This is a genomic window from Streptomyces sp. ADI96-02, assembly GCF_003846185.1.
In the GTDB taxonomy this organism is placed as follows: Bacteria; Actinomycetota; Actinomycetes; order Streptomycetales; family Streptomycetaceae; genus Streptomyces.
In genome coordinates this window covers 2,781,003-2,828,853 of sequence record NZ_ML123034.1, presented here as the reverse complement: position 1 = coordinate 2,828,853, position 47,851 = coordinate 2,781,003, and the positions used below count along the sequence as shown (strand labels likewise).

46 protein-coding genes (1 of these 46 running past the window's edge) are annotated in these 47,851 nt (G+C 72.0%); 27 read left to right on the top strand and 19 right to left on the bottom strand.

The window, feature by feature from the left end; all coding sequences use genetic code 11:
• Window positions 1-28 precede the first annotated feature (28 nt).
• From EES43_RS12215 to EES43_RS12180, 8 genes are all read left to right on the top strand, one after another.
• Entirely contained in the window at window positions 29-673 is a 645-nt protein-coding gene (locus EES43_RS12215) for an HAD family hydrolase (protein WP_124268759.1), read from the top strand.
• A 42-nt stretch (window positions 674-715) separates the two neighbouring features.
• A complete protein-coding gene (locus EES43_RS12210; RefSeq protein ID WP_124268758.1) occupies window positions 716-1,915 on the top strand; it encodes an MFS transporter in 1,200 nt (399 codons plus the stop codon).
• Window positions 1,884-3,056, top strand: coding sequence for an acetoin utilization protein AcuC (locus EES43_RS12205; RefSeq protein WP_124268757.1), 1,173 nt, complete (start codon window positions 1,884-1,886; stop codon window positions 3,054-3,056). The genes EES43_RS12210 and EES43_RS12205 overlap by 32 nt, the downstream gene beginning before the upstream one ends.
• Before the next feature lie 98 nt (window positions 3,057-3,154).
• Complete coding sequence (locus tag EES43_RS12200; RefSeq protein ID WP_124268756.1) at window positions 3,155-3,970, top strand: phosphatase; 816 nt, start codon at window positions 3,155-3,157, stop codon at window positions 3,968-3,970.
• Window positions 3,971-4,098: 128 nt separating this feature from the next.
• On the top strand, window positions 4,099-4,311 hold the full coding sequence (locus EES43_RS12195) for a helix-turn-helix domain-containing protein (protein WP_164493162.1): 213 nt from the start codon (window positions 4,099-4,101) through the stop codon (window positions 4,309-4,311).
• Between the two features lie 110 nt (window positions 4,312-4,421).
• A complete protein-coding gene (locus EES43_RS12190; protein ID WP_003948845.1) occupies window positions 4,422-4,520 on the top strand; it encodes a 30S ribosomal protein bS22 in 99 nt (32 codons plus the stop codon).
• 217 nt (window positions 4,521-4,737) lie between these two features.
• The gene (locus tag EES43_RS12185) at window positions 4,738-5,826 is read left to right on the top strand and encodes an NAD-dependent epimerase/dehydratase family protein (protein WP_124268754.1); all 1,089 of its coding nucleotides are present in this window, start codon (window positions 4,738-4,740) and stop codon (window positions 5,824-5,826) included.
• Window positions 5,827-5,841: 15 nt separating this feature from the next.
• Entirely contained in the window at window positions 5,842-6,930 is a 1,089-nt protein-coding gene (locus tag EES43_RS12180; RefSeq protein WP_124268753.1) for a lysophospholipid acyltransferase family protein, read from the top strand.
• 88 nt (window positions 6,931-7,018) lie between these two features.
• Here EES43_RS12180 and EES43_RS12175 read toward each other — a convergent pair whose 3' ends face one another.
• The 3 genes from EES43_RS12175 to EES43_RS12165 all read right to left on the bottom strand — a co-directional run bounded on the left by EES43_RS12175 (window position 7,019) and on the right by EES43_RS12165 (window position 10,588).
• Entirely contained in the window at window positions 7,019-8,218 is a 1,200-nt protein-coding gene (locus EES43_RS12175; RefSeq protein WP_124268752.1) for a DUF5667 domain-containing protein, read from the bottom strand.
• 249 nt (window positions 8,219-8,467) lie between these two features.
• Entirely contained in the window at window positions 8,468-9,244 is a 777-nt protein-coding gene (locus tag EES43_RS12170) for an ECF subfamily RNA polymerase sigma factor, BldN family (protein ID WP_124268751.1), read from the bottom strand.
• Between the two features lie 387 nt (window positions 9,245-9,631).
• The gene (locus tag EES43_RS12165; protein WP_124268750.1) at window positions 9,632-10,588 is read right to left on the bottom strand and encodes an HAD family hydrolase; all 957 of its coding nucleotides are present in this window, start codon (window positions 10,586-10,588) and stop codon (window positions 9,632-9,634) included.
• 135 nt (window positions 10,589-10,723) lie between these two features.
• On the opposite strand from EES43_RS12165, the gene EES43_RS12160 reads away from it, so the two are divergent.
• The 6 genes from EES43_RS12160 to hemB all read left to right on the top strand — a co-directional run bounded on the left by EES43_RS12160 (window position 10,724) and on the right by hemB (window position 17,309).
• Window positions 10,724-10,999: a glutaredoxin family protein gene (locus EES43_RS12160; protein ID WP_124268749.1), complete on the top strand. Its 276-nt coding sequence runs from the start codon at window positions 10,724-10,726 to the stop codon at window positions 10,997-10,999.
• A gap of 272 nt (window positions 11,000-11,271) precedes the next feature.
• Entirely contained in the window at window positions 11,272-12,033 is a 762-nt protein-coding gene (locus EES43_RS12155) for a redox-sensing transcriptional repressor Rex (RefSeq protein ID WP_124268748.1), read from the top strand.
• Entirely contained in the window at window positions 12,030-13,529 is a 1,500-nt protein-coding gene (locus EES43_RS12150; RefSeq protein ID WP_124268747.1) for a glutamyl-tRNA reductase, read from the top strand. The genes EES43_RS12155 and EES43_RS12150 overlap by 4 nt, the downstream gene beginning before the upstream one ends.
• Entirely contained in the window at window positions 13,526-14,512 is a 987-nt protein-coding gene (gene hemC / locus EES43_RS12145; RefSeq protein ID WP_124268746.1) for a hydroxymethylbilane synthase, read from the top strand. The genes EES43_RS12150 and hemC overlap by 4 nt, the downstream gene beginning before the upstream one ends.
• Window positions 14,509-16,179: a bifunctional uroporphyrinogen-III C-methyltransferase/uroporphyrinogen-III synthase gene (locus EES43_RS12140; RefSeq protein ID WP_124268745.1), complete on the top strand. Its 1,671-nt coding sequence runs from the start codon at window positions 14,509-14,511 to the stop codon at window positions 16,177-16,179. Before hemC ends, EES43_RS12140 begins: the two co-directional genes overlap by 4 nt.
• Before the next feature lie 122 nt (window positions 16,180-16,301).
• A complete protein-coding gene (gene hemB / locus EES43_RS12135) occupies window positions 16,302-17,309 on the top strand; it encodes a porphobilinogen synthase (protein WP_124268744.1) in 1,008 nt (335 codons plus the stop codon).
• Window positions 17,310-17,342: 33 nt separating this feature from the next.
• On the opposite strand, the gene EES43_RS12130 is transcribed toward hemB, so the two are convergent.
• Together EES43_RS12130 and EES43_RS12125 are read right to left on the bottom strand one after the other, a co-directional pair.
• Window positions 17,343-17,822 (bottom strand): hypothetical protein, encoded by a 480-nt coding sequence (locus EES43_RS12130; RefSeq protein WP_124268743.1) that lies wholly within the window; start codon window positions 17,820-17,822, stop codon window positions 17,343-17,345.
• A 144-nt stretch (window positions 17,823-17,966) separates the two neighbouring features.
• Window positions 17,967-18,818 carry a DUF4253 domain-containing protein gene (locus EES43_RS12125; protein WP_124268742.1) on the bottom strand — a complete coding sequence of 284 codons (852 nt, stop codon included), beginning with the start codon at window positions 18,816-18,818 and terminating at the stop codon, window positions 17,967-17,969.
• Between the two features lie 288 nt (window positions 18,819-19,106).
• Between EES43_RS12125 and EES43_RS12120 the strand changes: the two genes are divergently transcribed.
• Window positions 19,107-20,324: a phospholipase D-like domain-containing protein gene (locus EES43_RS12120; RefSeq protein ID WP_124268741.1), complete on the top strand. Its 1,218-nt coding sequence runs from the start codon at window positions 19,107-19,109 to the stop codon at window positions 20,322-20,324.
• A 99-nt stretch (window positions 20,325-20,423) separates the two neighbouring features.
• The gene (locus EES43_RS12115; RefSeq protein WP_124268740.1) at window positions 20,424-20,855 is read left to right on the top strand and encodes a hypothetical protein; all 432 of its coding nucleotides are present in this window, start codon (window positions 20,424-20,426) and stop codon (window positions 20,853-20,855) included.
• Window positions 20,856-20,991: 136 nt separating this feature from the next.
• On the opposite strand, the gene argS is transcribed toward EES43_RS12115, so the two are convergent.
• A complete protein-coding gene (gene argS, locus EES43_RS12110; RefSeq protein ID WP_124268739.1) occupies window positions 20,992-22,764 on the bottom strand; it encodes an arginine--tRNA ligase in 1,773 nt (590 codons plus the stop codon).
• Window positions 22,765-22,902: 138 nt separating this feature from the next.
• Between argS and lysS the strand changes: the two genes are divergently transcribed.
• Window positions 22,903-24,678 carry a lysine--tRNA ligase gene (gene lysS / locus EES43_RS12105; protein WP_124268738.1) on the top strand — a complete coding sequence of 592 codons (1,776 nt, stop codon included), beginning with the start codon at window positions 22,903-22,905 and terminating at the stop codon, window positions 24,676-24,678.
• A 100-nt stretch (window positions 24,679-24,778) separates the two neighbouring features.
• Here the strand turns inward: lysS and EES43_RS12100 are convergent, their stop codons facing one another.
• The 3 genes from EES43_RS12100 to EES43_RS12090 all read right to left on the bottom strand — a co-directional run bounded on the left by EES43_RS12100 (window position 24,779) and on the right by EES43_RS12090 (window position 28,499).
• Window positions 24,779-26,407: a DUF2637 domain-containing protein gene (locus EES43_RS12100; RefSeq protein ID WP_124268737.1), complete on the bottom strand. Its 1,629-nt coding sequence runs from the start codon at window positions 26,405-26,407 to the stop codon at window positions 24,779-24,781.
• Between the two features lie 232 nt (window positions 26,408-26,639).
• On the bottom strand, window positions 26,640-27,509 hold the full coding sequence (locus EES43_RS12095; RefSeq protein ID WP_124268736.1) for a DUF3558 domain-containing protein: 870 nt from the start codon (window positions 27,507-27,509) through the stop codon (window positions 26,640-26,642).
• Between the two features lie 174 nt (window positions 27,510-27,683).
• Window positions 27,684-28,499, bottom strand: a complete 816-nt coding sequence (locus tag EES43_RS12090) for a DUF3558 domain-containing protein (protein ID WP_124268735.1) — start codon at window positions 28,497-28,499, stop codon at window positions 27,684-27,686.
• 171 nt (window positions 28,500-28,670) lie between these two features.
• Here EES43_RS12090 and EES43_RS12085 point away from each other — a divergent pair, with 171 nt between their 5' ends.
• Window positions 28,671-29,864 (top strand): RtcB family protein, encoded by a 1,194-nt coding sequence (locus EES43_RS12085; protein ID WP_124268734.1) that lies wholly within the window; start codon window positions 28,671-28,673, stop codon window positions 29,862-29,864.
• A 129-nt stretch (window positions 29,865-29,993) separates the two neighbouring features.
• Here EES43_RS12085 and EES43_RS12080 read toward each other — a convergent pair whose 3' ends face one another.
• From EES43_RS12080 to EES43_RS12055, 6 genes are all read right to left on the bottom strand, one after another.
• Entirely contained in the window at window positions 29,994-30,260 is a 267-nt protein-coding gene (locus EES43_RS12080; protein WP_124268733.1) for a DUF4235 domain-containing protein, read from the bottom strand.
• Window positions 30,257-30,796, bottom strand: a complete 540-nt coding sequence (locus EES43_RS12075) for a DUF3618 domain-containing protein (protein WP_124268732.1) — start codon at window positions 30,794-30,796, stop codon at window positions 30,257-30,259. The genes EES43_RS12080 and EES43_RS12075 overlap by 4 nt, the downstream gene beginning before the upstream one ends.
• Complete coding sequence (locus EES43_RS12070) at window positions 30,793-31,206, bottom strand: phage holin family protein (protein WP_124268731.1); 414 nt, start codon at window positions 31,204-31,206, stop codon at window positions 30,793-30,795. Before EES43_RS12070 ends, EES43_RS12075 begins: the two co-directional genes overlap by 4 nt.
• A 164-nt stretch (window positions 31,207-31,370) precedes the next feature.
• On the bottom strand, window positions 31,371-32,129 hold the full coding sequence (locus EES43_RS12065) for an SDR family NAD(P)-dependent oxidoreductase (protein ID WP_124268730.1): 759 nt from the start codon (window positions 32,127-32,129) through the stop codon (window positions 31,371-31,373).
• A gap of 162 nt (window positions 32,130-32,291) precedes the next feature.
• Entirely contained in the window at window positions 32,292-33,026 is a 735-nt protein-coding gene (locus tag EES43_RS12060; RefSeq protein WP_124268729.1) for a Mut7-C RNAse domain-containing protein, read from the bottom strand.
• A gap of 450 nt (window positions 33,027-33,476) precedes the next feature.
• Entirely contained in the window at window positions 33,477-33,692 is a 216-nt protein-coding gene (locus tag EES43_RS12055) for a hypothetical protein (RefSeq protein WP_124268728.1), read from the bottom strand.
• 173 nt (window positions 33,693-33,865) lie between these two features.
• On the opposite strand from EES43_RS12055, the gene EES43_RS12050 reads away from it, so the two are divergent.
• The gene (locus tag EES43_RS12050) at window positions 33,866-34,414 is read left to right on the top strand and encodes a cupin domain-containing protein (RefSeq protein WP_124268727.1); all 549 of its coding nucleotides are present in this window, start codon (window positions 33,866-33,868) and stop codon (window positions 34,412-34,414) included.
• A 220-nt stretch (window positions 34,415-34,634) separates the two neighbouring features.
• Here EES43_RS12050 and EES43_RS30620 read toward each other — a convergent pair whose 3' ends face one another.
• From EES43_RS30620 to EES43_RS12040, 3 genes are all read right to left on the bottom strand, one after another.
• On the bottom strand, window positions 34,635-35,135 hold the full coding sequence (locus EES43_RS30620; protein ID WP_164493161.1) for a hypothetical protein: 501 nt from the start codon (window positions 35,133-35,135) through the stop codon (window positions 34,635-34,637).
• Between the two features lie 128 nt (window positions 35,136-35,263).
• On the bottom strand, window positions 35,264-37,516 hold the full coding sequence (locus EES43_RS12045; protein WP_124271934.1) for a hypothetical protein: 2,253 nt from the start codon (window positions 37,514-37,516) through the stop codon (window positions 35,264-35,266).
• Window positions 37,516-38,025: a hypothetical protein gene (locus EES43_RS12040; protein WP_124271933.1), complete on the bottom strand. Its 510-nt coding sequence runs from the start codon at window positions 38,023-38,025 to the stop codon at window positions 37,516-37,518. The genes EES43_RS12045 and EES43_RS12040 overlap by 1 nt, the downstream gene beginning before the upstream one ends.
• 418 nt (window positions 38,026-38,443) lie before the next feature.
• Here EES43_RS12040 and EES43_RS30615 point away from each other — a divergent pair, with 418 nt between their 5' ends.
• The gene (locus EES43_RS30615) at window positions 38,444-38,752 is read left to right on the top strand and encodes a hypothetical protein (RefSeq protein WP_164493160.1); all 309 of its coding nucleotides are present in this window, start codon (window positions 38,444-38,446) and stop codon (window positions 38,750-38,752) included.
• A gap of 492 nt (window positions 38,753-39,244) precedes the next feature.
• On the opposite strand, the gene EES43_RS12030 is transcribed toward EES43_RS30615, so the two are convergent.
• Window positions 39,245-39,829: a hypothetical protein gene (locus EES43_RS12030; RefSeq protein WP_124268726.1), complete on the bottom strand. Its 585-nt coding sequence runs from the start codon at window positions 39,827-39,829 to the stop codon at window positions 39,245-39,247.
• Window positions 39,830-40,276: 447 nt separating this feature from the next.
• Between EES43_RS12030 and hemL the strand changes: the two genes are divergently transcribed.
• From hemL to ccsB, 7 genes are all read left to right on the top strand, one after another.
• Window positions 40,277-41,584 (top strand): glutamate-1-semialdehyde 2,1-aminomutase, encoded by a 1,308-nt coding sequence (hemL, locus tag EES43_RS12025; RefSeq protein ID WP_206430039.1) that lies wholly within the window; start codon window positions 40,277-40,279, stop codon window positions 41,582-41,584.
• Window positions 41,581-42,282 carry a histidine phosphatase family protein gene (locus EES43_RS12020; protein WP_124268725.1) on the top strand — a complete coding sequence of 234 codons (702 nt, stop codon included), beginning with the start codon at window positions 41,581-41,583 and terminating at the stop codon, window positions 42,280-42,282. Before hemL ends, EES43_RS12020 begins: the two co-directional genes overlap by 4 nt.
• A gap of 320 nt (window positions 42,283-42,602) precedes the next feature.
• Window positions 42,603-43,865 (top strand): polysaccharide deacetylase family protein, encoded by a 1,263-nt coding sequence (locus tag EES43_RS12015; protein ID WP_124268724.1) that lies wholly within the window; start codon window positions 42,603-42,605, stop codon window positions 43,863-43,865.
• Window positions 43,866-43,932: 67 nt separating this feature from the next.
• Window positions 43,933-44,535, top strand: a complete 603-nt coding sequence (locus tag EES43_RS12010; protein ID WP_124268723.1) for a TlpA family protein disulfide reductase — start codon at window positions 43,933-43,935, stop codon at window positions 44,533-44,535.
• A gap of 37 nt (window positions 44,536-44,572) precedes the next feature.
• Complete coding sequence (locus EES43_RS12005; RefSeq protein ID WP_124271931.1) at window positions 44,573-45,295, top strand: cytochrome c biogenesis CcdA family protein; 723 nt, start codon at window positions 44,573-44,575, stop codon at window positions 45,293-45,295.
• Between the two features lie 4 nt (window positions 45,296-45,299).
• The gene (locus tag EES43_RS12000; RefSeq protein ID WP_124268722.1) at window positions 45,300-47,156 is read left to right on the top strand and encodes a cytochrome c biogenesis protein ResB; all 1,857 of its coding nucleotides are present in this window, start codon (window positions 45,300-45,302) and stop codon (window positions 47,154-47,156) included.
• Window positions 47,153-47,851, top strand: partial view of a c-type cytochrome biogenesis protein CcsB gene (ccsB, locus tag EES43_RS11995; protein ID WP_124268721.1) — the 5' portion only. 384 nt of this gene lie beyond the right edge of the window; 699 of the gene's 1,083 nt are visible here — the first part of the coding sequence; it begins with the start codon at window positions 47,153-47,155; its stop codon lies beyond the right edge, outside the window. Before EES43_RS12000 ends, ccsB begins: the two co-directional genes overlap by 4 nt.

Here is a 47,851-nt window from a genome sequence, read left to right as displayed (position 1 = left end):
CTGCGTTCTGAACGTCTAGGGTCGAACCATGCGCTACGAACTGGTCATCTTCGACAACGATGGTGTGCTCGTCGACAGTGAGCCGATCGCCAACACCATCCTCGCCGGCTACCTCACCGAGCTCGGCCACCCCACGTCGTACGACGAGTCGCTCCGCGACTACATGGGGTCGGCCGTGCACCGGGTGCACGATCTCGTCGAGGAAAGGACCGGGGAGAAGCTGCCCGCCGACTTCGACGCCACCCTCGACGCCCGCACCTTCGCCGGCTTCCAGCGCGAGCTGGTGGCGGTGGACGGGGCGGAGGAGCTGCTCGGGAAGCTCGTCGCCGACGGAGTGGACTACTGCGTCGCCTCGTCCGGCAGCCACGAGCGGATCCGGGTCGGGCACCGCAAGACCGGGATGGACCAGTGGTTCGAGGAGGAGTGGATCTTCAGCTCGGAGGACGTGGGGCGGGGAAAGCCCGCGCCGGACCTGTTCCTCTACGCCGCCGAGCGGATGGGAGTCGCGCCGGAGCGGTGCGTCGTCATCGAGGACAGTCCGCTGGGCGTCGAGGCCGCGCGGGCCGCCGGCATGGACGTCTACGGGTTCACCTCGATGATGCCCGCGGACCGGCTGACCGGCGTGACCGGGCACTTCTCGGACATGGCCCAACTCCCGGAACTGCTCGCCTGATCCATCTACCCCTGGGTAGCTCCTGGCCCTACGCTCGCGGCCATGACAGATGCGGGCTTGCGGCACGGCAGGGCCTCGCTGGCCCTGAGCTTCTGCGTCCAAGGGGTGACCTTCGCCCTTCTGGTGACACGTATCCCCGCCATCCAGGACCGGTACGGGATATCCGACGGCCTGCTGCCCGTCTTCCTGGCCGCCGTCCCGATCCTGGCGGGGGTCGGCAGTGTCGTCACCGAGAAGGCGGTCACGCGGGTGCGGCCCGGCACCGTCCTGCGGTGGGCCCAGCCGCTCGTCCTGCTCGCCCTGCTCGCGGTGGGCGCGGGCCGGGAGCTGTGGCACGTGGCCGTCGCGCTCGGCCTGTTCGGGCTGTCCGTCGGGGCGCTGGACGCCTCGATGAACATGATGGGCGTCAGTCTCCAGCGGGCGTACGGCCGGAGCATCATGCTCGGCTTCCACGCCGCGTACAGCCTCGGCGGCATCGCCGGGGCCTCCCTGGCGTGGGCGGGGGCGCACGGGGACCTGTCGCTCCTCGCGTCCTACCTGCCCGCCGTGGTGCTCCTGCTGCCCGCCGCGCTGGCCGGCAGCCGCTGGTACACGGAGGGCCGGAGCACCGGTGCGGCCGGTGAAGCGCCGGCGGGCGGGGGCTCCGTCCCGTTCAGGGTGCTGCTGCCGCTGTGCCTGGTGATGAGCTTCGCGTACATCGGCGACTCGACCGTCTCCAACTGGAGCGCCAAGTACCTCCAGGACGTGCTCGGCAGTTCCGAGCAGATGTCGACGCTTCCCTACAACGTCTACATGGTGACGACGCTCCTCGGCCGGGCCGTGGGGGACTTCGGCGTACGGCGGTTCGGGGCGGTCGGGGTGGTGCGCGGCGGGAGCCTGCTGGCGGCCGGCGGATTCCTCGTCGTGGCCGCGGCTCCGGGGGCCTGGGTGGGCATGCTCGGGTTCACCCTGCTCGGATTCGGGCTCTGTGTGATCGTGCCGCAGACGTTCGCGGCGGCCGGTCGGATGTTCCCCGGCGGCAGCGACGCCGCCGTGGCGCGGCTGAACATCTTCAACTACGTCGGGTTCCTGGTCGGTTCACCGCTGGTGGGAGCGCTCGGGGACGCCTGGAGCTACCGCGGCGCGATGCTCGTGCCGATGGTGCTGGTGCTCGCGACCCTGGTGTACGCCCGCTCGTTCGGGACGGAGTCGGCCCGATACGGTGGCGGGCATGAGCGGGCGCGCACAGCTGATGTGGGATGACGCGGTAACGGGATACGACTTCGGGGAGAGCCACCCCATGGACCCGGTCCGGCTGACCCTGACCAGGGGGCTGGTACGGGCGTTCGGGCTCGACGCGGCGGTGGACGTCCGGTCGGCGAAGTCCGCCGGGGACTCCACCCTGCGGCTCGTGCACCGGGAGGACTACGTGGCGGCGGTGCGGGCGGCCTCGGCCGATCCGCGCGCCGCCGACCAGGACTACGGGCTCGGGACCGTGGACGATCCGGCCTTCGCCGGGATGCACGAGGCGTCGGCGCTGATCGCCGGGCTGTCGGTCGGGGCCGCCGAGGCGGTGTGGCGGGGCGGCAGCGGGCACGCGGTGAACTTCACCGGCGGGCTGCACCACGCGATGCCGGGCTCGGCCGCCGGGTTCTGCGTCTACAACGACCCCGCCCTGGCCATCGCCCGGCTGCTGGAGCTGGGCGCCGAGCGCGTCGCGTACGTCGATGTGGACGTCCACCACGGGGACGGGGTGCAGGCCGCGTTCTGGGAGGACCCCCGGGTGCTGACGGTCTCGCTGCACGAGCATCCGAGGACCCTCTTCCCGCAGACCGGTTGGCCGGAGGAGACCGGGGCCGGGGCCGGGGAGGGCTCCGCGGTGAACGTGGCGCTGCCCGCCGGGACCGGGGACGCGGGATGGCTGCGGGCCTTCCACGCGGTGGTGCCCGAACTGCTGGCCGATTTCCGCCCCCAGGTACTCGTCACCCAGCACGGGGCGGACACGCACTTCGAGGATCCGCTCGCGCATCTCGCCGTCTCGCTGGACGCGCAGCGGGCGGTCATGGAGTCCTGCCACGACCTCGCCCACCGGTATGCCGAGGGCGGGCGCTGGGTGGCGCTCGGCGGCGGCGGATACGCGGTGGTGGACGTGGTGCCCCGGTCCTGGACGCATCTGGTCGGCATCGCCGCACACGCGCCCGTCGACCCGGAGTCGCCGGTCCCGGAGTCCTGGCGGGACCTCGTCTACGCCCGTACGCGGCAGTTGGGCCCGCTCAGGATGACGGACGGGCACAAGCCGCAGTGGCTGCCCTGGGAGGACGGGTACGACCCGGCGGACCGGCTGGACCAGGCGGTGCTGGCGTCCCGGCGGGCGGCGTTCCCGCTGCGCGGCCTGCTGGCCTGAGGCGAGTATCGGCCAACCTGTGGCGCGGTTACGCCAACGGTGGCGCGTAACCGGGATTCCGGCCCGCCGGGGTGGGCCGGTGCGGGAGCATCGCCAGAGTGTTGAGCACCGGGGCGCTGCGCGCCCATCTGCTGGCGGCCCGGCTGGCCGGGCCCGTGGCCACGACGAGAGAGAACAGCCTGCGCAGCTACCGGCTGTTCGCGGCGCGGGATCCACGGGTGACGCTCGGCCTGTCGCCCCGCGGGGCCTGGGACGAGCCGGAGCTGCTGCGGCTGATGGCGGACCGGTGCGGGGTCTCGGCGGATCCCGCGCACGTGTCCGGACCGGACGCGATCGACCCGGAGCGGACGGTGGCGGCGCTGGACGCCTTCGCCGAACGGCTGGCGCGGGTCGCGGCCCGGCGGGCTCCGGTCCTGCTGGGGACCGGGCACCCGGACCGGCTGCTCGGGTTCTACGCCGGTCTGGCAGACGCCTTGTCGGCGGCGGGCTGCCGTGTTCTCACCCCCGCGCAGGGGCGATGTGTCGACATAACGACCCGGTTCGGCGTACGTACCTACCGCCTGGACTACGTACGGGGCGTCGCCCTGGTGCGCGAGCCCGGAGGGCGGCCCACGGGGGGTGAGACCGGCGCGCACACGCATTCCCCGCTGCCGGTCCGCCTCGCGCTGACGGACGCGGCGGAGCGGCTGGGGGTACTCCCCGAGCTGGTGATCGGGGACCACGGATGGGTCTGCGGTGCAGGTCAGCTCGGTATCGAGGCGATCGGGCCGGCCGACACGAACGACCCCGCGCTGTTCGTCGGGCAGGCCGAGGGGCATGTGTCCGTCGTCGTGCCGCTCGACGACGGGGTGCGGTCGCACTACTACCGGCCGCTGACCCGCTATGTGCTCCATCGCGCGGATCTGCCGCTGTAGGCGTGCGGTGGCCCCTCCTCTTCCCCACTCGCACCACCCGCCCCTAATCTGGTGAGTGAGCGCACAGCGACGAAGAGTCACCGGAGGGGAAGCCGGTGCGCGTCCGGTGCGGAAGGTACAGGTGGATCATGGCTGCTGGCAGCGAGAGGCCTCTCAACGAGGTCAAGTTTCTGACCGTGGCGGAAGTCGCCTCGGTCATGCGAGTGTCGAAGATGACCGTGTACCGCTTGGTGCACAGCGGTCATCTGCCGGCGATCCGGGTGGGCAGGTCCTTCCGGGTGCCGGAGCAAGCGGTTCACGCGTATCTCAGCGAGTCCTTTGTGGGGGTGGAATCGGCCTGACGCCGGCCTCGGATTACGCCCCTCGTTCAGTGGCGGGTAGGCTAGGCCGACGTAGGTCGTGTGGGCCCAGACGCCCCGCACCAGTGAAGAAGAAGTGAGCGAGGGTAGTCGTGGGCTCTGTTATCAAGAAGCGGCGTAAGCGGATGGCCAAGAAGAAGCACCGCAAGCTGCTCAAGCGCACGCGCGTTCAGCGTCGCAACAAGAAGTAAGCGAACGCTGTTCGTGAAATCCGCAGCCCTCCCGCCTCTCCGGCGGGAGGGCTGCGGTGCGTTGTGGGGGTGCTCGGCGCGGCGCTGTTCGGGCCAAGCCTCCGTCAAGGCGCGCCCCGGGGTCGTCACACGACGGCGCCCACCCGCTACGGTGACGGCCAGGGAAGTCACCGCGGGAAGCAGGTACCGCTTCACGGACCGACGGAAGGCGCTGGTCTTGGGGAAGGTCGTGCTCGTCACAGGAGTGGCCCGGCAGCTGGGGGGCCGCTTCGTCCGGCGCGTCCAGCGCGAACCCGGCGTCGACCGGGTGGTCGCCGTCGACGCGGTCGAGCCGGCGCACCCGTTGGGCGACGCGGAGTTCGTCCGCGCGGACATCCGGCAGTCGGCCATCGCGCGGGTCCTGGCCGAGTACTCCGTCGACACGGTCGTGCACCTGGACGTCTCCGGCAAGGCGCTCGGCGCCGGCGGCCGGACGGCGATCAAGGAGACCAACGTCATCGGCACCATGCAGCTCCTCGGGGCCTGCCAGAAGTCGCCGACCGTGCAGCGGCTCGTGGTGAAGTCCAGCACCAGCGTGTACGGGTCGGCGTCCCGTGATCCCGCGGTGTTCACCGAGAACACTCCGCCCAAGTCGCTGCCGAGCGGCGGCTTCGCCAAGGACGCGGTGGAGGTCGAGGGGTACGTACGGGGCTTCGCCCGCCGTCGGCCGGACGTCGCGGTGTGCGTTCTGCGGTTCGCGAACATCCTGGGGCCGCAGCCGGACTCGCCGCTCGCGGACTACCTCTCGCTTCCGGTGCTGCCGACCGTCTTCGGGTACGACCCCCGTCTGCAGTTCGTCCACGAGGACGATGTCGTCGACGTGCTGGGCGTCGCCGCGCGCGAACCCCGGCGCGGCACGTTGAACAGCGGCACCTTCAACATCGCGGGCGACGGTGTGCTGTTGCTCTCGCAGTGCTCGCGGCGACTGGGCCGGCCGACCGTGCCGGTGCCGCTGCCCGCGGTCACCTGGGTGGGCTCGGCGCTCCGTACGGTCGGCATGACCGACTTCTCGCCGGAGCAGATCCGGCTGCTCACCCACGGCAGGGTCGTGTCCACCGTGCAGATGCGCGAGACGCTGGGTTTCCGGCCGGAGTTCACGACGGCGCAGACCTTCGCGGAGTTCGTGCGGAGCCGGGGGGCGGGGCTGCTGCCGCCCGAGGCGGTGGGGCGTGCGGTCGACCGGCTGGGGGCGCTGCCGGTCCTGGGGGGCGCCGGTCCGCGGGAGAGCGGGGCCGGCACGGTTCAGAACACTCACGGGGCCAGGTAGAGGAGCGCACCGACGATGGCGGACGCCAAGGTCATTCCGTTCGACGACGACCGTTCGCGGTCCGGTGGCGGGTCGCGTCCGGTCCGGCGGCGGACCGGGACGGGCGGCGGGGCCCGGGGCGAGGGTTCCACCGCGCCGGTGAGCGCCCTGCCGGGCGTGCAGACGCCCTCTCCCGCCTCTCCGGCCCCTCTCGGCGCTCCTGCCTCCCCGGAGGGCGGCGCGGGGGCTCAGCGGCCCGGGGAGGCCGGGGCTCCGACGGAGCGCGGCGGCTGGGAGCGGCGGATCGCGGGCGGGCTGGCCTTCCTGCGACGCAGGGTCACCGGCGACTACGACGTCGACGAGTTCGGCTACGACCGGGAGCTCACCGACCAGGTCCTGATGTCGGCGCTCCGGCCGCTGGCGGAGTCGTACTTCCGGGTCGAGGTCAAGGGCATCGAGAACATCCCGTCGGACGGCGGGGCGCTGGTCGTCGCCAACCACTCCGGGACGCTGCCGCTGGACGGGCTGATGCTCCAGGTCGCGGTGCACGACAACCACCCCGCCGGCCGGCATCTGCGGCTGCTCGCCGCCGATCTGGTCTTCCAGCTGCCGGTCGTCAACGAGCTGGCGCGGAAGGCGGGTCACACGCTGGCCTGTGCGGAGGACGCGCAGCGGCTGCTGGAGCTGGGTGAGATCGTCGGGGTGATGCCGGAGGGGTTCAAGGGCATCGGGAAGCCGTTCGGCGAGCGGTACAAGCTCCAGCGGTTCGGCCGGGGCGGCTTCGTGTCGACGGCGCTGCGGGCGGGGGTGCCGATCGTGCCGTGCTCGATCGTGGGTGCGGAGGAGATCTATCCGATGATCGGCAACGCGAAGACGCTGGCCCGGCTGCTGGGCTTTCCCTATTTCCCGATCACGCCGACCTTTCCCTGGCTGGGGCCGCTGGGTGCGGTGCCGCTGCCGACGAAGTGGACCATTCAGTTCGGTGAGCCGATCCCGACGGACGGGTATCCGCCGGAGGCGGCGGAGGACCCGATGCTGATGTTCAACCTGACCGACCAGGTGCGCGAGCAGATCCAGCACACGCTGTACAAGCTGCTCGTGCAGCGCCGCTCGGTCTTCTTCTGACGCCGCCCGGCCTGTTTCCGCCGTATGCGGAGGGGGCCGGTACGCGATGTCGCGTACCGGCCCCCTCGTGTGCGGCGTCGGGACCGCCTCAGGGAGTGAGGTCTTCGCCGTCGATGCCCAGGCCGGGGAGGAGGCCGGGGAGGAGCGGGGGGAGGGTGACGTCGGGTGCGGGAGGGTCGCTCGGGCGGTGTTCCGGCGCCGAGGGCGTGGCGCCGTCGGTGGGGAGGCCGCCGAGGAGACCGTCCGTGCCGCCGTCGAGGAGGCCGCCGCCGGGTGTGGCGTCGGAGGAGTCGGAGGGCTCGGGCGGGGTGGAGCCGTCGTGGCGGCCCTCGGAGTGCTTCGGGGAGGCGGGGGCGGGGTCGTCGGCGCGGGGCGATCCGGGGTCCGGCGCGGTGGAGCGGGAGCGCTCGCCGTCCTCGCTCCGGCCCGGCGGACGGGGGAGGAGCGACTGGAGCGGGGCGACGTCCTCCTCCATGGCGTCGAAGACGGAGCTGACCTCGTTGCCGACGTCGGCCAGTTGGACGGGCAGCCGGTCGCGCAGGCTGCTCCAGGCTTCGCGGTGCGAGCGGGAGAAGGTGTCGAGGGTCTGGATCGGGCCGATCGCCCCGTCGCGCCGGTAGGCGGAGCGGAGCAGCCGGTGGCCCTCGGAGGCGTCGTGGGACATGCCGTTGAGGGCGCGTCTGACCGCGCCGAGGGATTCGTGGTCCATGTCGCCGGCGCGGGCCCGCTCCATGAGTCTGCGGGCCTCGTTGAGCCGGGTCGACGCCTGGTCGAGGTAGACCTCGCCCCGGTCCGCGTCGCCCTTGGCCATGCCGAGGCTGATGTCCTCCATCCCGCGCTTCAGCCCGTAGAGCGAATCACCGGGCAGGGCGTCGGAGCTGGCGGCGGCCACGCCGCCGAACGCGCCGGCTGCCACGCCGACGGTGAGCCCGCCGGCGGTGAGGCCCTTCGCCCAGCGGGAGCGAGGGCGCAGTTTCCGCAGTGGCGAGGCCCGGTGGGCCCCCTTGCCCCGTTGCTCGGGCACCGAAGGGCCCGTGGACGCGCCGCCCTCGGCGAACAGGGCCTCCATGGCGGCGACGAGCTGGGCTCGCTGCACCACTTTGACCTCGGGGTCCAACTGCGGCTTCGGTAGCTCACCGAGGCCGTTCGCCAAGGCCAACAGCGGTCCGGGGTCGGCCTGGTCGGGCGCTTCCTCGGGCTGTACGGCCGCCGCACCCTGGGGGTTCTGCTCCTCCAGGGCCTGGGCGAAGGCGTTCGCCCGCCGGTGTGCCGAAACGTTTGCGATCACTGGCGGCACCTCCTCTCGTCATGACGGTCGACTCCCCTGGCGGTCCGGAAGGTTGCACGCCTTGAGCGCTTCCACCCGATGGAGTGAGTGGCTACGGACATGACGTGACGACAGGGGGCCTGCAACCGGCACAACGAGTGGCGCGGCACTTGGGTTACGCACGAAGATGATCGGACCAGTGCGTGCGGGAGCGGTCACGCGGTGGTCCGATCATCGGCCGTGTCCGGGGGGTGTACCGGTGCGGAGCGGTCAGCGGGCGTCGTCCGGCAGGAGCCGGGCGAGCGTGCGGACCGCGCGGTACTGGAGGGTCTTGATCGCGCCCTCGTTCTTGCCCATCACCCGGGCGGTCTCCGCGACCGAGAGGCCCTGGAGGAACCGCAGGGTGACGCACTCCTGCTGCTGCGGGTTGAGTCGTCGCACGGCCTGCAGCAGCGCGGCGTTCGACAGGGACTCCAGGACGGAGTCCTCGGGACTGCGCGCGACCTCGTTGGCGTCGAGCATTTCGCCCGTGGTCACTTCGAGTCGGAATCGACTGGATTTGAAGTGGTCGGCGACCAGGTTGCGGGCGATCGTGACCAGCCAGGCGCCGAAGTCGCGGCCCTGCCAGGTGAACGTGGAGATGCGGCGCAGTGCGCGGAGGAAGGTCTCACTGGTGAGATCCTCCGCCGTCGCCTTGGCGCCCACGCGGTAGTAGATGTACCGGTACACGGTGTCGCTGTACTGGTCGTACAGGCGGCCGAAGGCGTCCGCCTCACCGGCCTGTGCGCGCTCGACGAGATCCATCATGCGCGCGCTGTCGCTGTCGGCGGTGGGGCGGCGAACGGTTGACGTGGCCGTGGCGCCGCGGTTGCTGCGTCTTCCGACCGCCGCACTGCGTTCGGCCAGGGCGTAGCAGGGGCCGACAGGTGCAGGGGCGGCGAAGGCGGGGACGGCGTACGCGGTGGGGACGAAGCCGCGCAGGCGGTCAATGACCGATGCACGCAGCGTAGCCAGGCCCGAGGCGTCAACCCCGACGTGTGGGTACACGGGACTCCCAGAGGCAGAGCTTCCATCACGAGCAGTTCGAAAACCGTTACCCGTCGTAGCGAGCGGCGGCCTCCGTGATGCGTCTGAGGAGAATAACGCTTCGTGCAGGCTGCGCTACACCCAGTTGCCTAAATCATCGCTTCCGTCGCTTCTCTTATCGCTAAGTGACGTTTCGAGCAGCACATTGTGACCGGTTGTTGATCGGATTACTTCGTGATCTGTCGACGGGTGCGACGGGTTGTGGTCGGCCGCCGGTGATCCGACTGGCCGGAGGCCCGGCGGGGCGCGGCGGCGAACCGGTCGAGACCGGGCGGGGGGCCGCGGGCGTGGCTGCGCCCCGTGACCGCGGGCGGCGGTGCGCGGGGCGCGGCGGTGCGGTCGCGGCGGTCAGCGGCGGCGGCGGTGCAGGGCGACCGCGGCGGCGGTGCCGCCCGCGAGCGCCCCGACGCCGGCGGCGGCCGGGATGCCGACCTTGGCCGCCTTGCGGCCGGTGCGGTAGTCGCGCAGCCGCCAGTCCAGGGCGCGGGCGTGCTTGCGGAGCTTGGTGTCCGGGTTGATCGCGTAGGGGTGGCCGACCAGCGAGAGCATCGGGATGTCGTTGTGCGAGTCGCTGTAGGCGGCGCAGCGTTCGAGGTCGAGGTCCTCGGCGGCGGCCAGCGCGCGGACCGCCTCGGCCTTGGCGGGTCCGTGCAGGGGTTCGCCGACCAGGCGTCCGGTGTAGACGCCGTCGACCGATTCGGCGACGGTGCCCAGCGCCCCGGTCAGGCCGAGGCGGCGGGCGATGATGGTGGCGGTCTCCACCGGGGCGGCCGTGACCAGCCAGACCCGCTGTCCGGCGTCCAGGTGGGCCTGGGCCAGGGCCCGGGTGCCGGGCCAGATGCGGTCGGCCATGTACTCGTCGTAGATCTCCTCGCCGATGGTCATCAGTTCGGAGACGCGGTGGCCCTTGACGATCGACAGGGCGCTGTCGCGGGCGTCCTGCATGTGCTCGGGGTCCTCGACGCCCGCCAGCCGGAACCACGCCTGCTGCCAGGCGAAGCGGGTGAGCTCGCGGCGTTCGAAGAACTTCCGCTTGTAGAGGCCGCGGCCGAAGTGGAAGATCGCCGCGCCCTGCATGACGGTGTTGTCGAGGTCGAAGAAGGCGGCGGCGCGGTCGTCGCCGGCGACGGGGAACGCGGGCTCCTCGGGCGACGCGGCATCGGGCCCCGCGGAGGGCGCCAGAGCGGCGGACGCGTCCTCGGCCGCCGTCGCCCTGCGTGCCGCCTCGGCGGCGGCCTCGCCTGCCAGCACGCTCCGGGCGGTCGCGGAGCGCCTACGGGGTGTGAGCCATCCAAGTGCGGCCATGCCGTGAGCATAGCCAGTCCCTCCGTACGCGCCCGACCTGCCGGGATGCCGTGACGTGAACGTTCCGGAACGGGATCGCGGGCCGGGCGGTCCCGGGCGGCCCGCAGGGGCCGTGCGGAGGCGCAGAATGAGTGCATGAGTGCCTTGCTGCGTCGTACGAGGAAGAGGCCCGCCGACCGGGTGGTCACCCTGGTGGGCAAGGAGGGATGCCATCTGTGCGAGGACGCGCGGGCGGTGGTGAGCGCCGTCTGCGAGGAGACCGGCGCCTCGTGGGTGGAGGAGGACATCGCCCGGGACGCGGGGCTGTACGCGAAGTACTGGGAGCAGATTCCGGTGGTGCTGATCGACGGCGAACAGCACACGTTCTGGCGGGTGGATCCGGCGAGACTGCGCGAGGCGCTGGGTGCGTGAGTGAAACCCGGTTAACATCATGGGCGTTTTGAGTGGTCTCGGGGGCGTAGACGTAAGGAGTGTGTACCGTTTTGCCCTCTTCGAGGCTGCAACGTGCTGATGCGGTCCTTGGTTCCGGGATCCGGCGGGCCGCGTGCGTGACCCCGGTCACTTTGACCGGACAAAACGGACACCATCTTTGTGCACGCGTTCACAAAGGCATAGCCTGCATTCGACGGGGCGGTCTTGGGACATACGGCCGCCTGCAGCCCCGCTCATCCCGCAGGAGCACCGTGGCAACTGGCCGAACTCACCGACCGGCGACCCGTAGCCGAGGAATTCCCGAGGCCACCGTCGCCCGCCTTCCGCTGTATCTGCGCGCACTGACCGCGCTCTCCGAGCGATCGGTTCCCACGGTGTCCTCCGAGGAACTGGCCACCGCGGCCGGGGTCAACTCCGCGAAGCTGCGGAAGGACTTCAGCTACCTGGGGTCCTACGGCACCCGCGGTGTCGGCTACGACGTGGAGTACCTGGTCTACCAGATCTCGCGCGAACTCGGCCTGACCCAGGACTGGCCGGTCGCCATCGTCGGCATCGGCAACCTCGGCGCGGCCCTCGCCAACTACGGCGGCTTCGCCTCCCGCGGCTTCCGGGTCGCGGCGCTGATCGACGCCGACCCCGCGATGGCCGGAACGCCGGTCGCCGGGATAGCCGTCCAGCACACCGACGACCTGGACCGGATCATCAGCGACAACGGTGTGTCCATCGGCGTGATCACCACCCCGCCCGGCGCCGCCCAGCAGGTCTGCGACCGCCTCGTCGCCGCGGGCGTGACCTCCATCCTGAACTTCGCGCCGACCGTGCTCTCCGTTCCGGACGGCGTCGACGTGCGCAAGGTGGACCTCTCCATCGAGCTCCAGATCCTCGCGTTCCACGAGCAGCGCAAGGCCGGGGAGGACTCCGCCGCCGGCGACGAGGGCGCGCCGCCCATGCGCGCCACGCCCGCAGGCCGGAAGGGACCCGACGGGGACATGCCCGCCGTGATGCCGGCATGAGTCTCCTCGTCGTCGGGCTGAGCCACCGCAGCGCCCCCGTCTCCGTACTGGAACGGGCGTCGCTCACCGCCGATGCCCAGGCCAAGCTGCTCCAGGACACCCTCGCCGCGGAACCCGCGACCGAGGCCGCCGTGCTGGCCACCTGCAACCGCATCGAGCTGTACGCGGACGTGGACAAGTTCCACGCCGGCGTCGCCGAGCTGTCCACTCTGCTCGCCCAGCACAGCGGGGTCGGGCTGGACGAACTCACTCCGTATCTCTATGTGCACTACGAGGACCGCGCCGTCCACCACCTCTTCTCGGTGGCCTGCGGACTGGACTCGATGGTCGTGGGCGAGGGCCAGATCCTCGGCCAGATCAAGGACGCGCTCGCGCGCGGCCAGGAGCTGCACACCGCCGGACGGCTGCTGAACGACCTCTTCCAGCAGGCCCTGCGGGTCGGCAAGCGCGCGCACAGCGAGACCGGGATCGACCGGGCCGGGCAGTCGCTCGTCACCTTCGGCCTGGAGCAGCTCGCCGCGGGCGTCGACCCCGGGCTCTGGGCCCGCGGCAAGCGCGCCCTGGTGATCGGCGCGGGCTCGATGTCCTCGCTGGCCGCCGCCACCCTCGCCCGGACCGGCGTCGCCGAGATCGTCGTCGCCAACCGGACCCGGGCCCGCGCGGACCGGCTGGTGGAGATCCTCCAGCAGGGCGACGACACGACCGTGCGCGCCCACGCCGTCGAGATGTCCGCGGTGGGCGACGAACTGACACGTGCCGACGTGGTCGTCTCCTGCACCGGATCCACCGGCCTGGTGCTCACCGCCGACGCCCTCGCCGACGCGCTCGGCCTCTCCCCGGCTCCCGCCGTCGAGACGCCCGCGCGGACCGTCGTGCCGGCCCCGGCCGACGTCGACCAGCACGCGGCCTGGGTGGAGAACGGCTCCGCCGCCTCCGCCGCTCCCGCCGGGGCCGCGCGCCCCGCCGACGTGCCCGTCCGGTCCACCGGACCGGTGCGGCTCGCCCTGCTCGACCTCGCCATGCCGCGCGACATCGACGGGGCCGCCCACCGCATCGACGGCGTCCGCCTGGTCGACATCGAGTCGCTCGCCGAGGCGTCCGCCGACGCCCCGATGGCCGCCGACGTCGACCAGGTCCGCACGCTCGTCTCCGACGAGGTCGCCGCCTTCGGCGCGGCCCAGCGCGCCGCGCACGTCGCGCCGACCGTGGTCGCGCTGCGCACCATGGCCGCCGACGTGGTCGCCGGAGAGATCGCCCGGCTGGACGGCCGCCTCCCCGACCTCGACCAGAAGCAGCGCGCCGAGATCGCCCAGACCGTGCGCCGCGTCGTCGACAAACTCCTGCACGCGCCCACCGTGCGGGTCAAACAGCTGGCCAGCGAGCCCGGCGGCGCCGGGTACGCGGACGCGCTGCGCGAACTCTTCGACCTCGACCCGCAGACGGTGGCCGCCGTCTCCCGGGCAGACCTGAACGACCCGAATAGAGGGCGGTCATGACCGACAACTCACCCCCGGACGCGCGGGACTCCGCGCCGCTCCGGCTGGGCACCCGGCGCAGCAAGCTCGCCATGGCCCAGTCCGGGCTCGTCGCCGAGGCGGTCCGCGAGGTGACCGGGCGCGCCGTCGAGCTCGTCGAGATCACCACGTACGGGGACACCTCCCGCGAGCACCTGGCGCAGATCGGCGGCACCGGGGTGTTCGTCGCCGCGCTGCGCGAGGCGCTGCTGCGGGGCGAGGTGGACTTCGCCGTCCACTCGCTCAAGGACCTGCCGACCGGCCAGCCGGACGAGCTGGCGCTGGCCGCCGTGCCGCCGCGCGAGGACCCGCGCGACGCGCTGGTGGCGCGTGACGGGCTGACCTTCCGGGAGCTGCCCGACGGAGCCCGCGTCGGCACCGGTTCGCCGCGCCGGATGGCGCAGCTCAACGCGTACGCCCGCTCCCACGGGCTGCGGATCGAGACCGTCCCGATCCGGGGCAACGTCGACACCCGGATCGGTTTCGTACGCGCCGGCGAGCTGGACGCGGTGGTTCTGGCCGCCGCCGGGCTCAGCCGCCTCGGCCGCACCGGTGAGGTGACCGACTTCCTGTCGGTCGACACCGTCCTGCCCGCTCCCGGCCAGGGAGCACTGGCGATCGAGTGCGCGGCGTCCAGCGCCGGCCTCGCCGCCGCGCTCGCACGGCTCGACGACCCGCACACGCGGGCCGCCGTGACCGCCGAGCGCGCCCTGCTCGCCGCCCTGGAGGCCGGCTGCTCCGCACCCGTGGGTGCGCTGGCCGACCTCCTGGTCGACGGGCAGGTTGTCAACGAACTGCGCCTGCGCGGAGTCGTCGGTACCACCGACGGTTCCTCGCTGGTACAGCTGTCCACCACCGGTCCCGTCCCCACGTCGCACGACGACGCGGCGGCCCTCGGTCGCGAACTCGCGGCCGAGATGCTCGCCAAGGGTGCGGCCGGTCTTATGGGGGAGCGAGCACTTTGAGCCCCACCGGCCCCGCCGCATCCGAATTTCCGGTCCTGTCGCCACAAGGCCAGGTCACCTTCCTCGGCGCCGGTCCCGGCGACCCGGGACTGCTGACGCTGCGCGCCGTCGAGGCACTCGCGAGCGCGGACGTCCTCGTCGCCGAGCCGGACGTGCTCGACGTTGTTCGCGGTCATGCGCGGGCAGGCGTAAGCACGCCTGAGCTGACGGTTGTTGACGTGGCGTCAACAGCCGCCGGAGTGCCCGTTCTCAGGGACGCGGCCAATCTTGTCATGGAGGCCGCCAAGGGCGGCAGGCGGGTGGTCCGTGCCGTCGCGGGCGACCCCGGCCTGGACGGGGACGCGGGCGCGGAGATGCTCGCCTGCGCCGCCGCCGGGGTGCCGTTCGAGGTCGTCCCGGGCATCGCGAACGCCGTCGGCGTGCCCGCGTACGCCGGTGTGCCGCTGCGTGACGCCCAGGGCGCCGACGTGCGCTTCGTCGACGCGCGCACCGCGTCGGACCGGTGCTGGGCCGAGGTCGGCGCGAGCGACGCGACCGCGGTCGTCTCCACCACGCTGGACTCGGTCGCCGCCGCCGCGGGCGAGCTGGTGTCCGCGGGCCGCAAGCCCGACACCCCGCTCACGGTGACGGTCGCGGGCACCACCACCCGCCAGCGCACCTGGACGGCGACCCTCGGGACGATCGCCCAGGTCCTCAAGCAGGCCAAGGTGCTCCCGTCGCCGGACGGGCACCAGCCCGTCATAGCCGTGGTCGGAGAGCGCAGCGCCGCGGCCCAGCGCGACCAGCTCGCGTGGTTCGAGTCCAAGCCGCTGTTCGGCTGGAGGGTTCTCGTCCCGCGCACCAAGGAGCAGGCCGCGTCGCTCTCCGACCAGTTGCGTTCCTACGGCGCGGTGCCGCACGAGGTCCCGACGATCGCCGTCGAGCCGCCGCGTACGCCCCAGCAGATGGAGCGGGCGGTCAAGGGCCTGGTCACCGGCCGCTACGAGTGGATCGCCTTCACCAGCGTGAACGCCGTCAAGGCGGTCCGGGAGAAGTTCGAGGAGTACGGGCTCGACGCCCGCGCCTTCGCCGGGATCAAGGTCGCGGCCGTCGGCGAGCAGACCGCCGCCGCGCTGATCGACTTCGGCGTGAAGCCGGACCTGGTGCCCTCCGGCGAGCAGTCGGCGGCCGGGCTGCTGGAGGACTGGCCGCCCTACGACCCGGTCTTCGACCCGATCGACCGGGTGTTCCTGCCGCGCGCCGACATCGCCACCGAGACCCTGGTGGCCGGCCTCATCGAGCTGGGCTGGGAGGTCGACGACGTCACCGCGTACCGCACGGTCCGCGCCTCGCCGCCGCCGGCCGACACCCGCGAGGCGATCAAGGGCGGCGGCTTCGACGCGGTCCTGTTCACCTCGTCCTCGACGGTGCGCAACCTGGTCGGCATCGCGGGCAAGCCGCACAACGTGACCGTCATCGCGTGCATCGGCCCCGCCACCGCGAAGACCGCCGAGGAGCACGGCCTGCGGGTCGACGTGCTGTCCCCGGAGCCGTCCGTGCACAAGCTCGCCGAGGCGCTGGCCGCCTTCGGCACGCAGCGCCGGGACGCGGCGAAGGGGGCCGGCGATCCGGTCACCCGGCCCAGCGAGCGGCGTCCGGGGGCGCGCAGGCGCCGCACGACGACCTGAGCACACGTGGACGGTCCGGTGGGCCCGGCTGCTTCGGCGGCCGGGCCCACCGGCGTTCCCGGGCCCTTTTCCCGGTGCGGGTGTCGGTAAGCGGGCCCTGCGGGCGGGTCTATCGTCGAAGGATGACTGCGTACGGAAACTTCCCCGGCTCCCGCCCCCGGCGGCTGCGGACGACCCCGGCGATGCGGCGGATGGTCGCCGAGACGCGGCTCGACCCCGCGAACCTGATCCTGCCCGCCTTCGTGCGCGAGGGCATCGACGCGCCGGTCGCCGTCTCGGCCATGCCCGGCGTGCACCAGCACACCCTGGACACCCTGCGGAAGGCGGCCGTCGAGGCGGTCTCGGCCGGGGTCTCGGGCATCATGCTCTTCGGCGTCCCGGAGGACGCGAAGAAGGACGCCCGGGGCACGGCGGGCACCGACCCCGACGGCATCCTCCAGCTCGGGCTGCGGGCCGTGCGCGAGGAGGTCGGGGACGACCTCGTCGTCATGTCGGACCTCTGCCTGGACGAGTACACCGACCACGGCCACTGCGGGGTCCTGGCGGCCGACGGCCGCGTGGACAACGACGCGACGCTGGAGCGCTACGCGGAGATGGCCCAGGTCCAGGCCGACGCGGGCGCCCACGTCGTCGGCCCGAGCGGCATGATGGACGGCCAGGTCGGCGTGGTCCGGGACGCGCTGGACCAGACCGGGCACGAGGACGTGTCGATCCTCGCCTACACCGTGAAGTACTCCTCCGCCTTCTACGGCCCCTTCCGCGAGGCCGTCGGCTCCTCGCTGACCGGCGACCGCAAGACCTACCAGCAGGACCCGGCCAACGCGCGGGAGTCGCTGCGGGAGCTGGCGCTCGACCTGGCGGAGGGCGCGGACATGGTCATGGTCAAGCCCGCCGGACCGTACCTGGACGTCCTGGCCAAGGTCGCGGAGTCGGTGGACGTGCCGGTCGCCGCGTACCAGATCAGCGGTGAGTACGCGATGATCGAGGCCGCCGCCGAGAAGGGCTGGATCGACCGGGACCGGGCGATCCTGGAGAGCCTGACCGGCATCCGGCGGGCCGGGGCGCAGATGATCCTCACCTACTGGGCGAGCGAGGTCGCGCGGTGGCTGGGGCGCGAGGGCCGGGGCTGAGCCCCCGGATTGCGTGCGACCGGGGCTGAGCCCTCAGGTCCCGCGCGAGCCGCCCGTTTCCTGGAGCCGGTGGGCCTCCTGGATCGAGAAGCGCGCGCTGTCGCGGACGAGCGGGTCCGCGTCCGCCCACGCCGTGGTGTCCAGGGCCGTGGCGACGACCGGGTCGCCCGTGTAGGGGGCCAGGGACATCGCCGCGTACTGGCGGACCAGGTCCTCCGCCGGGTCGCGCAGGGCGGTCAGCAGGGCGCGGCCGGCCCGGCGGCGCAGGCCCGGGTCGGCCGGCGGCCACAGGCGCAGCACGGTGGCGCTCTCGACGCGGGCCAGGTCGTACTCGGCCGGATCGGCGACCACCGAGACGAGGAACGGGAGCGCCTGGGCGTTGTCGTCCAGCTCGGTGATGATCTCCCGCTTGCGGTCGCTGCCGGCGGGCAGCGCGCGGAACTCCGCTATCAGGCGCTCGGCCGCCCGCGCCGCCGTATCGGCCGCGCCGCCGGCGGGGTGTGTGTCGTTCATGGGGGTGGACACCTTCTGTCGGGGCCGGTTGTTACGGGCCGGTAGATCGGTGCCATGCATGCTACGAAAGCGGCCCGCGCGGTGGCGGGGCGGCGGGCCGGCCGCCCCGGACGACCGGGCCCGCCGCCCGCGCGGCCTGCCCCGTCAGTCCCACCAGAACGACCAGACCTCCTGTCCGAGCAGCCGCTTCTCCGCGTAGGCGTCGAGGTCGTAGGGCGGGTTCTGGTCGATGGTGTCCGGGCAGAACGCGTAGTGCTCGGCGGCCAGGGCGCGGGCCTCCTCCGCCGTGCTCGGCGGGCGGCCCACGGAGACGGTCATGGTGTCGGGGCCGAGCATCAGGACGCGCAGGTCGTAGCGGTCCTCCCAGGAGCGCAGGACGGCGCAGAGCCGGGCCACGTCGTTGTCGTGGTTCAACGGGCCGGACCAGCCGATCGCCGCCGGTATGTCCGCGCTGCGGCGGGCGGGGACGAGCGCGATCCGGGGGCCGGCGGACCCGTCGCCGTGGCCGTCGGCCAGCAGGTCCGCGATCTCGGCGGCCGTGCGGTCCGGGTCCGTGCCGGCGGTCCGGTGCGGGACCGGTGCGAGACCGGGCCAGGGGCCGGGGTCCCGGTCCGCGCCCTCCGCGTCCCCGCCCTCCCGCGCCGCCGGTCCGCCGCCGCCCGCCCCGCCGATCTCGTCGTCCGCGTAATCCGTCCAGTACCCGGCGAGGACGTCCTCGGCGTCGTGGTCGCCCGGGTAGGAGGTGATCTCCGGGCACAGGTCCCACTCCTGAGGCCACCGGCCCCGGGGCCCGCCGTCGACCAGCACCGGCAGGAGCCCCAGGGGCCGGCCGGCGGTCCGCATCGCGGCCCAGACGCCCGCCGCGGCGGGGCCGTCCGCGTACCACAGGAGAGGTTCGTGCCAGGGGCCGTCCATCGTGGCGTCCACCAGGGCGCCGGGCGGCAGGTCGAGGCCGGAGGAGGCCAGCGTGGGCAAGGGGTTCGGGAGCGTCGCCATGGTGGTGACTCTAGGCGGGCCCACTGACAACGGACCGTGGCCCCTGCGGCGACGGACCGTGCGGCGGCAGGCGGTGCGACGGCCGTGCGGCGGCAGGCAGTGTGACGGCAGTGCGACGGCGGGCTGGGTGAAGCACGCGGAGCCGGGTAGAAGGTCGACCGGAACGGAACGGTCCCGGCGCGAGCGCCCGCCCGCTCCCTTCCTACCCGGGAGTACAGTCCCCGGCAGCCCCCGGTGCGCGCAGCGCTGCGCCCGCCGTCCACGACCCTCGAACCCGACAGGTGACCCATGTCCGCCACAGCCGAAGCCCCCGGAACGCCCTGCCGCGCCGAACTGAACGAGAACACCTGCGAGAAGCGCTCCCTGCGGCTCAGACGCAGGCTGGAACGGTTGATAGGGATCGCGGCCACCGAGGGCAACGCGCTGGTCCCGCTCCGCAACGGCGACCAGATATTCGGGGCGATGCTCGACGCGATCCGCGGCGCGGAGCACACCGTGGACATGATGACCTTCGTCTACTGGCGCGGCGACATCGCGAAGGAGTTCGCCGAGGCGCTGGCCGAGCGCGCCCGCGCCGGAGTCCGGGTGCGGCTCATGCTCGACGGGTTCGGCAGCCGCCTCATCGAGAAGGGCCAGCTGTCCCTGATGGACGAGGCCGGGGTCGACGTGGCCTGGTTCCGCAAGCCGCTCTACCTCTCGCCCCTCAAGCAGAACCACCGCTGCCACCGCAAGGTCCTCGTGATCGACGAGCGCACCGCGTTCACCGGCGGCGTCGGCATCGCCGAGGAGTGGTGCGGGGACGCGCGCAACGAGCACGAGTGGCGGGACACCCACGTGCAGGTGAGCGGCCCCGCCGTCGACGGACTCGCCGCCGCGTTCGCGCAGAACTGGGCCGAGTGCCACGACGAGCTGTTCGACGACCGCGACCGGTTCGTCGGCAGCGAGCCCCAGGGCGACGCGATCGTCCAGGTGGTGCGCGGCTCCGCCTCGTTCGGCTGGCAGGACATGCAGACGCTGATCCGGGTGGTCCTCGAATCGGCCGAGGAGCGGGTGCGCCTGACCACCGCCTACTTCGCGCCCGACGCGTACTTCACCGAGCTGCTCTGCGCCGCGGCCCGGCGCGGGGTGGAGGTCGAGATCCTGTTGCCGGGACCGCACACCGACAAGCGGGTCTGCCAGCTCGCCGGGCAGCGCTACTACGAGGACCTGACCGCCTGCGGCGTGAAGATCTACCAGTACCAGCCGACGATGATGCACACCAAGGCCATCACCATCGACCGGATCGCTTCCCTGATCGGCTCCACCAACTTCAACCGGCGCTCGCTCGACCACGACGAGGAGGTCATGCTCGCCGTCCTCGACCAGGACTTCACCGCCGCTCTCGACGGCCACTTCGACGAGGACCGCGAGGCGAGCGTGCTGATCGAGCGCGCCCGGTGGAAGCGGCGCGACCTGCTCCAGCGCGCGCGTGAGGCGGCCGTCGTGCCGATCCGCCGCTATCTGTGAGACGACGGTACGTTCGCACGTACGCACGCGGGGGTGTGCCGGGGGCCTCACCGGGCAGGCGGAGGTCAGCAGCCGTCCACCATGTGAAGGGAAGGGCCCATGAGCGCCTCAGCGGACATCTCGCCGGCTCCGGCAGCCGCGGTGATCACCGAGCCCCTGCCCGATCTCCAGCTCCAGCTGCTCATCCAGCTCCTCGACCAGGACCCGCGCTCCAGTCTGCCCCTGACCCTCACGCTGCCCGGCGGCCTGCTGCACGGGGACGTGATCGGGCACGAGCAGTGGAAGGCCGAGTGGGCCAGGAGCCTGCGGCAGGTCGAGGGCGAGGGCGCCAACCTCCTCGCCGAGTTCCCGGAGACGGTCGACCAGGGCGTGCGGGAGCTGCGTGCCGAGGAGGACGTGAACCGGCTGCCGCGCTGGATCCATCTGCGGGACGTGACCCTGGTCGCCGGTGCGATGAGCCCGGTGTCGCTGCCGCTGTGGCGCGGGCGGCTGGCCGACGTGTCCGGATGGGCCCTGGGCCGGCCGCAGTGACGCCGTCGCGTACGCGGGCGGGCCCCGGCGCTGGTGGAGCGCCGGGGCTCGCGTGCGTACGGGGCCCGCGTGTGCGTACGGGGCCGGGGCCCGCGTGTGCGTACGGGCCGGGGCCCGCGTGTGTGCGGAGGCGGGGTCAGAGTCGCTCGGGCGTCCGGATGCCGAGCAGTTCCATGCCCCGGTGCAGGGTGCGGGCCGTCAGGTCGACCAGGAAGAGGCGGTTCTCGACGACCTCGGGGGCGTTGTCGGGGCTGAGCACCTGGCACTGGTCGTAGAACGTGGTCAGGTGCGAGGCGAGCTGGTAGAGGTAGGCGGCCAGCTTGTGCGGCTCGTAGCCCGCCGCGACCTCGTCGAGGACCGCGCCGAACTGGTCCAGGTGCAGCCCCATCGCCCGCTCGGCCGGGGCCAGCTCCAGCTCCGGGTGGGCGACCGGCCGCGCGTCGCCCGCCTTGCGCAGGATCGACCGGATGCGGGCGTACGCGTACTGGAGGTACACCGAGGTGTCGCCGTTGAGCGACACCATCTGGTCCAGGTCGAACTTGTAGTCCCGCACGGCCGAGGTCGACAGGTCCGCGTACTTCACGGCGCCGATGCCGACGTACCGGCCGTTCTCGACGATCTCGTCCTCGCTCAGGCCGACCTTGCCGGCCTTCTCCCGGACGACCGCCGTGGCCCTCCCGACCGCCTCGTCGAGCAGGTCCTCCAGCCGGACCGTCGTGCCCTCGCGGGTCTTGAAGGGCTTGCCGTCCTTGCCGAGGACCGTGCCGAACGCCAGCTGGTGCGCGGTGACGTCGTCGTTGAGCCAGCCCGCCCGGCGGGCCGTCTCGAAGACCATCTTGAAGTGCAGCGACTGACGGGCGTCCACGACGTACAGCAGGGTGTCGGCCTTGAGGTCGCCCACCCGGTCGCGGATCGCGGAGAGGTCGGTGGCCGCGTAGCCGTAGCCGCCGTTCGTCTTCTTCACGATGAGCGGGACCTGGTTGCCGTCCGGGCCGAGGACGTCGTCGAAGAAGACGCAGAGCGCACCCTCGGAGCGGACGGCGACGCCCGTCTCCTCCAGGATGCGGCAGGTCTCCTCCAGCATGTCGTTGTAGCCGGACTCGCCGACGATGTCGGGGTCGCGGACCTCCATGTCGAGCTTGTCGAACACGGAGTGGAAGTAGATCTTCGACTCGTCGACGAAGCCCTGCCACAGCTCCAGCGTGCGCGGGTCGCCGGCCTGGAGGGCCACCACCCGGTCCCGGGAGCGGGCCTTGAACTCCTCGTCGGAGTCGAACAGGGCCCGCGACGCCTTGTAGATCCGGTTCAGCGTCGACATCGCCGCTTCGCCGTCCGCGGCGTCGCCCTCGTGCTTCAGCGCGTCCGGGTGCTCGGTCAGGTACTGGATGAGCATGCCGAACTGGGTGCCCCAGTCGCCGATGTGGTGGCGCCGGACCACGTTCTCGCCGGTGAACTCCAGGATCTTGACCATGGCGTCGCCGATGACCGCCGACCGCAGGTGGCCGACGTGCATCTCCTTGGCCACGTTCGGCTGGGCGTAGTCGATGACCGTGGTCCCGGCCGCGCCGTTCACCGGCACGCCGAGGCGGCCCTCGGTGTCCGCGGCGCGGGCGGCGAGCGTCTCGACGATCGCCCGGTCCGCGAGGGTGATGTTGAGGAAGCCGGGCCCGGAGACCTCGACGTCCCGGATCAGCTCGCCCGTCGGCAGGGCGGCGGTGACCTGGCCGGCCAGCTCGCGCGGGTTGCCCTTGAGCTTCTTGGCGAGGGCGAGGATGCCGTTGGCCTGGAAGTCGGCCCGGTCGCTTCGGCGCAGCAGCGGGTCCGCGGCGCCGGCCTCCGGCAGGGCTGCCGTCAGGGCGTCCGCCAGCTGCTGCTGGAGCGTGGAGGCGAGGGAAGGGACCGAGGCCATGGTCTGGCTGCCGTTTCCGTAGGGGTACAGGGGATCTCCTGAGTATCCCACGGGGCGTAAAGCCGTTTTCGCACTGCGGGGGGTTGCTGGGAGAATGGGCGGCATCCCATCCGGACAGCCGCTGAACGAGAGAAGGACGTGCCGACCGTGGCCGAGAGTCAGACCAGCACCGAGACCGACTGGGTCTCCCGCTTCGCGGACGATGTCATCGCCGAGTCGGAGCGTCGTGCGCCTGGCAAACCGGTCGTCGTCGCCTCCGGCCTCTCCCCGTCGGGCCCGATCCACCTCGGCAACCTCCGCGAGGTCATGACCCCGCACCTGGTCGCCGACGAGATCCGCCGCCGCGGCCTCACCGTGCGCCACCTCATCTCCTGGGACGACTACGACCGCTACCGCAAGGTCCCGGCGGGCGTCGCGGGCGTCGACGCCTCCTGGGCCGAGCACATCGGCAAGCCGCTGACCTCGGTGCCCGCCCCAACCGGCTCCGCGTACCCGAACTGGGCCGAGCACTTCAAGGCCGCCATGGCGGGGGCCCTGGACGAGCTGGGCGTCGAGTACGACGGGATCAGCCAGACGGAGCAGTACACCGCCGGGACCTACCGCGAGCAGATCCTGCACGCGATGAGGCACCGCGCCGACATCGACGCCGTCCTGGACCGCTACCGCACCAAGAAGGACCCCGCGGGCGGTGGCGGTGGTCAGGGCACGGGCGGCAGGAAGCCGCAGCAGCAGAAGAAGGTCGACGAGGCCGAGCTGGAGGCCGCCGAGGGCTCCGGCGCGGCCGACGAGGACGACGGCAGCGGCAACAGCGCCGGCTACTTCCCGTACAAGCCCTACTGCGGCAACTGCGAGAAGGACCTCACCGTCGTCACCTCCTACGACGACGACACCACCGAGCTGAACTACACCTGCTCGGCCTGCGGCTTCGCCGAGACGGTCCGGCTCAGCGAGTTCAACCGCGGCAAGCTGGTGTGGAAGGTCGACTGGCCGATGCGCTGGGCGTACGAAGGCGTGATCTTCGAGCCCAGCGGCGTCGACCACTCGTCGCCCGGCTCGTCCTTCGTGGTCGGCGGCCAGATCGTGCGCGAGGTGTTCGACGGCGTACAGCCCATCGGGCCCATGTACGCCTTCGTCGGCATCTCCGGCATGGCCAAGATGTCCTCCAGCAAGGGCGGCGTGCCCACCCCGGCCGACGCCCTGGAGATCATGGAGGCGCCGCTGCTGCGCTGGCTCTACGCCCGCCGCCGGCCCAACCAGTCGTTCAAGATCGCCTTCGACCAGGAGATCCAGCGGCTGTACGACGAGTGGGACTCGCTGGCCCGCAAGGTCGCCGACGGCTCGGTGCTGCCAGCCGACGCCGCCGCGTACGCACGGGCCGTCGGCACCGCCGCCGGGGAGCTTCCGAGCACCCCGCGCCCGCTGCCGTACCGGACGCTCGCCTCGGTCGCCGACATCACCGCCGGCGCCGAGGACCAGACGCTGCGCATCCTCAGCGAGCTGGACCCGGAGAACCCGCTGACCTCGCTGGACGAGGCCCGTCCGCGCCTCGACCGGGCCGAGAGCTGGATCACCACCCAGGTCCCGGCCGAGGCCCGCACCATCGTCCGCGAGGAGAGCGACAAGGAGCTGCTGGGCTCCCTCGACGAGCAGGGCCGCGAGTCGCTGCGCCTCCTCCTGGAGGGCCTGGACTCGCACTGGTCGCTGGACGGTCTGACCACGCTCGTCTACGGCGTGCCGAAGGTGCTGGCCGGGCTCGCGCCGGACGCCAAGCCGACGCCCGAGCTGAAGGCCGCCCAGCGGTCCTTCTTCGCCCTGCTCTACCGGCTGCTCGTCAGCCGCGACACAGGACCGCGCCTGCCCACGCTGCTGCTCGCGGTGGGGGCGGACCGGGTGCGCAGGCTGCTGGCCGGCTGACCGCGACGCACGACGTACGGCGAAGGGCCGCCGCCCGGGAGACCCCTCCGGGTGGCGGCCCTTCGCCGTACGCGGGGGAGGCAGCTGGGGCGGGGCTGCGTCAGGCGCTGCTGTCGGCGGACGCCGACTGCGGGACGTAGTGGGTGCGGAACTCCGGCATGAGCCGGCCCAGCAGCTCCGTCGAGCGGGGGTGCCGGACGTCGCGCCGGTCGGCCAGGTGGATGTCGAGGGCCTCGACGCTCGGGTACTGGCCCTCCTGGTCCGTGTAGGCGCTGAACTCCTCGAAGGCCATCGCGGCGAAGTCGCCGTCCTCCTGGGACCACTCCTCCAACTGCGGGGCCTCTTCGGCGGCGGTGGGCGCTTCCACCGCAGTCGGGGTGTCCGTCGCAGTGGTGTCCGTCGCCGTCGTGTCCGTCGCTGTGGTTTCCGCCGGCTCGCGCGGCCCGCCGCGGCGGGGGTGCGGCACCGCGCCGATCGTGCCGACGTCGCCGAGGGGCCGGGTGCGGCCGGGGCCGGCGGGAATGGCGACCGGGGCGGGCTCCAGGGACTCGGCGTGGTGCGGGTCGTAGGCGCTGGCGTGCGGGCTTTCGGGAAGCTTCTGGGGGGCGAACCAGGGGCTGGGGCTTTGGTGGGCGGCGGGGGCCTGCGGGGCCGGCGGCTGCTGAGGCTGCGGGGCCGGCTGCGGTTGGGCCCGGGGCTCCTGGGGCTGGGGGGCCGGCTGGGCCTGGGGCTGGGGCTGCTGAGGCTGCTGGTGCTCCGTCAGCGGGGCCTGTGACTGCGCGGTCTGTGCCTGCGCGGTCTGTGCACGCTGAGGCTGGGTCTGCTCCCGCTGCTGCGGGTGCGGCGCTGCGGCGTCCCGCTGCTCGTGCCCGCGCTCGCGCGCCTGCTCGTGCCCCTGCCCCTGCCCCTGCCCCTGCCCCTGCCCCTGCCCCTGCCCCTGCCCCTGCCCCTGCTCGTGCTCGGTCTCCCGGCCCAGGGCCTGCGGCTCGTAAGGGAGTTGTGCCGGCGGGCGGCTCGCCTCGACCGGCGGCAGCAGCGCCGGTTCGATGCCCGCGGCGGCGAGGCCGGCCGGGGCGGTGTCGGCCAGCGGTACGCCGTACTTCGCCAGCCGCAGCGGCATCATCGACTCGATGGGGGCCTTGCGCCGCCAGTTGCGGCCGTAGCGGGCCTGGAGCCGGGCCTGGTAGACCAGCCGGTCCTGTTCGAGCTTGATGACCTGTTCGTAACTGCGCAGCTCCCACAGCTTCATGCGCCGCCACAGCTTGAACGTCGGCACCGGGGAGAGCAGCCAGCGGGTGAGGCGGACGCCCTCCATGTGCTTGTCGGCCGTGATGTCCGCGATCCGGCCCACCGCGTGCCGGGCGGCCTCGACGGAGACGACGAACAGGACCGGGATCACCGCGTGCATCGCGGTGCCGAGCGGGTCGGGCCAGGAGGCGGCGCCGTTGAACGCGATCGTGGCGGCGGTCAGCAGCCACGCCGTCTGACGCAGCAGCGGGAACGGGATGCGCATCCAGGTCAGCAGCAGGTCCAGCGCGAGCAGGACGCAGATGCCCGCGTCGATGCCGATGGGGAAGACCACGGAGAACGACCCGAAGCCCTTGGCCTCCGCGAGTTCGCGCACGGCGGCGTAGGAACCCGCGAACCCGATCGCGGCGATGACCACGGCACCGGCGATGACGACCCCGATGAGTATCCGGTGCGTGCGTGTCAGCTGCATCGCGGCCACGCGCGATCCCCTCCCGACTGGTGTTCCGGCCGGTCGGTGACGTCCGGCGCTGGCACAGCCTGGCACATGTGTGCGAGTCGCGGTGCGCGGGGAGGGGCGAAGCCCGGCTCTCCGAGGAGGCCGGGCTTCCGGAAAACGCTGCCGGGCCCGGGAGTTGGGGCTCCCGCCCGTCGTCAGGTCACGACTTGGGTCCGCGGCCCCGGCCTCGGCTGAGGCCCGTGGACCCGACCGCCTACGACTTGCTCTTCGTCGTGCTCTTGTCGGTCTTCGCCGTCTCCGTCTCCGTCTTCGGCTTGTCGTCGGCCTTGTCCGTCGTGCCGCCCTTCCCGCTCTTCGAGGCGGTCGGCGTCTTCTTCCCGGCGGGCGGCGTCGCGGTGGGACTGCCCTTCGCGGTGGTGCCGACCGCCGCGACGGCCTCCTTCGCCGCCTTCTGGGCGCCCTTGAGGATGTCCGAGGCGTCGGGCGTCTTCGCGCCCGCGTAACCGGCGCCGTTGTACGTCAGGGTGACGACGACATTGCCCGTACGGGCCACGACCGTCGCGTACTTGAAGTTCTCGCCCGTCTTGTCGAGGCCGTACGTGACCACGGTGGCCTCCTCGCCGATCCCGGGGGCCGGCTCGGCGGCGATCTTCTCCGCGCCCTCGGACGCCTTCTGCTTGGCGACCTGCTTCGTGTAGTCCTCGGTGGCGCGCTCGGCGCCGCTGCCGAGCGACTGGTCCGAGTCGAAGCGGGTGAAGCCGACGTCCAGCCAGCGGTACTGCGAGCCCTTGACGCCCTTGTCGTCCAGGCCGTTCCACGAGCAGCTGCCGCGGGTCGCCAGGTCGTTGGAGCGGCCGGCGGTGCCGCCCTTCTTCTTGGCGTCGGGAACCAGGTCCTCGACGGTCTTCTTCGTGATCGAGCCGCAGGCGTCGGGCAGGTCGGAGAACTTCGCCGGTTCGACCGCGGGCTCCGACGGCTTCGCGTCGACGGAGGCGGACGCCGAGGGCGCCTCGTTCTTCTGCGCGTCGGCGTCGGAGTCCGACGAGCAGCCGGCGGCTACGAGCATCACCGGAACGGCGGCGCAGGCGAGTATGCGGGACAGGCGCGGGGCTGATCGGTGCATGGTTCCTTCACTCGGATGGCACGGAGGTCTCGGTCGTGCGGTGTGCGGGCGGCTCGGTAGCTGGGCGGTAGGTCTTCCGGAGAGCCACGTTACGACGGCCCGGGCTCGTGCGGCGTCCCGTTCACGGGCCCCGGAGGGCCGGATTCCGGCCGGCCGGGGCCCGCCGGAACGGGTCTACTCGCTGATCGCCTCGGCCAGCTTCCGGGCCAGTGCCTGGGCCTTTTCCTGTAGTTCTCCGCTGTCGGGCACCTTGGTCACGAGCGCCGGCTGCTCGGCGTACCGGACGGTCACGATCACGTTGGATGTGCGGAATACCACGCTGACCGTGCGCTGTTGTGCGGCGGAACCTGCCCGTGTGGGCTGATCGTCCAGAAATGCGGCGTTTCCGAGTCCGCCGAGGACGCGCGGCCGGAGGTCTCCTCCGTCATCTCCGGCGGTCCCGGACGAGCCGGAGGCGGGGGGTGATCCGGGTGCGGAGGCGGTGCTGTCCGGGTCCTGCGCGTCCGCGGACCCCCCGCTGCCGGGCTTGCCTCCGCCCGTCCCGGCGCTCGGCGCCGATGCGGAGGACAGGCCGGCCGCCTCCTCCTTCTTCGCGTACACCACTGCGGCCCGGTCGTCGTCGCTCACCGCGGGGTCGTAGGAGACCACCCGTTCGAAGTCGATGGAGAGGTTCCGCGAGGCGTCCGGCGCGTCCGCCTTCCAGGTGCAGCCGACCTTGCGGTCCGTGTCGTACGTGACGGACGGCGTGCCGCGGAAGATCCTCTCCTGCTGGTCCTCGGGCAGCGGGACGGCCCCGGGCAGCAGGTCCCGCAGCGTGCCGCGCGGCACGGCGCGGCAAGGGGCGGGCAGGGTCCGGTACTTCCCCGGGGGCGCGGACGTGACCGTCGGGCCGCCGGGCTTGCTGTCGGCGTCGGTCGCGTCGCCGTCGGAGCCGGCGCTGCAGCCGGCGGCGAGCACTGCGAGGAGCGCGACGCCGGGTACGTACGCCATGTGTCGCACCGTCCCAGGCTCCCTTCGGTACGAAAACGGGTTGCCGCTCGAAGGCGGCCGATGGAGACAATGTGTATCGCACGCGCCGCTGTGAATGCCGGTCGGCCGACTTGTTTGCCGATCTTGGCACCGGTTTTGCGCTTTCAGTCTTTTCGGGGGAATCGAGGGGTTATGTCATACGTCGAGGTGCCGGGTGCGCAGGTTCCCATCCGGATGTGGGCCGATCCGGCCTCGGTCGAGAGCGGCGCGATGCAGCAGTTGCGCAACGTGTCGACGCTGCCGTGGATCAAGGGCCTGGCCGTCATGCCGGACGTCCACTTCGGCAAGGGGGCCACGGTCGGTTCGGTGATCGCCATGCACGGCGCGGTCTGCCCGGCGGCGGTGGGCGTCGACATCGGCTGCGGGATGTCCGCGGTCCGCACCTCGCTGACCGCGAACGACCTGCCCGGCGACCTGTCCCGGCTGCGCTCCCGGATCGAGGAGGCCATCCCGGTGGGGCGCGGGATGCACGACGACGCGGTGGACCCGGGGCGGCTGCACGGGTTCCCGACGGCCGGCTGGGACGACTTCTGGGCGCGGTTCGACGGGATCGCCGAAGCGGTCAGGTTCCGTCAGGAGCGGGCCACCAAGCAGATGGGGACGCTCGGTTCGGGCAACCACTTCGTCGAGTTCTGCCTCGACGAGGCCGGGGCCGTCTGGCTGATGCTGCACTCCGGCTCGCGCAACATCGGCAAGGAGCTGGCGGACTTCCACATCGGCCAGGCGCAGAAGCTGCCGCACAACCAGGGGCTGGTCGACCGCGATCTGGCCGTGTTCATCGCGGACACCCCGCAGATGGCCGCCTACCGCAACGACCTCTTCTGGGCCCAGGAGTACGCCAAGTTCAACCGGGCGATCATGATGGGGCTCTTCCAGGAGGTCGTCCGCAAGGAGTTCCGGAAGGCCCGGGTGACGTTCGAGCCGGTCATCTCGTGCCACCACAACTACGTGGCGGAGGAGCGGTACGACGGGATGGACCTGCTGGTCACCCGCAAGGGTGCGATCCGGGCCGGTTCCGGCGACTACGGGATCATCCCGGGCTCCATGGGCACCGGCTCGTACATCGTCAAGGGCCTCGGGAACGAGAGGTCGTTCAACTCGGCCTCGCACGGGGCCGGTCGGCGGATGAGCCGGAACGCGGCCAAGAGGCGTTTCACGACCCAGGACCTGGAGGAGCAGACACGGGGCGTGGAGTGCCGCAAGGACTCCGGCGTCGTGGACGAGATCCCGGCCGCGTACAAGCCCATCGAGCAGGTCATGGAGCAGCAGCAGGACCTCGTGGAGGTCGTCGCCAAGCTCAGGCAGCTGGTGTGCGTGAAGGGCTGACGACGGGTGTACGTCAAGGGCCGAGGACGGGTGTGAGCCAAGGGCTGACGCCGAGGCCGGTGCGGGGGGAGGGCCGAGGGGCGCCGCCGCGCGATGCGGCGGCGCCCCTCGCGTGCCGCCTTCGGGCCGTCAGCCGGGCCAGGTTCCGGTGACCCGTTGTACGGCGGTGGCGCCCGCCCGGTCGACGGCGGCCTTGACTCCGGCGAAGACCGCGCCCTGGAGCGCCGACGCCGTCAGCACCTCGCGCCAGCCGCGGTCGGGGTCGGTGGCGTAGGGGGCGTCGTCGTCGTGCCCGAGCTTCTTCCAGACCTGCTTGAACACGGCCCCGGCGATGACGCCGCTGAGCGCTCCCAGGGCCATGCCCACGGGCCTGTAGGCGACCTTGGACGCCTTCACCGGCGGCCTCCGCTCCGGCGCACCAGGACGAACGCCACGGCGAGCGCGGCGGCGCCGGCGGCCACCAGGGCGCGGTTCCGGTTGGCCGCGGCGGCGGCCTGAGCCGCCTTCTCCCGTACGGGCTCGGGCGTGCTCTCCCGGGCGGACCGCAGGAGGTGGACGGCCTTCTCCTTGGCGGCGGTCGCCTTCTCCTGGGCCTGGCCTGCGGCTTCCGCGGCCTTCTCCTGGGCCCGTCCGGCCGCTTCGGTCGCCTTCTCCTGGGCTCGCCCGGCCGCTTCGGTCGCCATCTCCTGGGCCCTTCCCGCCGCTTCGGTGGCCTTCTCCCTGGCGGCGGTGGTCCGGTCGTGCGCCAACCCGGCCGCCTCGGCCGCCTTCTGCTTCGCCGCCGCGGCCTTCTCCTGGGTCCGGGCCTTCACGTCGGCCTTGGCCGCCAGCGCCTCGACCGTCTGGCCCAGCTCCTCACGCGTTCCCTCCACCCGTGCGCGCAGCTCTTCCGGCGTGGGGGTGTCCGGGCCGTTGTTCGCCTTCTCCGTCATCGGTGTGCACTCTCCTTGATCTGGGCGATATCCGCCTTGACGCCGTCCACGGCTTGCCGCGGGGCGGGCGGGACGGCCTCGGCGACTTCCTTCCGGCCCGCCGCCGCGAGCACCCCGGCCAGGGCGAACAGCAGGGCCGTGACCACCAGCGCGGAAAGCCACAGCGGCCACACCAGGGCGAGGGCGATCACCGCGGTGGCGACCAGCGCCTGCACCGCGACGACCGCGACCAGCCCGGCTCCGCCGAACAGTCCACCGCCCCGCCCGAGCCGCTTGCCCTTATGCGTCATCTCCGCACGCGCCAGGGCCAGTTCCTCGCGCACCAGCCGGGACATCTGGTCCGATGCCTGCCTCACCAGCTCGCCCACCGGCTCCTGGGACGCGGACGCCCTCCGGTCGGATGTCTCCATCGCTCCGCTCCCTCTCGCCACGTCGTCGCGCCTGTCCGCCCGCCGGGTACCCGAGGTCGCCCGCCGCATGCGGAACCGCGCCCCCTCGATCGATCCGGCCGGGCCCGGCCGTCGACGAGCAGGCCGGGCGCGGAGCCGCGCCAGGGGGGAGGAGCGGTGCGGGATCAGAGTTCCCGGTGGACCTTCGTGTTGGACGCCTGGGCGCGCGGGCGGACCACCAGGAGGTCGATGTTGACGTGGCTCGGGCGGGTGACGGCCCAGCCGATCGTGTCGGCCACGTCCTCGGCGGTCAGCGGGGCGTCGACGCCCGCGTACACCTTGGCCGCCTTCTCCGTGTCGCCGCGGAACCGGGTCGTGGCGAACTCCTCGGTGCGGACCATGCCGGGGGCGATCTCGACGACCCGGACCGGGGTGCCGACGATCTCCAGCCGCAGCGTCTCCGCCAGGACGTGTTCGCCGTGCTTGGCCGCCACGTAGCCGCCGCCGCCCTCGTACGTCGACAGGCCCGCCGTCGAGGAGAGGATCACGACCGTCCCGTCGCCGCTCGCGGTGAGGGCGGGCAGCAGGGCCTGGGTGACGTTCAGGGTGCCGATCACGTTCGTCTCGTACATCTGCCGCCAGTCGGCGGGGTCCCCGGTCGCCACGGGGTCGGCTCCCAGGGCGCCGCCCGCGTTGTTGACCAGGACGGCGAGGGAGCGGAAGGCGGTGGCGAACTCGTCCACGGCCCCGCGGTCGGTCACGTCCAGGGCGTACGCCGTCGCCTGGTGGCCCGCCGCGGTGATCTCGGCGGCGAGCGCCTCGATGCGGTCCTTGCGGCGCGCGGTGAGCACGACCCGGTAGCCGGCGGCGGCCAGCGTACGGGCGGTGGCGGCGCCGATGCCGCTGCTCGCGCCGGTGATGACGGCGATGGGGGTGGCGGCCATGGCGATCTCCTCGGACAGCTGATCGGGTACGGGCCAAGGATAGGCAGCCGGGCCGGCGCACCAGGTCCGGGCCGGGTCCGGGGTCCGTGGCCCGGCTCGGGACCGTGGTCGGGCTCAGGTCCGGGGCCCGACGCCGTCAGGCCGTCCGGGGCCCGACTGCCGTCAGGCCGCCGCGCCGCCGAACTCGCGGACCGCGTCGGACACGATCGTCTCCAGGTGGCCGTGGTGCGCCCCGCGCCAGTACACCCGCGCGCACGCCGTGCACTGGGCGAACACGTCGTACGCCTGCTGCGTGCCGTGCTCCAGCACGCCGCTGACCGCGTCCTTGTCCGCCGCGGCCAGCGTGCCGTTGCAGGCGGTGCAGCGGGTCCACGGGGCGAGGGCGGGCGCGAAGCGGCCGAGGACGTCGCGGAGCTGGTCCTGCGGCCGGTCGCTGTAGACGTACGCGCCGGCCCAGATCTCGCGCCGGCGCAACAGCCCCCGGTCGCGGGAGAGCAGGACGCGCCGCTCCCGCGCCGACAGGGCGGCCAGGGCGGGGTCGCCGATGTCCTCGCTCTCGTACGCCGCGTCGACGCCCAGCAGCCGCAACCGGCGTGCCAGCGTGCCGAGATGGACGTCGAGGAGGAAGCGGAGCGGCGCCCCGGGCACCCGCTGCGGCCGTTCCACCGCCCGCACCCGCACGTGCTCGCCCGCGCCGGGGACGTGCGAGCGGTCCACCGGGCCGCCGTCCACCAGCAGGACGCCGGCCTCGGTGAGCGGGATGCCGAGGGACTCGACGACGTGGCCGAGCGTCGAGACGCCGTCCGTGATCAGGGCCGTACGGCCGGCGCGACGCTCGTGGGCGACGAAGAGTCGCAGCTCAGGGGCTACTTCGAGGGTGATCTCCGGTCCGTTCACCCGGTCAGGATGCCATCCGGCCGGGCCCTTCGTTCAACGGGTTTTCCCCACCGCGGCCTGATCGGGCGGGACCGGGTGGTGGTGCGGTCAGGCCGATTGCTCGGGCACGTGCCGGTCCCGTCGCGTGGTGCGCCGGACGACGGCCCCGGACGGCGCGCGCGGCGCATCAAGCCCCCGCCCAGCGTGTCGCAGACGCACAACCGTCGCTGCCGTCCCGATCATGCTGAGGAAACACGCTGCTGGACCGAAGGGAAGACCCGATGAGCGTCGGCGGCCCCGATGAAGCGGCACCGGCCCGCCCTGCCGCCTCCGCCCGCAGCGTCACCGGGAAGGAAGCCGCGGGGCGGACGTCCGGGAACGAAGCCGAAGAGCGGACGTCCGGGAAACGAGGTGTACGCCTGGGGCGCGCCCGACCTGCCCGGAATCGCCCCACGTTCGGTGGCGGAACTGCTAGGCTGTCTGCCCCGCCGCGACGCGGTGGGCGGCCTGTCGCGCATCGCCGTGCAGGACGTCGGCGTCGGCGGTGTCGTCCTCATTCCCGAGGGCGATCCGGTATGCGTGTCCTCCCTGACCGTCCTGATCGTCAACCGCGATCCCGACGTCCTCACCGACCCCGCCATGCTGGACTTCGACCGCACCGACGATCCCCACCCGGCTTTCGGCCACGGCCCCACTTCTTCCCGGGCTCCACTCCGGCTCGCGCGGGGCTCCGGACGATCGCCACCTCCCTGTGGGACCGCTTCCTCGTCCTGCTCTCGCCGTACCCGACGACCAGAACCCCTGGACCAGGGGCCTTGATCCGCGGCCCCGAACCCCCCACGTCACCTGGTGAGGACCCCATGACCCACATCGCAACCGCCGCCAGCGGACTCGTCGTGCCCCCCGGCGCGGGCCGCACCCTGACCGCCAGCGCCCAGCAGGTCACCTTCAAAGTCACCGGCGAACACTCCGCGGTCTCCTCCACCTTCGAGGTCGTCGTCCCCGCCGGATTCGACGTCGGCGCCCACGCCCACGCCCACAGCGAGGAACTCTTCTACGTCCTCGAAGGCGAGCTCACCGTCCTCGCCTTCGAACCCCGCGTACGGACCCCGGACAGCTGGCGCGAGTGGGAATCCCTCAGCGGCCGGCAAGCCGTCCGGGCCACCCCCGGCACCATCATCCAGGTGCCCCCCGGCTGCCCGCACGCGTTCGCCAACACCACCGGCGAGCCGGCCCGCATGATCCTCCAGTCCTCACCCCCACCAGCCCACGAACGCTACTTCGAGGAACTGCTGGACATCCTCACCTCCGACGCGCCGCCGGCCGAGCGGGACACCGCCATCGCCGCACTGCGCGTCCGCTACGACATCGACCAGATCACCCCTCTCCGGCACACCCCGCCGCACTGACCGGACAGCCCTTTCCCCCCCGACTGGTCCGCAACCGCTTTCGGAACGTCGGCGATCGAAGAACGGCGTACCCGGAGGGCGGGTCCTCGCGTGCTCAGCGGCCCGGCTCATCCGCCGGGTCCGCCGAGGCTCCTCCGTCGGGTCCGTCCAGGCTCCTCCGTCGGATCCGCCGGGCTCCTCCGTCGGATCCGCCGGGCTCCTCCGTCGGGTCCGTCCGGGCTCAACCGCCCGCGCACTCCCCGCCCTTCTCCACGGACCGCGTGTACGCGGTGATGAGGCCCTTCATCGCCTTCGCGTCGGAGCGGTCCGGCGCGTAGACCTGGAGGGCCGTGAACAGCCCCTGGCCGGGGAACGCCGGATCCACGCAGCCCTTCGTCCGGCCGACGGCCCCGGAGCCGGAGTACAGGTAGGCGCCGCTGCCCTCCGACTCGTCCACCTCCAGCTTGGCGTGGGCGAACGCGACCTTCGTCAGGTCCTCGTCCTGCTTCCACCGCTCGCGGCTGGCCACGAGGGCGAGCTCGCCGTCGACGCTGACGTTGCAGCGGCGGGCGCCCTCGACGGGCGCGGTGTCCTCGAGCGAGATCTTCGAGCCCGGCGGCAGGAAGGGCGTCAGGAGACCGGCCGGGACGGGGGCGCCGCACAGGGCGGCGGGCACGGCGTAGTCCCTCGTCTCCTCCGCGTCCGCCGAGCAGCCGGCGAGCGCGGTCGCCGCGGCCAGCACGAGCGCGACGGGCGAGGCGCGCCGAAGAACGCGCCCCGCCTCGCGCCCCGCCCGCCCCGCCTGCGCTGTGTTTCCTGCGTGTCCTGCGTGTCCTGCGGGTGTCCGTGTGCTGGTCAACGTCCTGCCCATCAGATGTCCGTCTGGAGTTCCGGGGCCACGCGGTCCGCGTAGGCGCCTGCCGCCAGATAGCCGTCGCGTGAACCCGTACGCGCCCACTCGCCGATGTCGCCCGAGTCGGGCAGACCGTGGGCCTTGGCGGCCTCCTCGGCCGCGTTGCGGGTGTACTTGATGTTGTTGTCCTGGCCGTTCTCCCAGTGCTCGCCCATCTTCGCGCCGGCCTCGTCCTTCGCCTTGCCCTCGGCGTCCTGGAACAGCCCCTCCAGGATCAGTCCGCTCACGGTGCTGGCGCCGCCGCCGACCGCCGCGCCCACGACCGGGCTCGCGATGAAGGAGACGCCCACGCCGATGCCCGTGCCGATCCCGCCGGAGATGCCGCTCTTCCACTGCGCCACGGACTGCTCGTACTTCTTGTCCGACTCCTCGGCGGGTCCGGCCACGGCCTCCTGCCGGCCCACGTTGAGCGTGCCGGAGACCTCGCCCGACACATGGGCGATCTCGCTGACGAGCAGTTGCCTGTCGCCGGTGTAGCGCTGGTCGGCCGGGAGGTCCGGGTTGAGGTGGTGGTCCATCAGGTTGGCCATGTACGCCTTCTGGCTCACCTCGACGGCCGCGTACCCCTCCGGGTCCTGGCCGACGGTGAGCAGGAAGCGGGAGACGTCGCGGTGGTTCATCACGGCCTCGGAGCCGGCCAGCGGGAAGAGCTTCTCGATCCTCTCCCGGGCGGCCTTGTCCTCCGGATCGGTGTCCGTGGTCGCGCGGTTGATGTCGGGAAGGTACTCGGAGGCGATCTGCCCGATGCTGTCGGACATGTAACCGTGCTTGGTGAGGCGCTCGTCGTCCTCGGAGATGGAGGCCACCAGGCTCTCCATCAGCTTGGCCTGCTTCTCGTTGTGCGCCGGGGTGTCGGCCGTGGGCAGCTCGCCCGCCCGGTGGCCCGTCGTGGCGGCTTCGAGGGCCAGGGCCATGTTGTTGCGGCCGGTGTTGCTCTCCTCGCCCTCGGAGTCGATGTCCTGGGGCCAGTCCCGCTCCTCGAAGAGGTAGTCGAAGTTGGACAGGGCCTCCTTGTGGTCCTCGTCCTTCCCGACGAACTCCTCGCTGAAGAAGTCCGTGGCCGCGTCCGGGCTGTTCGACAGGGCCTTCATGAACCCCGTCATGGGGTCCCAGCCCGTGTCGCTGCCCGTCCGGTTGAGGTAGGGGTCGAAGCCCATGCGCTGCCAGGCGACGTGCTGGCCGTTGTCCGTGAGCTTGCGCTCGGCGTCCATGAGCTTGTCGCCGTACTGGCCGAGGAACCGGTCGTCGTAGTCGCCCCACCGCATGAGGTTGCTCATGACCTGGACGCCGAACGGCATTCCGCCGTTCCGGCCGACCGGCTTGTCGCCCAGCTCGACCATCTCCCGCTTCCACTCGGTCATGGCCGGGGTGTCGCTCTGGGTGGCGTTGGCGAGCGTGAGGCCGAGGCTCTTCTGGAGGTCGTCGAACTGCTCGCGGCGCTCGTGGAACAGCTCGGGGTTGGCGCTCGGCTCGTTGAGCCTGGCCCAGAAGTCCAGGGTGCCGCTCGCCTTGAGGCCGGTGGCGAAGTGCTCGGCGAACAGCTCGTCGCCGGAGTACTTCTTCAGACCGTTGTTGAGGGCGTCGAACTCCTCGACGGTCAGGTCCTCCGGGTTCTTCTTGGCGAGCGCGGCCAGCTTCTCCGCCTCCTTGAGCGCCGCGGCGGCTGCGTCGCGGTCCTGGTACTCCGCTCCGGAGAACCCGTAGTCGGTGAGGTCGACGAGCGCCTTGAGGGCCGTCGAGCCGGAGGCGTCCAGCTCGGTGGCCCGGTCGAGGATGCCCTGGAGCTCCGTGCGGAGCGCCTTGGCCGCGGACGCGTCGGCGGAGTCGTCCGAGGCGTCGGTGTCCGGGTTCGACACCACGGTGAACCCGGAGCCCTGCGACGTGACGGTCAGACTCTTGCCGCGGCCCCGCTCGACGGCCTCCTTGAGCAGCCGCTGCTGGGTCTTCAGCTCGTCGCGGGTGTCGCGGAGGATGTTGCGGATGGACGTCGCCTGGGTGTGGGCGTCGTCGAACTCGCCCGCGGTCCTGCCGATGAACTCGCGGGAGACGGCGGCGTTGTACCCGGCCCAGTCGGCCTTGGCCGCCTGGCCGCCGAGCCCTTCCCGGGCCTCGCGCTCCAGCTCGTCGAGCTTGGAGACCATGCTCGTCCAGTCGGTGACCGTGTCGTCGAGCTGTTTGAAGTTGGCCGAATGCAGGGATTCGAAGTCCATCAGGAGCCGCCCTTGCCCTTCTCGTCCTTCTCCTTCTCGCCGTACACCGGGTTCTTCTCGCCCGGCGGCGCGTAGGACTCGTCGAAACCGGCGTCGAGCGTGTCGATGCTGCTCACGTGGCGCTGGATGAAGTACTCGTCGCCCTGGTGCGCGTTCTTGGTGAAGTCCATGTGGTTCGAGATGAGCGCGCAGGCGTCCATCACGGAGGCGAGCTGCCGGTCCCAGCGGGTGGCCACGTGCGCCAGGGCACCGCCCAGTTCGAACCCCTGCGAGGTCAGGTCGCTCGCGGTCGTGTCCGTGCTGACGACCCGCGCCTCCTTCCACAGCCGGTTGTAGAGGGTGAACGCCTTGTCGCCGATCGCGGCCAGATCCTGCTGGTCCACCCGCAGATCGCCCTGGGGCCCTCCGGCGTTCGGTCTGTCCTCCGGCGGCAGCCCGTTCAACTGCATTCCCGTCGCCTGCTTCTGCGCCGCCGACGCCTTCAGCTGCTCCCACTCGTCCCACGCCATCGCTGGTCCCTTTCCCCCGTGCGTACCGTCCGGATGTTCGTGCTCCGGCTAAACGTAGCAATGGCTCCCGGCCGTGGCGGGGCCGCGCCGTCGGCCCCGGCGACGGGGGCTCGACGGTATCCGTACGAAGGTCCTGGAAGCCCGTTCTGCACCGGGCACGGGGCGCTGGACGCTCCGGAGGAGAGGGGTCACGCCTGGCGTCGAGGTCGCCGAGCCGGGCGAGGATCATGCCGGATTCGTGCGCCCAGCGGCCGGGGGAGTAGGGGGCGGCCCAGGAGTCGCCGGGCGCGGCGGTCGGCTTGCCGATGGCGGTCTCGGACAGGGCGAGGTGCTTGGTGGCCATGCGGCGGTCGTCGTCCTGGGCGGCGGCGTTGGCGAGGGTGGCCTCGTAGTAGGCGACGGCACGCGGGTTGTCGAGGTGGCGGCCGTACTCCACGCAGGCTTCGCCGAGTTGGACGGCTTCGGCCCGGTGCCCGAGGTCGACGCACTGCACGCCGAGGCCGCGGAGAGCCGTGGCGGACAGCTCGGGGTCGCCGGCTTCGGCGGCCAGGCGGAAGGAGTGCGCGTAGTAGCGCTGGGCGAGGCCGCGGAGTTCGGGGGTGTCGCCTTCGTCCTGGGCCATCCAGCCGGCGAGGTGGACGAGCTGGGAGGCGGCGGCGAACAGGTCGCGGCCGGTGGCTTCGGTGAAGCGGCCCTCCAGCCAGGGGCGACGTCCTGGGTGAGGTAGCGGACGGCCAGGTGCCGGGCGTGCCCGCCGCCGAGTTCGGAGGCGGAGTCGCCGAGGACCTTGACCATGTGGCGTACGGCGGCCACCTCGCCCTGTCCGACGCGGAGGGCTCCGGGAAGGGCGGTCCCGGTCCGGCGGGTGATGCTGTCCACGTCGGACAGGCTGAGTGCGGACAGCGCGTATCCGCTGGAGGCGAGGATGAACTCCCGACGTTCCACGTCGCTCCTTCCCAGATGCAGGACTGGTGCAGCGGCATCGGTGTGGAGTGCCGCGGGGCATGGGTTCCGGGAGGTTGATCGCCTCGGGGTCCAGTGCCGGCGCCTGGGCGATGTGGGGCCACCGGCGGCCGGAGCTTCGTTCGCCCTCGATCCACCGCCGGGCGTGCATACGTCGCAGGCGGCGCGGGTCACCGCATCCGGCGAGACCGACGGCCCTGCCGGTACATGACGGGGCGGAGTCCGAAAGGCTCGCCCGAATCCAAGAAGCCCCAGGTCACGGCCACACCAGGCAGTACGCCTGGTGGCCCGCGTCGTGCAGGCGGTGGGAGAAGTCCTGCCACTCGTGGAGCAGCTGGTAGACGTTGAAGGCGTCGCGCGGGCCGCCGCGGTCGGGGACCGTGGACCAGATGAAGGCCGCCGCGCCGACGGACTCCTCGCCGACGCCGCGCAGCGGGTCGACGACGGTCATCGGGAGTTTGACCACCGCGTAGTCGGGGTGGAGGACGACCAGTTCGAGCGGGGGGACCTGGTGCAGGGGTATGCCCTGGATGCCGGTCAGGACCATGGCGGCCACCGTCTCCGGCTTGATCTTGGTGAACATGCCGCCCATGCCCAGTTCGTCGCCGCCGAGCTCCTCGGGGCGCATCGAGATGGGCACCCGTGCGGCCGTGGCCCCGTTCGGGGCGCCGAAGTACTTGTAGGTCACCCCCATCCCGCCACCGCTCCTGCTCCCGGGGGCCGGCGCGCTGTCCGCGCCCGTGCCCTGTACGCGCTCGGCCCTGCGCCGGTGCCGCCCTCGTCGGGCAGGCTCGGGCCCCAGGTCGTCCGTCCCTTCGCCCACTCCGCCACCGCGATGCATATCTCATCCACCCGACTACTTCTTAGGAGACACAGCCCCCGCCGCGCAACCCGATCATCGTGTCAGTGACCTCCCCCGCGGGCGTGCGGTGAAACACCTGTCCGCAAGACCGTCCACGGCTCTGACACCATGGCATGTGTGAGCTTTCCCTATGTCGCCCCAGTTTCGCAGACGCCGAGGGTTGTCCCGTAATTCCTGGTGGATCGGCGTGCGGCGTCGGATGCGGTGCATCGCAAGGCGGAGGGGCGTCCTCATACTGGATGTATGCGGACGTTCCGACAGCGCGGCGAGGTGCCGTGGCTGTCGTCGCGCGTCCGCCAGGGAATGCGGGACAGCTCTTGGAGGGCTGACGCCCTTTCGTGATACGAGGGGGACGCCTTTCCCGCTCACCGGTGGCCGAGACATTCCGGCCCGCCCCCGACATCCGCATCGCAGATCAGGACCAAAGTGGCGTATTCATACGAAGCCCCAGTTTCGCAGTCGCTGTTCGACCGGGCGTCCGTCGTGACGCCCGGCGGCGTGAACTCTCCTGTACGTGCCTTCCGGGCCGTGGGTGGTACGCCCCGGTTCATGGTGTCCGGCACCGGTCCGTATCTCACCGACGCCGACGGTCGGGAATACGTCGACCTCGTCTGTTCGTGGGGACCGATGATTCTCGGCCACTCTCACCCGGAGGTGATCGCCGCCGTCCAGGAGGCGGTCTCCCGCGGCACCTCGTTCGGTACGCCGGGCGAGGGCGAGGTCGCGCTCGCCGAGGAGATCGTCGCCCGGATCGCCCCGGTGGAGCAGGTGCGCCTGGTCTCATCCGGCACCGAGGCGACCATGTCCGCGATCCGGCTGGCCCGCGGATTCACCGGCCGGGCCAAGGTCGTGAAGTTCGCCGGCTGCTACCACGGGCACGTGGACGCGCTGCTCGCCGCCGCCGGGTCGGGCCTCGCCACCTTCGGGCTCCCCGACACGCCGGGCGTGACCGGTGCCACGGCCGGCGACACCGTCGTCCTGCCGTACAACGACCTGGACGCGGTGCGCGCCGCCTTCGCCGCGCATCCCGGCGAGATCGCCTGCGTGATCACCGAGGCGTCGCCCGGCAACATGGGCGTCGTGCCGCCGGCGGACGGATTCAACGCCGGGCTCAAGGAGCTGTGCGCGGCGGACGGCGCTCTGTACATCTCCGACGAGGTCATGACGGGCTTCCGTACGTCGAAGGCCGGCTGGTACGGCGTCGACGGCGTCCGGCCCGACCTGATGACCTTCGGCAAGGTGATGGGCGGCGGCTTCCCGGCCGCGGCCTTCGGCGGCCGGGCCGACGTCATGGCCCACCTCGCCCCGGCCGGCCCCGTCTACCAGGCGGGCACCCTCTCCGGGAACCCGGTCGCCACCGCCGCCGGCCTCGCGCAGCTGCGGCTGCTGGACGACGCGGCGTACGCGACGATCGACGCGGTCTCCGCCGAGCTGCGCTCGCTGGTGGGCGACGCGCTCACCAAGGAGGGGGTCGCGCACACCGTCTCCGCCGCGAGCAACATGTTCTCGGTCTTCTTCACCGACCGGCCGGTGCGGAACTACGAGGACGCCAAGCAGCAGGACTCCTTTCGGTTCACCGCCTTCTTCCACGCGATGCTGGAGCGGGGCGTCTACCTGCCGCCCTCCTCCTTCGAGTCCTGGTTCGTGTCCACCGCCCACGACGCGCGGGCCGTCGAGCGGATCGCCGCCGCCCTGCCCGCCGCCGCCCGCGCCGCATCGGAGGCCACCGCATGAGCGGGAACGCGAGCCGCGACGAGCTGACCGTGGTCCACGTGGTGCGCCACGGCGAGGTGGACAACCCGGACGGCGTCCTCTACGGCCGGCGACCCGGCTACCACCTCTCGGAGCTGGGCCGGCAGATGGCCGACCGGGTCGCCGGGCACCTGGCCGAGCGCGACGTCACCCATGTCGTCGCCTCCCCGCTGGAGCGGGCCCAGGAGACGGCGGCCCCGGTCGCCGAGGGGCACGGCCTGGCCCTGGCCACCGACGAGCGCCTGATCGAGGCCGCCAACGTCTTCGAGGGCAAGACGTTCGGCGTCGGCGACGGCGCGCTGCGCAAGCCCGACAACTGGAAGCACCTCACCAACCCGTTCCGGCCGTCGTGGGGCGAGCCGTACATCGAGCAGGTCGTCCGGATGATGGGCGCGATCGATTCCGCCCGGGACGCGGCGCGCGGGCATGAGGCGGTCTGCGTCAGCCACCAGCTGCCGATCTGGATCCTCCGCTCCTTCGTGGAGCGCCGGCGCCTGTGGCACGACCCGCGCAAGCGCCAGTGCACGCTGGCCTCGCTGACCAGCTTCACCTACCGCGGCGACAAGATCGTCTCGGTCGGCTACACCGAACCGGCCCGGGACCTGGTGCCCCCGCACCTGCTGGCCGGCGCGAAGCCGGTGAAGGGCGCGGCCGGGCAGTCGAAGGCGTTCGGCGCCTGAGATCCTTCCCCGCGCGGGGACGTTCCGCCGCTTCGCGTACGCCGTGTCCGACGGGCCGCCGAGATCCACCGGCGGCCCGTCCGGCGTTTCCGGCGCCCCGCCGGATGGGCTCCTTGACGTGGACGCGGCAAGGTCGGAGGGTGGGTGGGCGCTCCCCGGCCCGGCCGTCTCTCCGTGCCGCCGCCCGCTCAGGTCGCGGGTCGGAAGGTAAAGCGTAATGAAATTCCCCAAATGTGGGGAACCGTCGTGTTGCCTGCCCCCTCTCACACCCCAGCAGTTTGTATGACATTGAGATAGAACGACCGGTGGATGGGGACGGAATGCGCGACATCGAACGAAGGGGACTGCTCGGAGCGGGACTCGGCGCGGCAGCGGCGATCGGCCTGGCCGGCTGCGGGGCCCTCGGCTCCTCGGACGGCGGCCGGCCCGAGGGCGACGGCGGAACCGGCGGCAAGGGCGGAACCGGCGGCAAGGGCGGCGCCGACGGTACGCCGAAGAAGGAGATCCGGCTGATCGGAGACGGTTCGACCGCCGACACCGGAAAGCAGCCCCGCCAGCCGGCCGCCCCCGTCCGGCTCGAACCCGGCCAGACCCCACCGCAGTTCGTGATCTTTTCCTGGGACGGGGCCGGAGAGGTCGGCAACGGGCTCTTCCCCCGCTTTCTCGACCTGGCCCGGGAACACGACGCGGCGATGACCTTCTTCCTCTCCGGGCTGTATCTGCTGCCCGAGTCGAAGAAATCCCTCTACCGCCCGCCGAACAACCCCCGGGGCGCGTCGGACATCGGTTATCTCACCGACGGTCATATCAAGGAGACGTTGCGGTACGTGCGCCGGGCCTGGCTGGAGGGCCATGAGATCGGCACCCACTTCAACGGCCATTTCTGCGGCGGTTCCGGAACCGTGGAGCGCTGGACGCCCGCGCAATGGCGGAGCGAGATCGACCAGGCCATGTCCTTCGTCACGGAATGGCGGACCAATACCGGCTGGAAAGACCTGGACCCGCTGCCGTTCGACTATCGCAAGGAACTGGTCGGCGGCCGTACCCCGTGTCTGCTCGGACAGGACGATCTGCTGCCGACCGCGAGCAGACTGGGCTGGCGCTACGACGCCAGTTCCCCCGGCGGACGGCAGATGTGGCCCGTCAAGCGCGGCGGCGTCTGGGACCTCCCGCTCCAGGGGATGCCGTTCCCGGGCCACTCCTTCGAGGTCCTGTCGATGGACTACAACATCCTCGCCAACCAGTCCCGGAATTCCACCAAGGGCATGCCGTCGCGCTATCCGGGCTGGCGCACGCAGGCGACCGGCGCCTATCTCGCCGGTTTCCGGCGCGCGTACGAGTCGAATCGCGCGCCGTTCTACATCGGCAACCACTTCGAGGAGTGGAACGGCGGGATCTACATGGACGCCGTGGAGGAAGTGATCAAGCAGGTGGCGGGCAAGCCGGATGTGCGCCTCGTCTCGTTCCGCCAGTTCGTCGACTGGCTCGACGCACAGGATCCCGCCGTGCTCGCCAAGCTCCGCACCCTGGAGGTGGGGCAGTCGCCCGCAGGCGGCTGGAACGCGTTCCTTAAACAGGCTTGACAAGGGGCTTTACGGGCACCGAGGGGGGTGCGGGAAGAGCCCGGAACTGCCATGCGAAACTTTTCACATGAGCCTTGGCCGCCTGTACCGACGCCGCTTCACCCTGCTCGCCGCCACGGCCGTGGCCGGCGCCCTCACACTGACCGCGTGCGGAGACGGCAACAAGGCCGGGGGCGGCGGCAACACCAACTTCGTCACCGGCAGCGGAGGCATCTCCACCGCCGCCAAGGGCGAACGGGCGGCGGCCCCGGAGCTGGAGGGCACCGGCCTCGACGGCAAGCCGCTCGCCCTCGCCGACTACAAGGGCAAGGTCGTCGTCCTCAACGTCTGGGGCTCCTGGTGCGGCCCCTGCCGGCTGGAGGCGAAGTACTTCGCGAAGGTCTCGAAGGAGACCGCGGACCAGGGCGTGCAGTTCCTCGGGATCAACACCCGGGACGCCCAGCGGGACGCCGCGGTGAACTTCGAGAAGGACTACGGAATCACCTACCCGAGCTTCTTCGACCCGATCGGCAAGCTCATCCTCCGCTTCCCCAAGGGCACGCTCAACCCGCAGGCCATCCCGTCCACGGTGATCATCGACCGGGACGGGAAGATCGCGGCCCGCACGCTCCAGGCGCTCGACGCCGACCAGTTGCGCGAGATGATCGACCCGATCATCGCGGAGAAGTGATCCGGTGACCACGCTCGCCGCCCTGGACGGAACCGTCATGAGCGGGACCCTGCTGGTGTCCCTGCCCATCGCGCTGCTGGCCGGCCTCATCTCGTTCTTCTCCCCGTGCGTGCTGCCCCTGGTCCCCGGCTATCTGAGCTACGTCACCGGGGTCACCGGCACCGACCTGGCCGAGGCCCGGCGCGGCCGGGTGGTCGCGGGCGCCACCCTCTTCGTCCTCGGCTTCACCGTCGTCTTCGTCTCCGGCGGAGCGCTCTTCGGCTACTTCGGCCGCGAGCTCCAGACGTACTCCGAGGTGCTGAACAAGGTGCTCGGCGTCCTGATGATCCTGCTGGGGATCTTCTTCATGGGGCTCCTGCCGGGCGTGACGCAGCGCGAGTTCCGCTTCCACAAGCGGCCGGTGAGCGGCCTGGCCGGCGCGCCGCTGCTCGGCGCTCTCTTCGGCATCGGCTGGACGCCCTGCATCGGTCCGACGTTCGCCGCCGTGAGCACGCTCGCGTTCAACGAGGGCACCGCCGGACGCGGCGCGATACTGACCGTCGCGTACTGTCTCGGACTCGGTGTCCCGTTCGTCCTGGCCGCGGTCGCCTTCCGCAGGGCACTCGGCGCGTTCGGCTGGGTCAAGCGCCACTACGCATGGGTCATGCGGATCGGCGGCGGCATGATGATCGTGACCGGAATCCTGCTGCTGACCGGTGTGTGGGCCACGCTGATGCAGCAGATGCAGAGCTGGTCCAGCGGTTTCGTTGTGGGGATCTGAGTTCATGAGCAAGCTGAACGGCAGCACGGACGAGCAGAAGCGCGCGGACGAGCGGAAACGCGCGGACGAGCAGAGGCGCACGGAGGACCAGAGGCGCACGGACGAGCGCGAGCAGCAGGCGCGCGCCCTCGGCGCCGCCGGCGAGCGGCTTTCCACCGCCCCGCGCGAGGAACGGCCCGAGGCCGGACCGGGCGTGCCGTCCATGGGCGTGGTCGGCTGGGTGCGCTGGTTCTGGCGCCAGCTCACCTCGATGCGGGTCGCGCTCATCCTCCTCTTCCTGCTCTCGCTGGGGGCCATCCCGGGATCGCTGATCCCGCAGACCAGCGTGGACGACCTGAAGGTGCAGACCTTCAAGGAGGCCAACCCCACCGTCACGCCGATCTACGAGAAGCTCCAGCTCTTCGACGTCTACAGCTCGGTGTGGTTCTCCGCGATCTACATCCTGCTGTTCGTCTCGCTCATCGGCTGCATCGTGCCGCGCACCGGCCAGTTCGTCGGCCAGCTGCGCAGCCGCCCGCCGGGCGCGCCCAAGCGGCTGACCCGGCTGCCCGCGTACAGCACCTGGCGCACCGAGGCGCAGCCCGAGCAGGTCCGCGAGGCGGCGCTCGCCGCGCTGCGCAAGCGGCGCTTCCGCGGGCACGTCGTGGGCGACGCCGTCGCGGCCGAGAAGGGCTACCTCCGCGAGGCCGGGAACCTGGTCTTCCACATCGCGCTCATCGTGATGCTCGTCGCCTTCGCCGCCGGGCAGCTCTTCAAGTCCGAGGGCGGCAAGCTCGTCGTCGAGGGCGACGGCTTCTCCAACACCCTCACCCAGTACGACGACTTCAAGTCCGGTTCGCTGTACGACACGGAATCGCTGGCGCCCTTCAGCTTCGTGCTGGACGACTTCGTCGGCACGTACGCGAAGAGCGGCCCGCAGCGCGGCACCCCGCGGACTTTCGAGGCCCGCGTGCAGTACTCCGAGGGCGCCGACGGCGCGATGCGCAAGGGCGTCATCAAGGTCAACGAACCGCTCGTGGTGGACGGCACCAAGGTCTACCTCATCGCCCACGGCTACGCCCCGGTCCTCACGGTCCGCGACGGTCGCGGCAAGGTCGTCTCGCGCAGCGCGGTGCCCCTGCTGCCCATCGACAACAACATCACCTCCACCGGCGCGGTCAAGGTGATGGACGGCTACCGCGACAAGAACGGCAAGAAGACCCAGCTCGGTTTCCAGGCGTTCTTCGTACCGACCTTCGCCGGAGCCGGCCAGGGCACGATGTTCTCCCAGTTCCCCGCCGCCGACTACCCGGTGCTCGCCCTCAACGGCTACTACGGGTCGCTCGGCGTCGACTCCGGCCTCCCGCAGAACGTGTACCAGCTGAACACGTCCAAGATGACGGCGTTCAAGGACGCGAAGGGCGGGAAGCTCAAGCAGCGGATGCGCCCCGGCGAGAAGATGGTGCTGCCCGACGGCGGCGGCTCGATCACCTTCGAGGGCGTCGAGGAATGGGCCAGCTTCCAGATCTCGCAGCAGCCGGGCTCCGGCTGGGCGCTCACCGGAGGCGTCGCCGCCATCGGCGGCCTCGCCGCGTCGCTGTTCATCCAGCGCCGCCGCGTCTGGGTGCGGGCGGTGCGCGGCCCGGACGGGGTGACCGTCGTCGAGCTGGCCGGTCTGGGCCGCAGCGAGTCGGCGAGGCTCCCCGAAGAACTGGGCGACCTCGCGAGCGCCCTCGTCACCACCGCGCCCGTCGCGCCCGCCGCGCATGCCCCGGACGCACCCGACGCACCCGACGCATCCGACGCACCCGATGCCACGAACGAGGCCGGGAGCCGGCCCGTACACCCTCACGAAGCACCTGCCGAAGGGGCTGAGAAGTGAATCTCGCCGCCGCTACCAACGAGAACCTGGCGGAGATCAGCAACGTTCTGATCTATTCGTCGATGGCCGTCTACACCCTGGCGTTCTTCGCGCACATCGCGGAGTGGGTCCTCGGCAGCCGCAGCAAGGTCGGCCGCACCGCCGCCGCGCTGCCCGGGAAGAAGGGCGCGACCGCGCCCGCCGTGACGGTGCGCTCCGCCGCGGCCGGCGGCACCGCCGTGCTGGAACGCCCCGAGATCGTCACCCGCGCCGCCGCCGGGACGCGCGACGTGCCCGACGGTCCGGGCGCGGCCGGCGGTACGTTCAAGGGCGACCTGTGGGGCCGGATCGCGATCGCGCTGACGGTCGTGGCCTTCCTGGTCCAGGCGAGCGGCGTCGCGACCCGCGCCCTGTCGGTGCAGCGGGCCCCGTGGGCCAACATGTACGAGTTCTCGATCACCTTCTCCACGGTGGCCGTCGGCTCGTACCTCCTGCTGCTCCTGCTGAAGAAGAACGTCCGCTGGATCGGCCTCCCGCTGGTGGCCACCGTCCTGCTGGACCTCGGCATCGCGACGACCACGCTCTACACCGACAGCGACCAGCTGGTGCCCGCGCTGCACTCGTACTGGCTGTGGATCCACGTCTCGACCGCGATCATCTGCGGGGCCGTCTTCTACCTCGGCGCGGTCGGCACGGTGCTCTACCTGTTCCGCGAC

What these genes read in the sequence shown, in the direction of transcription:
- EES43_RS12115 (WP_124268740.1), top strand. Translation starts at nt 20,424, where the DNA reads ATGAGCGCCTCAGCGGACATCTCGCCGGCTCCGGCAGCCGCGGTGATC.
- EES43_RS12010 (WP_124268723.1), top strand. Translation starts at nt 43,933, where the DNA reads ATGAGCCTTGGCCGCCTGTACCGACGCCGCTTCACCCTGCTCGCCGCC.
- EES43_RS12095 (WP_124268736.1), bottom strand. Translation starts at nt 27,509, where the DNA reads ATGCACCGATCAGCCCCGCGCCTGTCCCGCATACTCGCCTGCGCCGCC.
- EES43_RS12210 (WP_124268758.1), top strand. Translation starts at nt 716, where the DNA reads ATGACAGATGCGGGCTTGCGGCACGGCAGGGCCTCGCTGGCCCTGAGC.
- hemB (WP_124268744.1), top strand. Translation starts at nt 16,302, where the DNA reads ATGACTGCGTACGGAAACTTCCCCGGCTCCCGCCCCCGGCGGCTGCGG.
- EES43_RS12160 (WP_124268749.1), top strand. Translation starts at nt 10,724, where the DNA reads ATGAGTGCCTTGCTGCGTCGTACGAGGAAGAGGCCCGCCGACCGGGTG.
- EES43_RS12205 (WP_124268757.1), top strand. Translation starts at nt 1,884, where the DNA reads ATGAGCGGGCGCGCACAGCTGATGTGGGATGACGCGGTAACGGGATAC.
- EES43_RS12000 (WP_124268722.1), top strand. Translation starts at nt 45,300, where the DNA reads ATGAGCAAGCTGAACGGCAGCACGGACGAGCAGAAGCGCGCGGACGAG.
- EES43_RS12020 (WP_124268725.1), top strand. Translation starts at nt 41,581, where the DNA reads ATGAGCGGGAACGCGAGCCGCGACGAGCTGACCGTGGTCCACGTGGTG.
- hemC (WP_124268746.1), top strand. Translation starts at nt 13,526, where the DNA reads ATGACCGACAACTCACCCCCGGACGCGCGGGACTCCGCGCCGCTCCGG.
- EES43_RS12015 (WP_124268724.1), top strand. Translation starts at nt 42,603, where the DNA reads ATGCGCGACATCGAACGAAGGGGACTGCTCGGAGCGGGACTCGGCGCG.
- EES43_RS12085 (WP_124268734.1), top strand. Translation starts at nt 28,671, where the DNA reads ATGTCATACGTCGAGGTGCCGGGTGCGCAGGTTCCCATCCGGATGTGG.
- EES43_RS12045 (WP_124271934.1), bottom strand. Translation starts at nt 37,516, where the DNA reads ATGGACTTCGAATCCCTGCATTCGGCCAACTTCAAACAGCTCGACGAC.
- EES43_RS12070 (WP_124268731.1), bottom strand. Translation starts at nt 31,206, where the DNA reads ATGGAGACATCCGACCGGAGGGCGTCCGCGTCCCAGGAGCCGGTGGGC.
- EES43_RS12195 (WP_164493162.1), top strand. Translation starts at nt 4,099, where the DNA reads ATGGCTGCTGGCAGCGAGAGGCCTCTCAACGAGGTCAAGTTTCTGACC.
- EES43_RS12215 (WP_124268759.1), top strand. Translation starts at nt 29, where the DNA reads ATGCGCTACGAACTGGTCATCTTCGACAACGATGGTGTGCTCGTCGAC.
- EES43_RS12130 (WP_124268743.1), bottom strand. Translation starts at nt 17,822, where the DNA reads ATGAACGACACACACCCCGCCGGCGGCGCGGCCGATACGGCGGCGCGG.
- EES43_RS12075 (WP_124268732.1), bottom strand. Translation starts at nt 30,796, where the DNA reads ATGACGGAGAAGGCGAACAACGGCCCGGACACCCCCACGCCGGAAGAG.
- EES43_RS12150 (WP_124268747.1), top strand. Translation starts at nt 12,030, where the DNA reads ATGAGTCTCCTCGTCGTCGGGCTGAGCCACCGCAGCGCCCCCGTCTCC.
- EES43_RS12120 (WP_124268741.1), top strand. Translation starts at nt 19,107, where the DNA reads ATGTCCGCCACAGCCGAAGCCCCCGGAACGCCCTGCCGCGCCGAACTG.
- EES43_RS12065 (WP_124268730.1), bottom strand. Translation starts at nt 32,129, where the DNA reads ATGGCCGCCACCCCCATCGCCGTCATCACCGGCGCGAGCAGCGGCATC.
- EES43_RS12040 (WP_124271933.1), bottom strand. Translation starts at nt 38,025, where the DNA reads ATGGCGTGGGACGAGTGGGAGCAGCTGAAGGCGTCGGCGGCGCAGAAG.
- EES43_RS12005 (WP_124271931.1), top strand. Translation starts at nt 44,573, where the DNA reads ATGAGCGGGACCCTGCTGGTGTCCCTGCCCATCGCGCTGCTGGCCGGC.
- EES43_RS12050 (WP_124268727.1), top strand. Translation starts at nt 33,866, where the DNA reads ATGACCCACATCGCAACCGCCGCCAGCGGACTCGTCGTGCCCCCCGGC.
- EES43_RS12090 (WP_124268735.1), bottom strand. Translation starts at nt 28,499, where the DNA reads ATGGCGTACGTACCCGGCGTCGCGCTCCTCGCAGTGCTCGCCGCCGGC.
- EES43_RS12180 (WP_124268753.1), top strand. Translation starts at nt 5,842, where the DNA reads ATGGCGGACGCCAAGGTCATTCCGTTCGACGACGACCGTTCGCGGTCC.
- EES43_RS12165 (WP_124268750.1), bottom strand. Translation starts at nt 10,588, where the DNA reads ATGGCCGCACTTGGATGGCTCACACCCCGTAGGCGCTCCGCGACCGCC.
- argS (WP_124268739.1), bottom strand. Translation starts at nt 22,764, where the DNA reads ATGGCCTCGGTCCCTTCCCTCGCCTCCACGCTCCAGCAGCAGCTGGCG.
- EES43_RS12125 (WP_124268742.1), bottom strand. Translation starts at nt 18,818, where the DNA reads ATGGCGACGCTCCCGAACCCCTTGCCCACGCTGGCCTCCTCCGGCCTC.
- EES43_RS12030 (WP_124268726.1), bottom strand. Translation starts at nt 39,829, where the DNA reads ATGCATCGCGGTGGCGGAGTGGGCGAAGGGACGGACGACCTGGGGCCC.